General features: G+C 43.7%; 50 protein-coding genes and 1 riboswitch (2 of these 51 cut by a window edge). Of the genes, 12 read left to right on the top strand and 38 right to left on the bottom strand.

Annotated elements, in window-relative coordinates:
* Positions 1-990, bottom strand: the 5' portion of a protein-coding gene (locus RB622_RS01635) for a peptidylprolyl isomerase (RefSeq protein WP_308044739.1). It extends 381 nt beyond the left edge of the window; the window shows 990 of its 1371 coding nt (coding positions 1-990); the start codon lies at positions 988-990; the stop codon falls past the left edge of the window.
* Between the two features lie 98 nt (positions 991-1088).
* Entirely contained in the window at positions 1089-3380 is a 2292-nt protein-coding gene (locus RB622_RS01630) for a peptidylprolyl isomerase (RefSeq protein WP_308044738.1), read from the bottom strand.
* Positions 3381-3766: 386 nt separating this feature from the next.
* On the opposite strand from RB622_RS01630, the gene RB622_RS01625 reads away from it, so the two are divergent.
* Positions 3767-4240 carry a hypothetical protein gene (locus RB622_RS01625; protein WP_308044737.1) on the top strand — a complete coding sequence of 158 codons (474 nt, stop codon included), beginning with the start codon at positions 3767-3769 and terminating at the stop codon, positions 4238-4240.
* 1 nt (position 4241) lies between these two features.
* Here the strand turns inward: RB622_RS01625 and aqpZ are convergent, their stop codons facing one another.
* From aqpZ to RB622_RS01595, 6 genes are all read right to left on the bottom strand, one after another.
* Positions 4242-4922, bottom strand: coding sequence for an aquaporin Z (gene aqpZ, locus RB622_RS01620; RefSeq protein ID WP_308044736.1), 681 nt, complete (start codon positions 4920-4922; stop codon positions 4242-4244).
* 224 nt (positions 4923-5146) lie between these two features.
* Positions 5147-5536, bottom strand: coding sequence for a VOC family protein (locus RB622_RS01615; RefSeq protein ID WP_308044735.1), 390 nt, complete (start codon positions 5534-5536; stop codon positions 5147-5149).
* A gap of 33 nt (positions 5537-5569) precedes the next feature.
* Positions 5570-6763 (bottom strand): DUF5009 domain-containing protein, encoded by a 1194-nt coding sequence (locus RB622_RS01610; protein ID WP_308044734.1) that lies wholly within the window; start codon positions 6761-6763, stop codon positions 5570-5572.
* A gap of 382 nt (positions 6764-7145) precedes the next feature.
* Positions 7146-8864 (bottom strand): GMC family oxidoreductase, encoded by a 1719-nt coding sequence (locus RB622_RS01605; RefSeq protein WP_308044733.1) that lies wholly within the window; start codon positions 8862-8864, stop codon positions 7146-7148.
* Positions 8865-8953: 89 nt separating this feature from the next.
* The gene (locus tag RB622_RS01600; protein WP_308044732.1) at positions 8954-9559 is read right to left on the bottom strand and encodes a gluconate 2-dehydrogenase subunit 3 family protein; all 606 of its coding nucleotides are present in this window, start codon (positions 9557-9559) and stop codon (positions 8954-8956) included.
* Between the two features lie 247 nt (positions 9560-9806).
* Positions 9807-10835, bottom strand: coding sequence for an acyl transferase (locus RB622_RS01595; protein WP_308044731.1), 1029 nt, complete (start codon positions 10833-10835; stop codon positions 9807-9809).
* Between the two features lie 192 nt (positions 10836-11027).
* On the opposite strand from RB622_RS01595, the gene RB622_RS01590 reads away from it, so the two are divergent.
* Together RB622_RS01590 and RB622_RS01585 are read left to right on the top strand one after the other, a co-directional pair.
* Positions 11028-11537 carry a hypothetical protein gene (locus tag RB622_RS01590; RefSeq protein WP_308044730.1) on the top strand — a complete coding sequence of 170 codons (510 nt, stop codon included), beginning with the start codon at positions 11028-11030 and terminating at the stop codon, positions 11535-11537.
* Positions 11538-11716: 179 nt separating this feature from the next.
* Positions 11717-14314 (top strand): BamA/TamA family outer membrane protein, encoded by a 2598-nt coding sequence (locus tag RB622_RS01585; protein ID WP_308044729.1) that lies wholly within the window; start codon positions 11717-11719, stop codon positions 14312-14314.
* Between the two features lie 15 nt (positions 14315-14329).
* Here the strand turns inward: RB622_RS01585 and RB622_RS01580 are convergent, their stop codons facing one another.
* Positions 14330-15625 (bottom strand): HAMP domain-containing sensor histidine kinase, encoded by a 1296-nt coding sequence (locus tag RB622_RS01580; RefSeq protein ID WP_308044728.1) that lies wholly within the window; start codon positions 15623-15625, stop codon positions 14330-14332.
* Positions 15626-15901: 276 nt separating this feature from the next.
* Here RB622_RS01580 and hemA point away from each other — a divergent pair, with 276 nt between their 5' ends.
* Both hemA and RB622_RS01570 read left to right on the top strand, forming a co-directional pair.
* The gene (gene hemA / locus RB622_RS01575) at positions 15902-17161 is read left to right on the top strand and encodes a glutamyl-tRNA reductase (protein WP_308044727.1); all 1260 of its coding nucleotides are present in this window, start codon (positions 15902-15904) and stop codon (positions 17159-17161) included.
* Positions 17162-18384: 1223 nt separating this feature from the next.
* Positions 18385-19959 (top strand): capsule assembly Wzi family protein, encoded by a 1575-nt coding sequence (locus RB622_RS01570; protein ID WP_308044726.1) that lies wholly within the window; start codon positions 18385-18387, stop codon positions 19957-19959.
* A 52-nt stretch (positions 19960-20011) separates the two neighbouring features.
* Here RB622_RS01570 and RB622_RS01565 read toward each other — a convergent pair whose 3' ends face one another.
* Both RB622_RS01565 and RB622_RS01560 read right to left on the bottom strand, forming a co-directional pair.
* Complete coding sequence (locus RB622_RS01565; RefSeq protein ID WP_308044725.1) at positions 20012-21340, bottom strand: DEAD/DEAH box helicase; 1329 nt, start codon at positions 21338-21340, stop codon at positions 20012-20014.
* A gap of 101 nt (positions 21341-21441) precedes the next feature.
* Positions 21442-21810 carry a DoxX family protein gene (locus tag RB622_RS01560; protein WP_308044724.1) on the bottom strand — a complete coding sequence of 123 codons (369 nt, stop codon included), beginning with the start codon at positions 21808-21810 and terminating at the stop codon, positions 21442-21444.
* A 121-nt stretch (positions 21811-21931) separates the two neighbouring features.
* On the opposite strand from RB622_RS01560, the gene RB622_RS01555 reads away from it, so the two are divergent.
* Entirely contained in the window at positions 21932-22525 is a 594-nt protein-coding gene (locus tag RB622_RS01555; protein WP_308044722.1) for a hypothetical protein, read from the top strand.
* Between the two features lie 325 nt (positions 22526-22850).
* Positions 22851-24110: a beta-ketoacyl-ACP synthase II gene (fabF, locus tag RB622_RS01550; protein ID WP_308044721.1), complete on the top strand. Its 1260-nt coding sequence runs from the start codon at positions 22851-22853 to the stop codon at positions 24108-24110.
* 101 nt (positions 24111-24211) lie between these two features.
* Here fabF and RB622_RS01545 read toward each other — a convergent pair whose 3' ends face one another.
* The 6 genes from RB622_RS01545 to RB622_RS01520 all read right to left on the bottom strand — a co-directional run bounded on the left by RB622_RS01545 (position 24212) and on the right by RB622_RS01520 (position 29564).
* Entirely contained in the window at positions 24212-24850 is a 639-nt protein-coding gene (locus RB622_RS01545) for a porin family protein (protein WP_308044720.1), read from the bottom strand.
* Positions 24851-25029: 179 nt separating this feature from the next.
* Positions 25030-26097: a hypothetical protein gene (locus tag RB622_RS01540; protein WP_308044719.1), complete on the bottom strand. Its 1068-nt coding sequence runs from the start codon at positions 26095-26097 to the stop codon at positions 25030-25032.
* Positions 26098-26268: 171 nt separating this feature from the next.
* Entirely contained in the window at positions 26269-27192 is a 924-nt protein-coding gene (locus tag RB622_RS01535) for a hypothetical protein (protein WP_308044718.1), read from the bottom strand.
* A 10-nt stretch (positions 27193-27202) separates the two neighbouring features.
* Positions 27203-27775: a phosphoribosylglycinamide formyltransferase gene (purN, locus tag RB622_RS01530; protein ID WP_308044746.1), complete on the bottom strand. Its 573-nt coding sequence runs from the start codon at positions 27773-27775 to the stop codon at positions 27203-27205.
* A 178-nt stretch (positions 27776-27953) separates the two neighbouring features.
* Positions 27954-28649 carry a hypothetical protein gene (locus RB622_RS01525; RefSeq protein WP_308044717.1) on the bottom strand — a complete coding sequence of 232 codons (696 nt, stop codon included), beginning with the start codon at positions 28647-28649 and terminating at the stop codon, positions 27954-27956.
* A 33-nt stretch (positions 28650-28682) separates the two neighbouring features.
* On the bottom strand, positions 28683-29564 hold the full coding sequence (locus RB622_RS01520; protein WP_308044716.1) for a geranylgeranylglycerol-phosphate geranylgeranyltransferase: 882 nt from the start codon (positions 29562-29564) through the stop codon (positions 28683-28685).
* Between the two features lie 201 nt (positions 29565-29765).
* Between RB622_RS01520 and bshA the strand changes: the two genes are divergently transcribed.
* Positions 29766-30902 carry an N-acetyl-alpha-D-glucosaminyl L-malate synthase BshA gene (gene bshA / locus RB622_RS01515; protein WP_308044715.1) on the top strand — a complete coding sequence of 379 codons (1137 nt, stop codon included), beginning with the start codon at positions 29766-29768 and terminating at the stop codon, positions 30900-30902.
* Between the two features lie 287 nt (positions 30903-31189).
* Positions 31190-31429: a DUF4834 domain-containing protein gene (locus tag RB622_RS01510; protein ID WP_308044714.1), complete on the top strand. Its 240-nt coding sequence runs from the start codon at positions 31190-31192 to the stop codon at positions 31427-31429.
* Positions 31430-31577: 148 nt separating this feature from the next.
* On the opposite strand, the gene carB is transcribed toward RB622_RS01510, so the two are convergent.
* On the bottom strand, positions 31578-34421 hold the full coding sequence (carB, locus tag RB622_RS01505) for a carbamoyl-phosphate synthase large subunit (RefSeq protein WP_308044713.1): 2844 nt from the start codon (positions 34419-34421) through the stop codon (positions 31578-31580).
* A 248-nt stretch (positions 34422-34669) separates the two neighbouring features.
* Here carB and RB622_RS01500 point away from each other — a divergent pair, with 248 nt between their 5' ends.
* On the top strand, positions 34670-35377 hold the full coding sequence (locus tag RB622_RS01500; RefSeq protein WP_308044712.1) for a hypothetical protein: 708 nt from the start codon (positions 34670-34672) through the stop codon (positions 35375-35377).
* A 21-nt stretch (positions 35378-35398) separates the two neighbouring features.
* Here the strand turns inward: RB622_RS01500 and RB622_RS01495 are convergent, their stop codons facing one another.
* The 4 genes from RB622_RS01495 to nuoB all read right to left on the bottom strand — a co-directional run bounded on the left by RB622_RS01495 (position 35399) and on the right by nuoB (position 40268).
* On the bottom strand, positions 35399-37243 hold the full coding sequence (locus RB622_RS01495; protein ID WP_308044711.1) for a hypothetical protein: 1845 nt from the start codon (positions 37241-37243) through the stop codon (positions 35399-35401).
* A gap of 126 nt (positions 37244-37369) precedes the next feature.
* Entirely contained in the window at positions 37370-39055 is a 1686-nt protein-coding gene (locus RB622_RS01490) for a hypothetical protein (RefSeq protein ID WP_308044710.1), read from the bottom strand.
* Between the two features lie 157 nt (positions 39056-39212).
* Positions 39213-39716: an NADH-quinone oxidoreductase subunit C gene (locus RB622_RS01485; protein WP_308044709.1), complete on the bottom strand. Its 504-nt coding sequence runs from the start codon at positions 39714-39716 to the stop codon at positions 39213-39215.
* Between the two features lie 30 nt (positions 39717-39746).
* Complete coding sequence (nuoB, locus tag RB622_RS01480) at positions 39747-40268, bottom strand: NADH-quinone oxidoreductase subunit NuoB (RefSeq protein ID WP_308044708.1); 522 nt, start codon at positions 40266-40268, stop codon at positions 39747-39749.
* 143 nt (positions 40269-40411) lie between these two features.
* Between nuoB and RB622_RS01475 the strand changes: the two genes are divergently transcribed.
* Positions 40412-41173, top strand: coding sequence for a hypothetical protein (locus RB622_RS01475; protein ID WP_308044707.1), 762 nt, complete (start codon positions 40412-40414; stop codon positions 41171-41173).
* 66 nt (positions 41174-41239) lie between these two features.
* On the opposite strand, the gene RB622_RS01470 is transcribed toward RB622_RS01475, so the two are convergent.
* From RB622_RS01470 to thiS, 11 genes are all read right to left on the bottom strand, one after another.
* Positions 41240-41710: an NADH-quinone oxidoreductase subunit A gene (locus tag RB622_RS01470; RefSeq protein WP_308044745.1), complete on the bottom strand. Its 471-nt coding sequence runs from the start codon at positions 41708-41710 to the stop codon at positions 41240-41242.
* 114 nt (positions 41711-41824) lie between these two features.
* On the bottom strand, positions 41825-42709 hold the full coding sequence (locus tag RB622_RS01465) for a sulfite exporter TauE/SafE family protein (RefSeq protein ID WP_308044706.1): 885 nt from the start codon (positions 42707-42709) through the stop codon (positions 41825-41827).
* Positions 42710-42913: 204 nt separating this feature from the next.
* Entirely contained in the window at positions 42914-43861 is a 948-nt protein-coding gene (locus RB622_RS01460; protein ID WP_308044705.1) for a nitrilase family protein, read from the bottom strand.
* Positions 43862-43939: 78 nt separating this feature from the next.
* Positions 43940-44758, bottom strand: a complete 819-nt coding sequence (locus tag RB622_RS01455) for a helix-turn-helix transcriptional regulator (RefSeq protein ID WP_308044703.1) — start codon at positions 44756-44758, stop codon at positions 43940-43942.
* Between the two features lie 70 nt (positions 44759-44828).
* Positions 44829-45878, bottom strand: coding sequence for a HesA/MoeB/ThiF family protein (locus RB622_RS01450; RefSeq protein ID WP_308044702.1), 1050 nt, complete (start codon positions 45876-45878; stop codon positions 44829-44831).
* A 130-nt stretch (positions 45879-46008) separates the two neighbouring features.
* Positions 46009-47121, bottom strand: a complete 1113-nt coding sequence (thiH, locus tag RB622_RS01445) for a 2-iminoacetate synthase ThiH (RefSeq protein ID WP_308044744.1) — start codon at positions 47119-47121, stop codon at positions 46009-46011.
* On the bottom strand, positions 47111-47881 hold the full coding sequence (locus RB622_RS01440) for a thiazole synthase (RefSeq protein WP_308044701.1): 771 nt from the start codon (positions 47879-47881) through the stop codon (positions 47111-47113). The genes thiH and RB622_RS01440 overlap by 11 nt, the downstream gene beginning before the upstream one ends.
* Complete coding sequence (locus tag RB622_RS01435; protein ID WP_308044700.1) at positions 47875-48498, bottom strand: thiamine phosphate synthase; 624 nt, start codon at positions 48496-48498, stop codon at positions 47875-47877. The genes RB622_RS01440 and RB622_RS01435 overlap by 7 nt, the downstream gene beginning before the upstream one ends.
* Positions 48488-49162, bottom strand: coding sequence for a thiamine phosphate synthase (locus RB622_RS01430; protein ID WP_308044699.1), 675 nt, complete (start codon positions 49160-49162; stop codon positions 48488-48490). The genes RB622_RS01435 and RB622_RS01430 overlap by 11 nt, the downstream gene beginning before the upstream one ends.
* The gene (gene thiC / locus RB622_RS01425) at positions 49162-51045 is read right to left on the bottom strand and encodes a phosphomethylpyrimidine synthase ThiC (protein ID WP_308044698.1); all 1884 of its coding nucleotides are present in this window, start codon (positions 51043-51045) and stop codon (positions 49162-49164) included. The genes RB622_RS01430 and thiC overlap by 1 nt, the downstream gene beginning before the upstream one ends.
* A 90-nt stretch (positions 51046-51135) precedes the next feature.
* Complete coding sequence (gene thiS, locus RB622_RS01420) at positions 51136-51339, bottom strand: sulfur carrier protein ThiS (RefSeq protein WP_308044697.1); 204 nt, start codon at positions 51337-51339, stop codon at positions 51136-51138.
* Positions 51340-51405: 66 nt separating this feature from the next.
* Positions 51406-51501, bottom strand: a riboswitch (TPP riboswitch).
* 141 nt (positions 51502-51642) lie between these two features.
* Between thiS and RB622_RS01415 the strand changes: the two genes are divergently transcribed.
* A complete protein-coding gene (locus tag RB622_RS01415) occupies positions 51643-52146 on the top strand; it encodes an N-acetyltransferase family protein (RefSeq protein WP_308044696.1) in 504 nt (167 codons plus the stop codon).
* Positions 52147-52273: 127 nt separating this feature from the next.
* Here the strand turns inward: RB622_RS01415 and RB622_RS01410 are convergent, their stop codons facing one another.
* The 5 genes from RB622_RS01410 to RB622_RS01390 form a co-directional block, all read right to left on the bottom strand.
* Positions 52274-53380, bottom strand: coding sequence for a bile acid:sodium symporter family protein (locus RB622_RS01410; protein ID WP_308044695.1), 1107 nt, complete (start codon positions 53378-53380; stop codon positions 52274-52276).
* Positions 53381-53469: 89 nt separating this feature from the next.
* Positions 53470-54399, bottom strand: coding sequence for an RraA family protein (locus RB622_RS01405; protein ID WP_308044693.1), 930 nt, complete (start codon positions 54397-54399; stop codon positions 53470-53472).
* A 125-nt stretch (positions 54400-54524) separates the two neighbouring features.
* On the bottom strand, positions 54525-55802 hold the full coding sequence (locus RB622_RS01400; RefSeq protein ID WP_308044692.1) for an amidohydrolase/deacetylase family metallohydrolase: 1278 nt from the start codon (positions 55800-55802) through the stop codon (positions 54525-54527).
* A 150-nt stretch (positions 55803-55952) separates the two neighbouring features.
* The gene (locus RB622_RS01395; protein WP_308044691.1) at positions 55953-57182 is read right to left on the bottom strand and encodes an aminotransferase class V-fold PLP-dependent enzyme; all 1230 of its coding nucleotides are present in this window, start codon (positions 57180-57182) and stop codon (positions 55953-55955) included.
* Between the two features lie 88 nt (positions 57183-57270).
* Positions 57271-57671, bottom strand: partial view of a RidA family protein gene (locus tag RB622_RS01390; protein WP_308044690.1) — the 3' portion only. 64 nt of this gene lie beyond the right edge of the window; only the last 401 of its 465 coding nucleotides appear in the window; its start codon lies beyond the right edge, outside the window — the gene reads right to left on this strand; it ends in the stop codon at positions 57271-57273.

Raw genomic sequence — 57671 nt, 5'->3', positions numbered from 1 at the left:
ATCTTCTGAGTTATCAAGCGCAGCCTTTGCAAATTTCAGTGTGTCAGATTTAATAAGTACACGCAAGCTGTCAAGGATACGAACTGCACTGGTCATGTCAGAGCCTTTGTTATAATCAGGTCTCAACAGAATGTGACGTGCATGATACTCAGCACCACGTGTTTCGATCAGTTTGATCAAGTGAAATCCAAACTGAGATTCGATGATATTGGACATTTCGCCAGGTTTCAAACCCAGTGCTGCTCCTTCAAATTCGGGAACCATGGCACCGCGTTTTGCAAAACCCAGGTCTCCGCCATTTTTTGCAGACCCAACGTCTTCGGAGTAAATGGTAGCGAGCGTCGCAAAATCTTCACCTTTTTCTGCACGTGCTTTCAGCTCCCGAAGCTGCGCAATCAGCTTATCTTTCTGTTCGCGGGTAACCGTTCCAAGACGAACGATATGTCCGATTTCAACTTCCGAAGGGATATACGGAAGACTGTCTTTGGGGATTGCGTTGAAAAATTTACGTACATCACTCGGTGTAATTTTAACATTGCCCGAAATCGTACCCTGCATTTTTTCAACGATTTTTTGCTCTTTAACCTGTGTCCGAAGCTCGGTCTTTAAATTGTCAACACTTTTTCCATAAGCTTCAACAAGGTTTTTTTCTGATCCGAATCTCTGGATCATGTAATTCATTTTGCCATCCAGTTCGTTGTCAACACTTTTATCTTCAACGGTTACGGAGTCAATTTCAGCTTTTGCCAAAAGCATTTTGTTAATGATCAGCGATTCCAGTATCTGGCACTTTTCAGGCGCTTTCTGGCCGTTGGCTGCATAGCTATTATACATTTCCTCCAACTCGGAACTCAATATATAATGATTATCAACCCGGGCAATAATTTTGTCGAGCATCACACCCGATTGTCCTTGTCCAAAACTGGTCAGACTAAAACAGAACGTGCAGACTGCAAATAATTGAAGTACAATTAATTTATTTATTTTCATATTAATTTATGTGTTCCAAAGTTGAATTAGTAGGGTTTATTTGCCGCGCTGTCAGGTTAAAATACAAACCAACAGCAGTTCAAAATGCTAATTTACGTTTAACGCTTAATTTTTTCTAATTCTTGTTGATTCACTTTCACCGGAAACTTCTGATTGAGTTTTTCCATCCACTGTTTTTCAAGGACTTTTTGGTATTCATTGATCACACTGCCCCTTGCTTCCGAGAAAGTTTTAACGCGGGCAGGTTCGATCTTTTCGATCTGCATCCAGTACGCCAGTCCGTTTGCCATGATCACTTGCTCGCCCGCTTCCCATTTCACCTGCGTTAAAAGCGCATTACTCTTCTGGAAATAGCCTTCCTGGATAATAACGGCGTCCGGGGTTTCAGAATTATAGGCTTTCTCAACATCTTTTTTCGAATTGCTGTAAAACTGAAAACTGATCCTTCTGTTACGCTCCGGTTCGGTTGACTGGCGGAAAGACCCATAATCTTTTTCCAATATTCTCACGATCGAAATATTTTTGCTGTTCAGATATTTAACCACATTTCTGATGCGATCCGATGAGGTTGGTTCAGATTCTGAATTCGAACGGTATCCTGAAATCTCAACGACATAATCCGGATTTTTTTGCAAAATCACATATACATCATACAGTTTTTCAAGCTGTTCTTTGCTAAGAACGCTTGTTCCTTCCTTAAAAATCAGCTCATTTGCCTTTCTTTCCAAAGGATAAGGGCTTTTTGTTAAGGCTTTTTTGATTGCAAAAAGTGTCGCCGTGTCGGGTGCGGTTACGATGGTGCCGAGGGCGCGTTCCGGGTAACGGAAATGCTCCGCATTTTTTTCATAATAATTGCGCTGACCAACAGAATCAGACAAAGAGCGCTGCAATACATTCTCTTCCATCAGCTGCGACAATAAAACGCCTTCGCGGATTTCACTGATCTGGCTTTTAAACTCCGGATAGCTCTCTTCCAGGTGCTCTTTTTCGTATTCAAAAAGGCGGTTTGTCAGAAAGTCGTTATAAAACCTTTTGAAAATAACTTCCGGTGAAGATCCCTTCGGACGGGGTTTTTGCTGAGTTTTTACATAGTTTAAAAAAGTAAGCGCATCATAAGGCCTTTTTTCGATGGTAAACAACGTGCTCGCAGCCCAGTCCGTGGAGACGGGTTTCATATAATCCCACTTGCCTGAAATTAATGTGCTGTCGATCAGCGGCTTCATGGCAGCAAACTGATCGGCAAATTCCTGAATTGCATATTTTTCACGAAGTCTTTTTGCAGTCGCTTGTTCAAGGATTTTTCCCCGTGAATCCGTCACAACTTTCTGGCGAAGTGAGGTCGCCAGAACGCTGTATGGTTCAAGACCTTTTTTATCAACCAGTTTAATGATATGCCAGCCGTAACTGCTCAGGACCGGTGCGGCATATGTATTTAACTTTGTCAGGGAAAAAGCCGCTTCTTCGACATTGGGATCCATTTGTCCTGTGCCGAAAGGAGGCAGAAGGCCATGGTTTTTGCTTGACTGCTTATCATCAGAATATGTTTCGGTGATTTTGTCCCATGCCTGGCCACTCTGAAGTTTCTTAAACGCCTCTTCAATTTTTGCCTTTGCAGCGGTCTTTTGGGCCTCGGAGGCATTCGGTTCCAGGCGAACCATGATGTGGGCAACTCTCACAGTCCCGCGGCTTGCACGGCGGTCATACACCTTAATGATATGATAACCCGTTTTGCTGCGTATAGGCTGTGATAATTTTCCAACCGGGACCGCATAGGCAGCGGTTTCGAAAGGATAAACAGTTTGGAAAGCCGTAAAATAGCCAAGGTCTCCCCGGTTTTTGGAAGCCGAAGGATCTTTGGAAAACCTTGCGGCCATGTCTGCAAAATCGGAACCTTCTTCCAGCCTTCCACGCATCGCAACTGCAGCATTGTAGGCATCCGTTGTATCTTTGGGAGAGGCGTCTTCCGGCACTGCGATCAGAATATGGGAAGCCTTAACCTCCTGTTTTAACCTGGTATAGGCTTCCGTCGACAATTTTTCGACCAGTGCTTTATCGATCAAAAAGTTCTTGGCGAGCTGATCATAATAGGACGCTATCTCTTGCTTATAGTCGTTTGTTGTATCCCTGCCCTCATTCCTGGCTTCAAGTACCTTTATTTTAGCATCCTTATAAATAGGCAGATACGCTTCCGGTGTAAGTTCTTCGGCTGAATCTGCGGCAAACTTGTTTTTGGCATAAGCATCCAGAAAATCACTGGACGAGAATTTTTCGTTGCCGATCTGAATAAGCGCGGGCGCTTCAGAAACCGGTTTTGTTTTGGGAGCTGAGGTTTTGCAGGAACTAAATATAACTGCGGGTAGCAGCGAAAATATCAATGAATATTTAAACATAAATTACACAATTCTGAAATCAGAGATAATAATCTCTTGCTGGATTTTAATCTAACTTTAACAAGTCTTAATTATTGTATTATAGACAAAGTTAGTTTCTTTAAACAGAGTATAAAAATTATAGTGGCGGGGCATGTGTTTTGCAGTGTGAGAATCCACAGTTTTACCAGCAAATTTCAGGGCGAATTGACCCCAGTTTCAGGTACGCAGTTTTTGATGAAAGTGTTACAATATAACGAATTTATGAAAATATAGTCCGGTAATTATTCCCATAATGAATACAATATTCCTTGTAGGAATAATCGCCTGATTTTTTATTTTTCATAACTGTTACGGCATAGTATTTGTACAAAAACGCTGAACGAAACATGATACGGGCTATGGTGATGGAAGATTCAAAATTGAGCGAATTTGTTCTGAAAATAAGCGCTTTATGGAATGATCAGAAGAGACGGGAAGTCCTTTATCTGGAGGCCTTAAAAAAGGATAGCATGGGTTCCCTCAGGAAGATACTGACCCATGGACATTTCAGCGCGTTATTATTTCAAAAGGAAATTCGTTGGATGTATGACTATTTTAAATGTTTCCTAACCGACAAGGATCTGGAAAACTCGACAGAAACAAATGCTGATACGGTTGCCTATCTTCATGAGCTTGATGAAAAGGAGCAGGTGGCAGGATATTTAAAAAGGACAGAAGGTGAAATTCTTCAATCTTACCGGTCACTTTACAAATATCTGGAAAGAGATTCTGAAAGCAGAAGGGTCGTGGATGAGCACCTGGAAAGGATTTCTGAATTTTATGAAATCCTTTCCAGGCAGGAAATTGTAAAAAGGAAAGAACTAAGCCATGTTTCGTAGCCTAGTCATTGCTTGAAAGAAAATTGTAGACAATTCCGGCCAGGATTGCGCCAACCACTGGTGCGACAATAAAAAGCCAAAGTTGTTCAATAGCCCATCCGCCTACGAAAATGGCCTGACTTATACTCCTGGCAGGATTTACAGATGTGTTTGTAACAGGAATGCTAATCAGGTGAATTAAGGTCAATGCCAGACCAATGGCCAAACCGGCGAATCCGTTGGCTGCTTTTTTATCCGTTGCGCCCAGAATTACGATTAAAAACATAAAAGTCATCACGATTTCGGTGATCAGCGCGGCCTCCATACTATACTTTCCTGGGGAATGATCGCCGTAACCGTTGGCGGCAAAATCCCCGATGGGACTGCCATTTCCTGCTACAATGAAAGACAATACACAGGCCGCGGCAAGTCCGCCAAGGATTTGTGCAACGATGTAAGGCAATAAATCTTTCGACGGAAATCTGCCACCGATCCAAAGGCCCACAGATACGGCCGGGTTGAGATGTGCTCCGGAGATATGTCCCAATGCATACGCAATGGTTAATACGGTTAAGCCAAATGCCAATGAAACGCCCAGCAAACCAATACCTACCTGCGGGAATGCAGCGGAAAGCGTTGCGCTTCCACAACCGCCAAGAACCAACCAAAATGTTCCGATAAATTCTGCCGTATACTTTTTCATGTATTTGATTGTTTAGTGTGTTAAAACAACAAGTTGTTGATGGTTTTCTGAACAATAGACGCCGACAGTTATCCGGGGTCACAGCCCGGCGGCAACTTTTTTCAATGTCTCATTGAAAAAAGTTGCCCTTTGTTGCAGCATCGGACTTTTAGTATTTTCGGTAAAATAAAAGCCCTGAAATGTACAGCAGTTACATTTCAGGGCTTTTATGGTATGGGTACTTTTTAGATTTCGTACAATTCGATCGGAAGATCGTCAGGGTCGGCGAAGAAAGTGAATTTTTTACCTGTTAATTGATCTATTCTGATTGGTTCGGGATGTACGTCATTTTTAACAAGCTGTTCAATCGCTTCCTCCACATTCACAACCTTGAAGGCGAGATGACGAAGGCCCGTTGCTTCAGGCCTGGATGGCCTTTTGGGAGGTTCAGGGAATGAAAACAATTCGATGCAATAGTCTCCATTCAGAGAAAGGTCCAGCTTGAAAGATTGTCTTTCTTTCCGGTTAACCTCCCGGTCAATTTTGAAACCCAGAATTTCAGTATAAAAGCGTTTCGACTTTTCGTAGTCGGATGCAATGATGGCAATATGATGTATTCCTTTTAGTGATAGCATATGATGAAAATTGATTTTATCGTAAATATGAAGCTAAATCTTGATAAAAATTTTCTTCTTATACATCCAATACAAAATCCACCATTCGATCAGCAGGATAATGCCTCCGCTGATCAGCGTACGGTAAGCTTCTCCAAAAAGCATATCATAGTTAGGGCCAATATTAATTCTGAATGACTGATCGATAAAACTGTCGATCGTGTGGGCAAACAGATAAGCGGCAATGGAATTGGTTCCGATGACGATTAAAGGGAAAAACCAGGATTTGAAATCCTTGACATCAGCCACGTAATAAAATGCCGCCAACAGAAGAAAACACCAGCCGCCGCTGAACAATGTCCACGCCGGCGTCCATATTCTTTTTACGATCGGATTAATGCCAGTCAGATTCAAGGTTACCGCGACAACAAAAAGAATCGCTGCCGTAAATATAAATTGTCTGATCAGCGCAGAAGATGAAGTCGCATTTTTAAGCCATTTGCCGGCAATTAATCCCAGTGTCATGGTTCCCAGCGTTGGGATGAAACTTAATGTGCTGTAACCACCACCGTTAAAATGGAACGCTTTTACGCGTGGGAAGATATTCATAAACCACCGGTCGAATCCCCAGGCGGCATTTGTGTTTTTATTCCAGTGGGCTGCAAAACCTTTGAGATTATGCTCCCAATCCGCTGTGATGCCGGTTTCAGCCCAGTCGAAATAGGGGCCGGGTAAGGGATATGCAGCGAAAAATATTCCATATCCGAGTAAAATAGTGATCACGGCGGCCCATTGGGTTCGCTCCGAACGGAAGCCGAGCGCGAACAGCAGTGGGTAGCCCAGGCCGATCTGCGTCAAGGTATCTTCAAAAGTGAAATTGGTCTGCGTGGCATGCATGGAGCGCAGAAATATGCCAAGCAAAATCAATATAAGCGAGCGGCGTATCGTATGATACCACATCATGCCTGTGGTTTGCTGTTTGCCGGCTCTGCTGGCCATAGAATAGGGCAGGGCTACACCGACAAGAAATGAAAAGGATGGCTGGATCAGGTCGTGTAAAGAGCAGCCAATCCAGGAAACATGGCTTTGATGATAATCCAGAAACGCCCAGAATGAGCTGTCGGGTAATGCTTCGGAGACGCGACCAAATTTTAGCACTTCGCCCATCATGAGCAGCATGACGAATCCTCGGTAGGCGTCAACAGACGAGACGCGTTGCGGAACAACTGGTAAAGGAAAATCTTTCAACGTAGAGCGTGGGTTATGGGTTATAGGGGTTTTTCAGGTTTGTACTCGGAATTATAATAAACATTGTCACGAATAATATTGTAAGACAGTTTTGCCGTCGGCTAGGCGCCCCCGGCTATCGGCAGTCGTCCGAGATATCGCTTCTTGCATTAATCTGATAGCCGATAGCTGGGGCAGCCCCGCTGACTGCCGATAGCGCTACAAAAAAAATCGTGATTAAGATTTAATATACTACACATTTTCTTTTTGTTAAGGCTATTTCCCCGATAAAAGAGAAAGCCTTGCCGGATTTACCCGACAAGGCTTTCAGTATTTCATTTCACCGTTTTTTTAACAATTTATGCTCACCTGAATGAGGGGAAAATGTTAAAATTCAGCTCATTTATAAATTCATCTTTCTAAGCTCCTTCACAGCATGGTCAGCCGCACGTGCAGTGAAAGCCATATAGGTAAGTGACGGGTTCACACAAGATGCAGAGGTCATGAATGCACCATCAGTAACATAGACGTTGGGTGCCGCATGAATCTGATTGAACTTGTTTAAAACCGATGTTTTTGGATCGCTACCCATTCTGGCAGTTCCCATTTCATGAATTCCAATTCCGGGATGTTTCGACTCGTCGTTGTATGAAGAAACGTTTTTCATTCCGGCCGCTTCCAGCATTTCGGCTGCGTCGTTCATCATGTCAATACGCATTTTCTTCTCATTGTCTCCATAGGCTGCATCGAAAACGACTTGTGGCAGTCCCCATTTGTCTTTTAGGGTAGGGTGAAGTGTAAACCGGTTCTTTTCGTCCGGTAGCATCTCACCAAATCCTTGTATACCCATGGTCCAGCCACCCGGCTCAGAGAGTTGTTTTTTGAAATCGGCTCCGAAACCGTCCATGCCGGTACCACGTCCCCAGCTTTCTCTGCCGGCACCACCCTGGTAGCCAAATCCGCGTACGTAATCACGTTTATCGCTGCCCCAGTTACGGTACCGTGGGATATATATACCGTTTGCACGACGGCCGAAGTAATATTTGTCTCCGTAACCTTCTACTTGTGAACGGGCACCCACAGCAAGGTGGTGGTCCATAATGTTGCGGCCAAGCTGATCGCTCTCGTTACCCAAGCCATTCGGGAAACGCTTCGACTTCGAGTTCATTAATATCGAAGCAGAGGCAATGGCTGATGCATTCATGAAAATTATTTTGGCATAATATTCACGCGTCTCCATCGTGTTTTGATCGATGATACGCACACCGGTCACTTTTTCGGCTTTGTCATCATAAATCACTTCCGATACAATGGCATCGTTGATCAGTGTCAGATTACCTGTTTTTTGAGCCGCTGGCAAGGTAGCGGACTGTGTGCTGAAATAACCACCATAAGGACATCCGCGCATACACATATTCCGGAACTGACAGGCTGCACGGCCTAGTTCTGTATGGAAAGCTTGTGGCTGAGTCAAATGCGCAGCACGTCCCATGATCACGTGACGACCTGCAAATTTTTTCTCAATCTCTCCTTTTACATCTTTTTCTACACAGTTCATTTGCATGGGAGGCAGGAAGTTTCCATCTGGTAAAACGTCCAAACCATCTTTCGCACCACTGATACCTGCAAATTTTTCAACATAATCGTACCAGGGAGCTATTTCATTGTAACGTACCGGCCAGTCTACAGATATACCTTCTTTGGCATTCGCTTCAAAATCCGCAGGATTTAAGCGGTAGCTTTGGCGCCCCCACAGCAACGAGCGTCCACCGGTATGGTAAGCCCGTATCCAGTCAAACCCGCGGGTTTCCTGGTAAGGGTTTTCTTTATCATTTTCGAACAGGTAGCGGTGTTCTCCATTGGCGGTGTAACCTGTGCGCATGCCGGCCCAGTATTCTTCTTTCGCCACGGTAGTAACCCGTCCCCGGTATTCAAGTTCCCAGGGAGCAAGTGTTGAGGTTTTGTAGTCGGTAATGTGTTTGATATCCCGTCCTCTTTCGAGCATCAAGACTTTTAAGCCTTTCTCGGACAATTCTTTGGCAGCCCAGCCACCACTTATCCCTGAACCTACTACGATGGCATCGAACGTAGCTTGTTTGGTTGCCTTAATATTTAAATTCATGATGAATGATTTTCAGATTATGTTATTTAGTAATGACAGGAAGATCTGTTGCGCCACAAGCTCTCTTCATCTTCTTCCCTTTTGTTCTCCTATGACAGGGCCCAGGCTTTCTGGCCAGGTTTCAGATCGATACAGCCGTCGTAACGACCAGGAACCGGAACATATTCAAGTGCGAGTGTAGCACCAGGCTCAGAGGTGAAATAACCAAGTAAGGTAAGTTCTTTCATCAATCTGAAGAAAGGAACACCCTGGTCGTCCGTATATTCCTTGCCGGCCTCGGTGAATTTTTTGCGTTCAGCACTTGTCTTTTCAGATGCTACTTTGGCAGACGCTTCAAGTTCCTTAAGTATTTTTGTCTGCTCTTCAGGTGTCGCTTTCAGGAAATCTTTTTTCTCAAGATCTGCCAATCCTGCTGCAAAGCTGTTTTGATCTTTTGCCGCGTAGCAATCTTTGAGCATCATTTCTATAAATTCACCCACCTTGGCATCTTTTGCACCGGGTGTGTCCGTTTTTGGAATAATGATCTCCGCAATTTCCGAAACCAGACTTTGTCGATCTGCTGGAAACGGAAAAGTAAGACTTGTCGATGTTTCGGTCGACGATTTACAGCCCTCCAGAAAAGCCAGCATGGTCGGGGCGGAAAGTGTTCCACCCATTAATAGTGCCACACGGGCAAGTGCATCACGTCTTTTCATTTTATATACGTATTAGGTTAACAATCCAAAGTGTAATAATACATTAGATTAATGCAATTCAAAACAACCCGGCTAATTTATGAAATATTCTCAATGATTGATCGGTTAGAACAATTCTATATAAGAAAAATGATCTTTATCTTATTGTTAATCAGTGGTATGTGCTAGATTAAAAAGATATTAATAATGGAAAGGGTAACTAAATTCCGGGGTGTTTAAATCATAAATTTTTCGCACTGAAAACGCTTTATAAAATCAATAAATTGCATCCGCGGATATCAGAATTATCAAAACGTCCCATGACATAAAACGTGCCGGGAGCTGCACCGAGACGGCCGAGGTCCTGCGTTTCTATAAAAGAACAGCTGTCAAGGTTTGCCAGATCGACGATATTGATGCCGCCGGTTTTGGATCCTGCAAGGTTATGGTCAAAAATGGAAAAGGGATCGTTTACATCACGAAGCAGTATGCGCATGGTTAATCCCGGGGTGAACAAGCCGTATCCGAGGGAATAACTTTGCGAAAGCAGCTCCGTCATACCGTATTCCGAATGTATTTCGGATACCCCAAAACTGGCTTTCAGAATGTCGTGCACCTCTTCCCGAAGCAGTTCCTGACGCCGCCCCTTCATGCCGCCGGTATCCATTATTTTAAGATTTGGAATGCTTTTAAGAAAAGAAAGGTCAATACCGCTTTCTGCAAGGTCAAGCAGGGCAAAGGTGACGCCCATTAACAGGATACCTTTTCCATCCGGATTTTCGGCCAGGTCGCGCAGCCTTTTAAGCATGTCGCCGGTGTTATGCAGATAAAAATCAGAGTAAGGAGAGTCTGCCTTATCAATAAAATGCTGCATCATATACACCAGGGACGAGTTGTTTCGTTCAAGGTATGAAGGTAGCAGGACCAGGAGATGGAAATCTTTCAATCTCCCGTAATTTTGCTCAAAGATGCTTGTAGAGACCGATTCGTAGAGTGTGGCATCGTAGAGGGCATGGCGGCTGGTAGCAGTACCGGTGGTTCCGCTACTTTCAAAAATGACGGTTGGTTCAGGTGGAAATCCGGTCCTGATGGTATGATTTTTAAAAAACTGGATCGGTAAAAAGGGAATCTCCGTAAGCTTTGTTATCTTATCCGTTTCAATGTTCAGATAAGAAATGTACTGGTTGTAAACCGGGTTATGTTTTGCCTGATATTGAAAAATGCGTAAGGCCAGTGATTCAAAATCCGAAGGCTTGAGCGCAATAATTTGCCGGCGAAGTTCCTGACGTATTTCCAAAGGTGATATATTGCTTAGAAGTTTCAATCGTAGTACTTTCGTAAATAGAAGAACAAAGTTAGAAGTTAGATGTCAGAAGTTAGCGCTTGACGTTGAAAAGTAAGAAGAGAATACGATTAGCGTTAATTTCTGAAATACGTAAATCTGAAAAAAATCTATTAGCTGGCCGTTTACGGTTTAAACGATAATAATATGAAATTGAAAATCTCCCTATTCTTGATTTGTGCGATCGCCCTGGCAAGTTGTGTCGATATTCCTGATTTTGATAATACACCCAAAATCTATTATAACAGTGTAGACCATTATCCAGGAACAGATTCTTTGGGGAATAAAATAGAGCATGTAATTATCAGCCTCGATTTTGAAGACGGGGATGGTGATTTAGGCGCGTCGGATGCTGAGAGAAGTGACACTGTGAAATACAGGGATTGGGGGAACTATGAATTAATTACTTGTACCTATGAAAATAAGGTATGGGTCGAAAAAATATTGGCGATAGATAAAAGAAAATTTTTTCCGGATCTTAAATCAGATGGAAAATCAGGACCAATCAAAGGGAGACTGGACCTTAATACATCTGCTCCGTATTTTCCCGGCGCGTCTCTTATTTTGTACAAATGGAAAATCAGGATCCGCGATCGGGCATTACGTGTAAGTAATCAGATAGAGACTGATACGATTCGCCTGCCAAGACTTGACTAAAATAAAGCATTCATAAGTTATTGCTGTAAAAGAGCTGATGTCGTAGAGATATCGGCTCTTTTTGTAAAAATGGGTTGATGTGCAGTGATTTTTTACCCGGATCTTTCAGAACATCGAGAATTTGTACCATCCAAGGATAAAGAGCCGTATATTGAGCTGCTTTACCGGACGTAACATCTATGCATCGAAATTTTACCAACATATTTTTAAAGTTAGCAAAGCGTTTACTGGGCATTTTGTTTTTGCCTTTAAGCACTTGTTTTGCCCAAAATGTTCCACTTCGTGACAGTATAATCATTGCCATAGCGCCCGAATACAATGATGTAGGTAAAGTACACCGGTTTTTTCTGGGCGAAAATTATCGAAAACTTTGGGCTACGTCCGTTCCCATGCGCGTGCTGGATTTGAAAAAGGAAAGGGGAGGTTTGCAGATTGTGAAGCTGGGCGGAGGCATGCAAACACGCTCGCTGCGTTTGAAAGACGCTTCCGGTCGCGAATGGGTATTAAGGACCATTCAAAAATACCCGGAGCGGGGATTGCCGGAAAATTTAAGACCGACCATTGCCAAAGATATTGTGCAGGACCAGGTTTCCACCGGTCATCCTTATGGTGCGTTGGTAACGCCCATACTCGCGGAGGCTTTGGGGCTGCTGCACGCAAAGCCTGAAATTGTGTATGTAGGCGATGATCCGGGATTGGGTGAATATCAAAAAGTTTTTGCCAACGCTGCTTATCTTTTTGAAGAGAGGAATCCATTTGAAACCGAAAAAACGGACGCGACCGACAAAGCGCAGCGCAAAGTTGAAAAGGATAATGATACCCGTTTTGATGAGAAACTGACCTTGCGGGCCCGTTTGCTGGACATGGTGATCGGGGACTGGGACAGGCATGAGGATAACTGGCGCTGGTTTCCTGAAAAATCGAAAGGAGAAACTTTGTATGCGCCCGTTCCAAGGGACAGGGATAAGGTTTTTTATAAAACTTCGGGGTTATTGCCCTGGTTTCTTTCCCATCAGTGGCTAAAATCGAATCTTCAGCCGTACAGTGAAAATATCAGGGATATCAAAGGCTGGAATTTTAACGCACGTTATCTGGACAGGTATTTTCTTAGTCAGTTAAGTGAGGAAGACTGGAAACAGGAGATCTCTTATGTTCAGGAAAAGCTTACGCCGTCGTTGGTTGATCGTGCGATGAAGGCGTTGCCGGATAGTATTTATGCTGATGCTACGACACCTTTGCTGCAAAAAGCACTGTTGGGCCGGATTGCTAATCTTCCTGTTTATACCCTTGAGTATTTCCGCTTTTTGGCAGAAACGGTGGAAATTTCATTGTCCGATAAACGTGAATATTTTGACATTCATCATACTGAAAAAGGGGATATTGATTTAACCGTTTACAATATTAAAAAGGATGGAAGCAATGGGAGAAAGGTTTATCATAGGATATTTGATCACCAGCTAACCAAAGAAATCAGGTTGTATGGTTTTGCCGGTGAAGATGTATTTTCGGTCAATGGAACGACGAAGTCGCCTATTAAAATACGGATGGTCGGGGGCGATGATGTGGATAAATTTGTAGTGGACGAAGCGCTCAGAAATAAAAGCAAACGCTATGTGTATGACCGTTCGGATCAGGAAAATGTGCTGCCACCTTCGTCGAAAGCCAGGCTCAGGTTATCAACCGATACAACGGTAAATCAGTATAATAAAAGAAGTTTTCTGTTTAACAGGTTTGGGCCACTTTTTCGTGCCAACTACAATATTGACCAGGGCATTCAGCTGGCTGCCGGGATGATTTTCGAAAAGCAGGGTTTTCGAAAAGAACCGTATGCTTTTAAAAATGAATTCTGGGCCAATTATTCAACCGGTCGTCAATCTTTTATTCTTGATTACGTCGGAGATTTTAAAAAGGCTGTGGGGCATAACGACCTGGAAATTGATGCGCATTTATTAGGACCACGGAATCTGACCAATTTTTTTGGGATTGGCAATGAAACCCGGTTTATCAATGAAGGCGATAAAAAAATGTCTTATTACCGGAATCGCTACGACTACCTTACCGTCGATTTGAAACTGAAAAGAAAAATACAGAAAGATCTGATGTTATTCGGAGGTATTTCTACGGAATATTATACCAGTAAAACAGAATCAAACACCCACCGTTTCTTTAACGATTTCAATGCAGAACATCCGGAGTATGCTGTTTTTCAGGACCGTTTTTACGCGGGCCTCATTGCTGGCTGGACCTATGATACAAGGGATAACGTGACCATGCCCAACAAAGGGATTTTCTGGAACACGACGTTTTTAGCAAGAAAGAAAGTGGATGGTCATTACGAATCGTATGGCAGGTTCACATCTGAGATACGGCATTATGTGGGTACAAAAAATTCCCGTTTCGTGATGGCCAACAGACTGGGCGGCGGAACTACGGTCGGCGATCCGACATTTTTCCAGCGGATGCAGCTGGGCGGCGTTCGAAGTCTCCGGGGTTTCCATACCAACCGATTTACGGGCCGTACCATGGTTTATCACAATCTTGATCTGAGGCTCGACATACTGCATTTCCGGTCATACATCGTTCCCGGCACACTTGGCCTCGTCGGATTCAATGACATTGGCAGGGTTTGGGAACCAGGGAAATCCTCGAAAAAATGGCATGACGGCTATGGGGGCGGAATTTACATCATACCTGCGGAACTGATCCTGATACAAGCCGCAGTCGGCTTCTCCCGAGAAGGCGCCTTACCCTATATCTCTCTGGGCTTTAATTTTTAAAAATGAAGGAGGTTTTCAGGCTTCGTGCTGGATAATTTCCTCCATCACCCTGGCCGGTAACATGATTCGGAAAGTGGTTCCTTTGCCGACTTCGGAGCTTTTTACGAATAATTTGCCACCGTGATAATTCTCAATGATCCGTTTGGCAAGCGTCAGCCCAAGGCCCCAGCCGCGTTTTTTTGTACTAAATCCCGGGTTGAAGATCTTGCTCGCATTGGCTTTGGTCATACCTTTTCCGGTATCGGTAATATCAATAAGTATTTCTTTACTTTGCGGAGGCGCCTGTAGCGTCACATGCAGCTCTCCGATACCACTCATGGCATCCACGGCATTTTTACAGATATTCTCAACGACCCATTCGAAAAGGTTTTTATTTAATAACGCCGTTTGTCCTTCCGCCAGCTGGTCGTGGATAAAGAAGTGAACTTTAGAAGAAACCCGTTTTTGCAGGTAGGTAATAAAGTGCGTGACAATCTCGGAAAGCGGTTCCTCTTTTAAAGTCGGGATAGAGCCAATATTTGAGAAACGGGTGGTAATCATTTCGAGCCTGACGACATCTTTCTCGATTTCGTCTGCGATAGACGGATCAATGTTGGGGTCGCTGCGAAAATATTCAACCCAGGCCATCAGTGAAGATAAGGGCGTGCCCAACTGGTGTGCCGTTTCCTTTGCCAAACCAACCCATACACGATTTTGTTCGGCTTTTCTGGCCGCGCTAAACGCAAGATAGGCCAGATAGCCGATGAGAAGCATGACCGATAGCTGTACAAATGGATAGTATCGGAGCTGGGTAAGCAGGAACGAATTGCTATAATAAATGTAGCCAACTTTGCCGTCTCCGACCTGAACAGGAACAGGAGCGTGCTCACTTTTCATTTTTATCAGTTGAGCCTCAATGATGCGTTCCTTTTCACGCAGTGAGGCATTTTGGGGGAATTTAATATTTCGATGAATCGGGAAGTTATTTTCATCAACATAAATTACCGGAATCTGGTAAAAGTTAACAGCATCCTGGATAACGCTCATGATAACATTGAAATTCTCATCATCCGGACTGTTGACGATATACCGAAGTCCTTCTCCATATAATTTCACCTCCCGTTCTTCCCTTTCTTCAAGTTTGTCAACAAGGTCATTGGTATAAAACAGGGAGCCTATGCTTAGTCCCAGGAGTACGATTCCGATCAGATATTTAAGCACCCCCTTTTTTTCATACGTGCCGATCAAAGAGTGACGAAGTTTATCACTGTTTAAAAGAGCCACCGGATGCAGCCGGAAACGGGGTTTATTTTTAGGGGTTTCAGCGATCATTTAAGGGTCGAAAGTGTGATGAATGTACCGGTTAATAACAGGCATTACAAATAACGTAAAATAATCGTGCTTAGTGGATTTTATCCTGATTTTCATTTGTTGCTTTGTCATAGTAAAAGATGATGCAAGTCATTTAATCACCATGAAGGAAGTCAGAAATTTACAGGAAAAACGATCACTTTATTTATATGTCTTCTAAATAAAGACGTGTGGTTGGCTTTACGTTCCTATTGTAAATTTTGTGCTGTATTTTTGTGAATCGAATTAGACCTAGTGATGTATAATCATTTCAAATCAATAAGTTTATCACATCGGAATGCACCCCTTTCCATACGAGAGCAACTGGCTCTGTCGGAGGAAAGCGCAAAGGGGATTATGCTTCGTTTGAAGGATTTCTTCGAAGTGTCTGATGTGCTTGTCGTTTCCACCTGCAATCGTACTGAAATATATTATTCTTCGGCAGAAGATCTGAACGAAGATATCATCAAGCTTCTTCTTATCGAAAAAGGAGTTGCTGATATTGAGCCGTTTCTGGATTATTTTGAGCGTTTTTCTCAGGGAGAAACTGCTGTTCAGCATTTATTTGAAGTAGCGACCGGGCTTCATTCCCAGGTTGTTGGCGACATGCAAATTCCGAACCAAATCAAGCATGCCTATCAGTGGACTGCTGATCTGAACCTTGCCGGCCCATTTTTACATCGTTTATTACATACCATATTTTTTGCCAACAAACGTGTAGCGCAGGAGACTTTTTTCCGTGACGGCGCAGCGTCGGTATCCTATGCAGCGGTTGAATTGCTGGACGGATTAATGCCGAATCCAAAAATTCTTGTGGTAGGGCTCGGGGAAATCGGAACCGATGTTTGCCGTAATCTGGCACAAAAAACCGATGCTGATGTTACTTTGATAAACCGCACCAGGAGCAAAGCCGATGCATTGGCGCAGGAACTTGGTTTTAAAACAGCGGATTTTGAAAATATAGAAGACGAAATTGCCAATGCCGATATCATCGTTTCGTCCATAGCACGTGATGAACCATTTTTTACGAAAGAAATGATGGTGCGTCTGCGCGGGATGTCATTTAAATATTTTATTGACCTTTCAGTGCCGCGCAGTGTTTCTCCGGAAGTTGAGGAAGTTCCGGGTGTTATGCTTTATGCGATTGATTCGATTAAATCAAGAGCCGATGAAGCGTTGACACGCCGCCTGGAATCGGTACCGCAGGTAAGAGAAATTATCAGTGAGGCCGTACTTGAGTTTAATGACTGGTCAAAAGAAATGATTGTTTCGCCAACCATTCAGAAATTGAAAGGTGCTTTGGAACAAATACGTAAGGAAGAATTAACAAGGTTTACCAAAAATCTGACAGATTCGGAGCTTGAAAAAGTGGAGCGTATTACGACTAGCATGATGCAGAAAATCCTCAAATTGCCGGTCTTGCAATTGAAAGCGGCTTGTAAGCGGGGAGAAGCGGAAACACTGATCGACGTTTTGAACGATTTATTTAATCTGGAAAAACAACCGGAAACACATTAAAAATTTTGGCGTAAATTATATAAAACCCCGAATTTCCTTACAGGTTTTCGGGGTTGTTTTTTTGTATAACGACCAAAAAAAGATCGGACCGCTTCTGCGATCCGATCTATGCATTACCTTACCCTCCACAATTTGTGTGACCATGCTACCAGAGATGCAATAAATGAGCTCTGGTAAAATATTTTTCTCATAGTCGATATCCTGTCAGATACTGCTGAAATAATGTTGAACGAGATATGCTCTCGGCAATATCGTCTGTTTATTTTGGCCGGTATCAGGCTGTTTTGATAAACTATATAGTTTGCTGATGTTAGTTCCAATGTCATAGAGACTCCTATCACCTTATTGGCTGAAGGAGATGCATTTTTTCAGATATACGATGGATGGATGGAAATCGATCGAAGTGGTGAAAAAAAATAAGCAGGATATGCGTTCAATAAATAATAAAATTGTATTTATTTGACATATATTCTTTTATTTACTTATTTTTATTGGATAATATCAATATTGAAATTTATTTATTTTTTTTGAAAAAAATAAATAAATGCGTCTTTTATTTATGGTGTTGCCTAATCTACCCGAAGATAATTTTCATTAAGTAGCCGTTGGTAATTAGCTATATGCGATTAGCTCAGTAACCGGATGATTAATAGCTTATTATAAAAATCAATAATATAAACTAATTTTTCACTACTACTTACCCTTAAAAAGGCTGACGCTTTGAAGTGTCAAAGCATCCAAAATCAGCTTCGAACGGTCTGGATAGGAGGACCAATTGCAGAGAACACCAGCAGCCGTTCTCAAGGAACGATATTTTTCAATTTCAATATCCTTACTACCGTGCGGCGGACCGCCAACGAAATGTCCCGATGGGACAAAAACACTAGGATGTTTCCGTTTTTTGTTCCAATAGGAACATTTCGTGGTATTGATATAGCCAATTAAATTAATGAGGAATGAAAAGAATCTTCCACGATGGGTGAAATTAAGGGCAATGAAATGTTAAAAAAAACTTCGGGTAGCGTAGGTATTGCCCTTCCGTTTAATCAATATTGATGATTGGGAGTCGGTATTAACAAATCTTGAGCAATCTTTATGATGCGAAATTATTCAGAATCTTTTGACTAATTTGCTTATCTGACGGAATCCGGATGAAGTAACTTTTCGTATGTATTTTAATCAAGGCTTACAGTATTGTAATAAACTCTTTACCTCTACACGTTATGGCGTTCATAGGCGCTCAAAAGGAAGTAAGCCACCAGTCTTTTTATCCATGGAAAGCTGAAAATTTCATTTCTCTTCCTGTCAGAATATGTGTTATGGTGCTTGTCATACTTGCCCAAACGGGAAGTGCAATATATGGACAGTCACAGCACTGGAACCCTTCGGCGGAGCTGGGAACCTACATCGGAACAAATGCTACAACACCGTTCTGGCTCAGGGCTAATCAATTTGGCGTTGTACCGTTGACCATGCCGGCATTTACGGCAAGAGCGGGATTAGTCTATGAATCGCAGATTTATTCCCCTGATAGCACAAAAACGACAAAGCCGACTAAAATAAGATGGGGGGGCGGTGTAGAGGCCGTTTATAATGCCGGGCGTGGTAACGATAAGGTATATCTGCCGGAGGGATATCTGAAAATCAGGTGGAGAAAACTGGAATTCTGGGGCGGGAGACGGAAGGAGATTTTGGGTATTGTTGATACAACATTGAGCGCCGGATCTTTCACCTGGTCGGGCAATGCGTTGCCGGTTCCCAAAATACAGCTTGGTTTTCCAGATTATGTCCCGCTTAAATTTTTGAAAAGCTGGGTTTCTTTGAAAGGTTTTTTCTCCCATGGCTGGTACAATTCGCCTTATATTCAGGATGCGTATTTACATCAGAAGACCCTGCATGGAAAGTTTGGAAAGCCGGGTGGCCGATTTAACCTTCAGTTTGGCGTAGTGCACAGCGTTATCTGGGCCGGTAGTGCGGAGTATTTGAAAGACAGTCCGTTAGCCATTGATGGAAAACTCACTTCCAATTTTGGAGATTATTTGTGGGGCGTTGTGATCGGGAAAATCCCCAAGGTTTATCGGAACAAACGTTTTACGAATTTTGATGGTGAAAACCGTGTAGGAAATCACGTCGGGCAGTATGACCTGGCTTTGGAGTATAAATTTCCGAAATCGAAATTGCTTTTATACCATAACCACCCGTTTGAAGATGGCTCTGGCTTGCAGCTCCAAAATATTCCGGATGGACTATACGGTTTAGGCTGGAAAAGATCGCCTGCATCAGGATCATTTTTTCAGGTTCGCGGTGTGTTGTTGGAATACTTATTCTCAAAGGATCAGTCCGGTGCTGGCTTTGATGTTCCGGGTACCCATTTTAAAGGAAATGATAATTATTTTGACCATGCCCAGTATCGGGAAGGGTGGTCGTATTTTGGAAAGGGAATGGGAACGCCGTTTCTCCCGCCGACCAGTGAAATAAACCAGAAGGATTACGGCGGAGGCGAGTTCTTTTCGGACAACCGCGTCGTGGTCTATCACGCAGGACTTGAAGGAACGGTTTCAAAAGCGGTTCAATGGCGGACCAAGATCTCGTACAGTGCCAATTACGGAACGAATAATCGTCCTTTTGAACCAACTGCCAAACAATTTTCTTACCTGTTAATGGTCGATGCACCATTATTAAAATGGGGTAATACGAGGTTAATCACAAAACTCGCCGTGGATCAGGGGGATTTGTATCCCGCTTCGGTAGGGGGATATATTGGCTTGCGGGCAACGCGTTGGGGGAGGACCCGGTAGAACTGTCTATTTTGAAGAGAATATAATGACAAAAATAGGGGGCGAAAGCCCCTTATTTTTTTGCTGATCTTTTAATTGGTCGCCCGTATTTCTGCATTTTTTCTTTTGCATGATCCCTCCGGACGTTTACCTTTTTATTTTTATCGATTTTTTCATGAAAAGCAGCACCAACGGTTCCTCTTTTGGGCAGCTTCACGTCGAGCGTTTTCATGAAAATGTGGGGCTTTTCAAGTTCGGTCAGCACGTCTGAAATTTTCAGATTTTCCGGCAAGGATAGCATTGGAATCTGATAATTCATCAACCCTTCAATGTTCTCCTGAAATTCTTTTTCCTTTTCTGTAACAAAAGAAATCGCAATACCTTTTTTATCAGCCCTTCCGGTCCTGCCTATGCGGTGGATGTAATTTTCTGGAACTTCCGGCACATCAAAATTGAAAACGTGGGAAACTTCTGCTACGTCTAATCCCCTGGCAATGATATCTGTTGCAATGAGCAAGCGATAAGTACCTTCATGAAACTGCTTCACGCTGTTGAAACGGTGATTTTGTTCCTTGTTTGAGTGGATCACCCCGATTCGTTCAGGGAATTTTGTTTCCAGCTGTGCGTAAAGCTGATCTGCCAAATGTTTGGTAGCTGTAAAAACCAGGACTTTGGACATGCTCTCGTCTTCACTTAACAGCAATTCCAGAAGATTGACTTTCGTGTAAAAATTTGGTACATCATACGCCATTTGTTCAATGTTGTCCAGAGGCGTTCCTACCGGAGCGGCCTCAATACGCACAGGGTCATTGAAATAGGTCTGCATTAATACCTCTACCTCGGGGATAAGTGTCGCAGAAAACAAAAGATTTTGTCTTTTTTGCGGAAGCATATCGAGGATGTTTTTTAACTGGGTGCGAAAGCCGAGATTTAGCATTTCATCCACTTCATCAATAACCAGTTTTTTGATGGCCTTGGTTTTAAGGGAACCATTCTGAGCCAGATCAAACAGACGGCCCGGGGTGGCTACAACCACATCTGCTCCGTTTTTTAACTCGGCCATCTGCACCTTGATATTGCCGCCGCCATACACACCCACTGCGGTGAGTGTCATATAAGCCGCCAGTTTTTTTACTTCTTCCACAACCTGCACAACCAGTTCGCGCGTTGGGACGATGATCAGAAGCTGAGGTAACCGGTCTTTGGAATATTGGATTTGCCGAAGTGACGGCAATAAATAAGCGAAAGTTTTTCCTGTACCCGTTTGGGCAATTCCACACACATCTTTCCCTGACATCATCACGGAAAATACCTTTTCCTGAATGGTTGTAGGGGTTGTATAACCCAGATCCGCTAACGCGTTCAGTAAAGGCCTGGTGAGATTTAATTCTTCAAAAGTCATAACACTACTGCTAAATAATCCGCAAAGGTAATTCTAATCTCGCGTACATGACGACTTATGCTCAGAATAAGCTGAAAATAATAGGTTGTCCGCCGTGTTTGTTAGTCTGTAATATTGGGTCTGGTGTACAGCCAGGCCCACCAGATCAGGACAAATTGTAAGGGCAGACGAAGCAGTGCAAGCCATAAATATGGATTCTGTTGTCTGTAAAAACTGACCGCCATTTGAATATTTGCCGGAAAAACCACCACGAGCAGCAGGATAATAAGCCAGGCTCCCCAATAACGTGTTGTAGGAATGACCAGTAGAATGGCAAACAATAACTCACATGCTCCGCTGATATAAACCAGTTGCAACGGATAAGGCAGAAATTTGGGCATGATGCCCAGGAAGGTTTTAGGGGTTAAAAAGTGCATAACGCCCGTGAAGACAAAAAAGGCGGACATCAGGTAGAGGAAGAACTGTTTCATAAAACGTGTGTTTGGAAGTTAACAGGAATACCAAATGCTCATACCGAATTCTAATATATCGATTTTTCATAGATATATTTGCTCTTTAGTCGGTTATGGTTACATATCTCCCTCAATTTTAATGAAAGTTATTTTTACTGTTGTTGTTTATCTGTTTTCCATTTCTTCTGTTTTTAGTCAGTCGGTTTTGGAATGGTCTAACGATTATAAGCTGCAAAAATCAGATTTCGAAGCATCGAAAAATACTGGCGACGGCACGATGTATTCTGTACATGCGGCTATTTCGATCAACTTTGGATTTCAAATGAGCAATTACGAATTCATGTTTTCCAAAAACTTTAATTCGAAAGTGTCCCCGAGATTTGCCCGGAATGCTTCATACATCATTGCGCCTGATGACGATACTGCTGACAAACTTCTGAAACTGGCTCAGGTGGAGTTTGACCTGGCGGAACTATATGCAAGGAAATTCAGAAAACTGATGTTTGAAAACAAGAAGGCATTTTCTGAACCTGACTTTTACCAAAAGCTTTATGAAAAGGTATATGCAGAGTTCACCATGAGAAACTCGCAAATTGTTCAAAATACCAATATGGGTATGGCGGAACTAAGATTGAAGGAAAATCACGATCAGGTTTTGACGGAAATTGACGAACTGGCTGATTTTTGCAAAACCTGTAAGCCTAAAAAACGGAAAGTAGGAAAGGATTCCTGACCCTATTTCCTTTACGTATAAAGCCATATCGTGTGCTTATTTCAATGGATCATATTTTTGGTTTTCCACTTTACGTCCCCGGACATTTCCACATTATCAGACAGATTCAAAACCGATTTTGATATAATCCCACGCTAAGAAACGCGCTGTGTATTTTAGGGAAATGATTTACTGCGGGCTTGTAAAGACGTTAAAAAGTTAATTGATCATTCCTGAAAATAGATTGTTAGCGGAACGATTAATCCGCATAAAAGCTTTATTACCTTTGAAGATATGACGACAAAAGACGTTTGTCGGCTGTGAAAAATACTTAATGAAAGCGTGAATGAAACTTGTCGGAGAATTAAACCGTGTCGTAATAACAGGTCTTGGTGCTTTAACCCCGCTGGGGAACAATGTAAATGATTTCTGGCATGCTTTGGTAAATGGCGTAAGCGGAGCCGGTCCGATCACTAAATTCGATACGACAAACTTCAAAACAAAGTTTGCCTGTGAGATAAAGGGTTTTAATCCCCAGGATTTTTTCGATCGGAATGAGGCCCGTAAATATGATCCTTTCACGCAATATGCACTGGTTTCGGTGGCGGAGGCCATCGAGCACGCCGGAATTGATTTTGATAAACTGAATAAAAACCGTGTAGGCGTGATATGGGGAAGTGGCAATGGCGGGATTTATACCTTTCAGGAGGCCGTTTCTGAATTTGCAACAGGAAACGGAACACCGCGTTTCAACCCCTATTTTTATCCCAAAATGATCGTCGATATTGCGTCAGGCGTCATTTCCATCAAGTACGGCCTGCGGGGCGTAAATTTTACATCGGTTTCAGCCTGCGCCAGTGCCAATACGGCTATCATCGAAGCTTTTAATTTTATCCAATGGGGAAAGGCGGATATGATCATCACGGGTGGCTCCGAGGCTCCGATTTATGAAATTTCTGTGGGCGGTTTTAACGCTACGAAGGCGTTATCCACCAATAATGATCAGGCAGAAACAGCTTGCAAGCCATTCGATCCGGACCGAGATGGTTTTGTGATGGGTGAAGGAGCCGGTGCGATTATTTTAGAAAGCTACGAACATGCGGTTCGTCGCGGCGCCCATATCATCGCTGAAATTGTTGGCGGAGGCATGACGGCAGATGCCTATCATTTAACAAGTACAGACCCGGAGGGAGAAGGTACCTCACTGGCCATGGAACTGGCGTTGGAAGAGGCAGGTATTGCTGCTTCTCAAATTGATTATCTGAATGTACACGGAACAGCCTCACCAGTGGGTGATCTCAGTGAGTTATATTCGATTGAGAAAATATTCGGGTCCAAGCCTGATTTGGCGATAAGTGCCACCAAATCCATGACGGGGCATTTACTTGGCGCGGCAGGTGCCATTGAGGCGATCGCCTGTATTAAGGCAATCACCGACGATATTATTCCTCCCACCATCAATACACTTAAAATCGAACCTGTGTTCGAAGGTAAATTTGACCTGACGCTTGGAAACGCAAAACAACGGACGGTTCAGTATGCGATGAATAATACACTTGGTTTCGGGGGGCACATTGCTTCGAGTATTTTCAAGAAATTTGAGTAAGCAATATCCCGAATTATCCCGCGATCGCATGCAGGTTTAAATGATTAAAAAAGGCATCCGTTCCGGGATGCCTTTTTGCTTATGAATGAAGTGTAAAATGACTAGCGGGTTCTCAAACGACCGGATTTTTTGTCATAAGTTCCTAAAGGGAAACTTAGTCCGGCATTAATTCCCCAGTTGTTGTTCTTAATGTTTGCGGAGGATTTTGAAACATCCAGCAATCCCACGCCGTATCTGACGTCAAAATTTAACCACATCTTTCTGCTCAGTTTATAATTAAAACCTGCGCCACCGGTAATACCCAGGTCAAAGACATTGTAGTTTCTGTGGTTTGAATCTCCGTTGATGTTATCTCCGTTTTTGTTTTTGGCACTTACAAGGAAATTCAGACTTGGTCCCACAAATAATTTTGGACGTAAACGATCCCCATATCGACCAAAAAAGAAGGTGAAAAACAATGGAGCCTGGATGTAATTCAGGTTAATCTCGTCGGTTTTATTATTGATTTGTGCGCCCATTTGCGTAAATAATAATTGTCCGCTGAAACCAAATCCTGTTTTTGAGCTGTAATTGTAAAAACCTCCAATGGTTAGTCCCGGCTTCCAGTTCGTGTTTGAAATATCTCCACGTAAATTAGCTATGGAAACGCCTGCGATAGGCCCGATGGAAACATTCTCCTGAGCAAAGGCAGAAGAAATGCTTACAGTCAGGGTTAATAAAAGAATAATACAATTTTTCATATAAGTACGACTAAGTTGGTTAAGCCATACTGATCAAATTTTATGCCAGTCAATGTAAATAACACCGTTTTTTGAACTTGCTTTGGTAATCAAGGTCATATGCGATGATTACAATTTTACGATAGGGGAGATTATGGGAAAATTGTGGTAAGATGTCTACAAAATTGCTTTAAAAGTGATTAAAAATCGTCCTCGTCATCAAAAATGGTCATGTTCGGAATCTGGTAGGTTTTAAGGAACATTTTCAATAGACTCGGTTCCTTCCATCGTTTCAGTGTATTTTTTATTTCCTTTATTTCTGCCTTCACCTCATTGATATTCGTATTAAAACGAACGACCACGGTTGTCAGAGAATTTGCGTGTTCGGGTTTGAGGCCGCACAAATAAGATATCTGCTGCTGAATATCTGCTTTTTCTTTTTCAAGCTCTTCAACCTGTTGTTTAAGGACGAGGTTGTAATAGGTCAGCTGTTCTTTTCCCAGGTTTTCCAGGTGATCCTGATCAATCCGTTCAAACTCGATTTGCAGTTTTAGCAGTTCACGCAGGTTATTTTCCTGATAGGTCTGGGTGACGCGCTGCATGATCTCTGTTTTTCGCAGCTTTTCAGCCTCGTCCGTTTCCAGATCGGGATGGAACGCTTTCACCAGATCCATGTAAACCTTTCTGACGGATTTTGTCGTTTTTTGCTGCTGTAAAATCTGTCTGGCGCCTTCCTGCTGGGCTTTCGCCTTTTCAGCTCTTAGCTCGGCTTTGATCCGTTCCTGTTCTTCGGCATCCAGCTCATGAAACGGCTCTTCTTCCGTAATCTCATTTTCCTCAGCAAGAAGTTTACTATCGATCAGTTGAGAATCCGAAAGTTTTAATTCTTTCAGTGCCGTTTCGAAATCAATTTCACTGTATTTATTGAAAATAGGAAGAAGCTCTTCAAACTTGTAGTTAACGATCAGGTCAAGCGAAATTTCCGAGATCAGGTAAGCGAGTTTGGTAAGATATGCTTTTCTGTATAAGTCTTTTTCATACATCCGGTCGAGGTGACGTACCAGTTCAACCCGGAATGACTGAAATTCCATCACAATCGGATTGTATTCTTTTTGCACACGTTCCACCAAAAGATAATAGGCCTTACGAAGTTCCGGAATCAGTGTATCCAGCTGTTCAATTTTGTCGGATAACTGATTAAATTCTTTCTGACGTTTGTTTAAAACTGTCTTAGGCTGCCCAATACGCAGCACACTTGATTTTTGCATAATTCTGTTTTAAAATATTTCAAAGGCTTTTTGAAAGTCGGGTATTTGTTTCTTACCCGTCGGATGGCCAAAAAAGCCATCCGACGGGCCGCCTCGTCCGACGGTTTTTTGCCGTCGGACGGGTAAAAAAACTCCGGAGTAAGTTAACAAAAATTATCCCCGGGATAATTCCTAGAAACCAAGTTCCTGGTAAGAAATCAGGATAATGGCCACCACGGCAAGGGCAAGTCCAAGTCTGTTCAGGTTATTAAGTTTTTCTTTGTACAAAATCCAGGCGGCCAGGGAAGAAACCAGCATGCTCAGGATATTGTAAATCGGGAAAACAAAGGCGGCGCTGTTGCCGAATGAGCCCAAAGCCTGTAATAAAAAATAAAGGGAAAGGAAATTGGGGACACCCAAGATTAAACCGCCGACAACACTGCGGAGAAGCAGTTTTTCGCTGCCAAAAAATATTTTGTAAAGCAGCAGCAAGGTGCCGATCAGAATAGCGCCTGAGCAGGCAATGATCATGAACAGCGTCGTTTGCTCGGGTCGGTAATACTGCATCGTCAGATAATTGATCAGCGTATTGTTGGTCCCGCTCGCCAAAAAAGTGAAAACAGGAAGAAGCCAGGCGTAAGATAAGACTGAGACTTCCAACGGCTGATCGTGCGCAAAAGCCGTACTTTTTGCTTTCGTTTGCATGACGCCTAAAGCGAGTGCAACCAGGGCAATAACCAGTCCTGTGTAGTTCAGGACGGTAAACTCCTTGTTCGTATTTTTGAAAATAAAAAGCCCGAATAGCACCGGAATGACCAGCGACATATTGCCCGCCAGCGAAGCCGCCGTGACGCTTACTTTTTGCGCCGTCATCCCGATTGACATAAAGGCGACCACAAACAAGGTTCCAAGCGCCAGTGTTAATACTGTCCCCTGCGAATTCCATTGTATTTCACCGAATGCCTTTAAGTCGGGTGTTAAGACAAGCCCAGTCAATACGCAAGAATAATAGTTAAAAACCACCGCATGGAAAGAATTGACCTGATATTTCGGATAAGACCGCATGATCAGGTAAAGGGCAACAGTAAAGAGGACGGCGAGTAAAAAGTATAGCATCGGCAATGACTTAGCTCAAACTGGAAAGTACTTCGTCTACCACACGCGGGAAATGCTCGTGTTCCAGCACATGGATCTTATCCGCAACGGTGTCTGCGTCATCGGTTTCTGTTACTTCACAGGTCGTTTGGAAAATGATATTGCCTTCATCATAATGCTGGTTGACATAATGGATGGTAATACCCGATTCTTTTTCCTTACTGGCAACGACCGCTTCATGCACAAAATGACCATACATACCTTTTCCTCCGAATTTTGGAAGCAAAGCCGGGTGGATATTGACCATCCGGTCAGGGAATGCTTCAACCAATGAAGCCGGGATCAGCATCATAAAACCGGCGAGAACGATTAAGTCGATCTTGTTATTTGTCAACAGATCCAGAATGCGTTCGGTTTCGTAAAAAGTTTTCCTGTCAAAAACGACAACGGGAATATGCAGACGGCGTGCACGCTCAATAACGCCGGCTTTTGGATTGTTGGTCAGGATCAATGTAACCTGCACATCGGAACGTTCGGCAAAATACTCGCTGATTTTTTCAGCGTTGGATCCGGAACCTGATGCGAAAATGGCAATATGTTTCATTTGACGGCCGCCGCAGCGGTTGAAAGTTGAAAGTGGAAAGTCAGAAGTTGACCGGTTGTGCCTGTCACTTTGAATTTCCGGAAATTTTGAAATAATTGGCAAAGCTATAAAAAAGAATGGCTTCCGGGCTTAATTCGGAAGCCGTTCTTTATATCTTTTAGATTTGTTGTGCGGTTTGTCAGTAAATTTTTGTTAGCTCACTTCTGCCAAATAGTTTGCCTTTACGGTACGATTCGGTTTTTAGATCCCAAAGGACACCCGGCGCGCGCCATGAGATGGTGTTGATATCAACGGTTATGCCAAAACCCATTTTTGTCTCCATTTTCATGTCCGAGGTAATTTTGTAGGCGTCAAAAGTTCCGGCAGGGATGGTGATTTTTTCCTGGCTTTCCACTTTTCTGTTCGAGATCAGCATGTTGAAAATCATCGTCATCGGTCCGGATGTTCCTTCGCCTTTCATCGAAGCATCTTTCAGTTTTTCCCCGACCGTAAACTTGTTGGGGAATTCGATATTGGTCGAAGTGAATTTCATCTGAAAATTTTCAAACGATTTCATCTGTTCCTGATTGATCAGCGTACTTGCGTCCAGAAACAGCGTGTTGCCGTCACATTTCATTTCGTAGGTATTTTTTAATTCGGATTTGCCTTTTGTATTAAAGGATTCCATATCAATGGTAATAACCGACATCGCGCCCTGAGAAGTTACCTTGGCGATTTTATACGTCATGGTGCCAATCAGCTTGCCTTTGCCGTCGTAATTTGCCATTTCAAACCCGGTTCCCGCTTTCATGTTTGTGCCCATGCAGTCTTGAGCGCGGATGCTGACGATGCTTGAAATAAAGACAGCCAATAATAGTAAAATTTTACTTTTCATAAGGATGTTCATTTAGGTGATTTGATTGGTCAGTTATGCCCATACCATCGTGATAAGGCCCAGCAACATAATTAATTTACATAAAGAACTGATCTTTTTGAAATCACGGCGGGTATCCGAGCGGTTTAGTGTGTATACAAGCCATCCGATCGGGAATAATAGCAAAAGAAAAAGTACGGCAAGCACCGGATTGTTGAGGGTGTGCGCCATGAAAAACAAGGTCGTGACGAATATGAAAATAATACAGTACAGAAAATGTTTCGTCCGCCTGATTCCCCAGATGATCGGGAGGGTACGGCAACCATGCGCTTCGTCGCCGCGGATATCTTCCATGTCTTTGACGATTTCCCGGATCAGGGAAATAAAGAAAGAGAAAACTGCATAGATGAATACAAGCTGGCGGTTTTCGGGGTAGCGTATGGTCAGAATTAAAAGTGTAAAACCCGTCAGCAGTGACACGATAAGGTTCCCGATAAAGGGCGCACGTTTGTAACGTTCGGAATAAAACCAGAGCATGGTGATTGATACCACATTGACGAGGAATACCCAATGACTTACCAGAAGGCCCAGGGCGGCTCCAAGCACATTTAATACCTGATGCGCGCCCATTGCCCAGCGTCTTTTCAGATAACGGCCGACAACAACACGTTCGGGTTTGTTAACGATATCAATTTTAATGTCGAAATAATCATTGATGATATAGCCGGCTGCCGCAATACAAACCGTAGAAAGGGAAAGAATAAACAAGTCGGGATCACTGATGATTTTTCTCCACTCATGTCTCGGGCCAATCAACAAAATGCGCGTAAGGTACTGCGTAACAGCCACAATGAGCAGATTGCTCGTGCGGACCAGACGCAGGCTTCCGGCAACAAAATCCCAAAATCTTACTTTCGGTCTTAAAGACACATTCATGAAGGTTATTAAAAATATACGCAGGTTCAGACATTAAAATTATTCATTTTATGTCAATTAAGGAATTATTAAAATCTTTCTCTAACACTTCGGGATAAAAAAGCACTGATTTTGTGTTAGCTATGAATCATAGGTCTGTTTACAAAAGTTCGTCGTGCTTAAACTTAAATTATTTCACTCAGAACATAGAAATTTAAAATTATGAAAATAGGCATTGTGTGCTACCCAACCTTTGGAGGTAGTGGCGTAGTTGCTACGGAACTAGGGAAAGCACTTGCAAAAGAGGGCCACCAGGTACATTTCATTACGTATTCTCAACCTCAGCGACTGGATTTTTTCAATGAAAACCTTTATTACCACGAAGTAAATATACCAGCCTATCCATTGTTTCAATACCCGCCTTATGAATCGGCTTTGTCGAGCCATATGGTGCATGTGGTGAAGATGGAAAAACTGGACCTGCTTCATGTGCATTATGCCATACCGCACGCTTCATCCGCTTATCTTGCCAAGCAAATCCTTGCCCAGCAAGGCATTCATATCCCGATCATCACCACATTGCATGGTACGGATATCACCCTGGTTGGAAAAGATGAATCTTATGAGCCTGTTGTAACTTTCAGTATCAATCAGTCGGATGGGATAACAGCCGTTTCAGAATCGCTTAAAAATGATACCTACCGGCACTTTGCTGTTACAAAAGATATTGAAGTAATCCCGAATTTTATCGATCTGAGCCGTTTTAACAGGCAAAAAAAGGATCATTTCAAACTTGCGATCTGCCCTAACAACGAAAAGCTGATCGTGCACACGTCGAATTTCCGTAAAGTTAAAAGGATTGACGATGTGATCATGATTTTCCATCAACTCCGTGATATTACACCAAGTAAGCTGCTGTTGGTTGGCGATGGGCCGGATCGTGCGCGGATCGAACGTTTATGCCGCGATCTTGACATGCTTTCAGACGTTCGTTTTCTGGGTAAACTGGACGCCATCGAAGAAGTGTTATCTGTGGCTGATCTGTTCCTAATGCCTTCGGAATCTGAAAGTTTTGGACTGGCAGCCCTGGAAGCGCTGGCTTGTGAGGTGCCGCTGATTACTTCCAACGCGGGCGGATTGCCGGAGCTTAACATTCCGGGTGTAACCGGATTTTTAAGTGATATCGGCGATGTTGATGATATGGTAAAAAATGCGGCCTATATTTTGCTGGATGAAAATTTGCCGAGATTCAAGGACAATGCCCTTGCCAGAGCGAAGGAATTTGATGTGGCAAGGATCTTGCCGCATTACGAATCTTACTACGAACGGGTGATCGAAAACAGTAAGGCAACTGTATAACGACTTACAAACAGGACATTTATAGCCGGGTTTTCTCAACTGTATATGTCCTGTTTTATTTTTGAATATTTTCATACCAATCATAAAAACGTTGTAACTAAGAAATATTTGCGAAATCAGGTTAGGGATGTATCAGCCGTCCATGAACTGATTCTCATTTTTTTGCCGTTTGTCAACAAGGTACACCATTCTTCAAGGCGATTGGATGATTTGACAGGTTTTCGTTATATTCGTGTGTTTATTTTAGTGGGTTTCTCGTTATAACGGAGATATAAAACTTTTGAGAGATGAAAATTTTATTTAATGTTCTTGTCATATTCTTTTTGTTATTAGCGTTTGTTCCGGTTTTTCGCCGGTTTATGTTCCATTTACTGGTGGGAAGGCAGTTGGTGAAGGAGCAGAAAAGGCAGGAAAAAGCTTATGAGCAAAAGAAGAAGGCAGGCATTCGTGTTGATAGCGTACCACCGGATGTTAACCAGTCTCGTTTCCGCGGAGGTGAATACGTGGATTATGAGGAGGTTAAATAGGAAAAAGATATTTTTTAATTAAAATTTAATTGGGCCCGGAATCTTTGGATTTTGGGCTTTTTTTGCGTTCACACCGATTACAAATCGGGGCGAACGCAAAAAAAGCCCGGCGTTTAAACCGGGCTTTTCATTTATATTTCTCTAAAACCTAGCGGCTCAGATATAAGTTACGTTCTCCGTAGATTTTCTGGAAGAACTCGTCCTGCAAATCGTCAATGAAGTAAATTGCCTCACCGGTTGATTTCATTTCAGGCCCTAACTCCTTATTTACATTCGGGAATTTATTGAATGAGAATACCGGGATTTTAATTGCCCAACCTTTTTTTACCGGGTTGAAAGTAAAATCGCTCAGTTTTTTATCTCCCAACATTAGCTTCGTAGCGTAGTTAACGTAAGGCTCCTGGTATGCTTTACAGATAAAGGGAACTGTACGTGAAGCACGTGGATTCGCTTCGATCACGTAAACAATGCCGTTTTTCACCGCGAACTGAACGTTGATAAGCCCTTTCACATTCATCGCCAGTGCGATTTTACGTGTATGTTCGTTAATCTGACGAATTTCGTCTTCTGTTAAATCGAATGGAGGAAGTGCTGCGTGTGAATCTCCTGAGTGGATACCAGCCGGCTCGATATGCTCCATCACACCGATGATGTAAGCGTCCTCTCCATCACAGATCGCATCGGCTTCTGCTTCAAGCGCTCCTTCAAGGAAGTGATCCAGAAGAATGTTGTTGTCCGGAATGTCACGAAGAATTTTTACCACGTGGTTTTCCAGTTCTTTCTCGTTGATCACGATTTTCATGTTCTGACCGCCTAGTACATAACTTGGACGAACCAGAAGCGGGAAGCCTAACGTGCGGGAAAGTTCAACAGCTGCGTCGGCCGTTCTTACCGTTCCGAATTTAGGATAAGGAATCCCAAGTTCTTCGAGCAATGGAGAGAAACGTCCGCGATCTTCGGCCCAGTCAAGTGAATTGTAGCTGGTTCCGATGATTTTGATACCGTATTTCTCTAATTTTTCAGCCATTTTCAAAGCCGTTTGTCCACCAAGCTGAACAATGACACCTTCCGGTTTTTCATGTTCGATGATGTCAAAAACGTGCTCCCAGAATACCGGCTCAAAGTATAATTTGTCGGAGATATCCGGGTCGGTTGAAACTGTTTCAGGGTTACAGTTGATCATGATCGTTTCATAACCGGCTTCTTTTGCAGCCAACACACCGTGTACACAAGAGTAGTCAAACTCGATCCCTTGTCCGATACGGTTTGGTCCTGAACCCAGCACGACAACCTTTTTCTTATCTGACACAATCGACTCGTTGTCAGGAGTTTCCTGCGACGAATTGAATGTTGAATAGTAATATGGAGTTTTTGCTTCAAATTCCGCAGCGCAGGTATCCACACATTTGTAGACACGTTTGATGCCCAGTTCTTTACGTCTGTCATACACCTTGCTTTCTTTTGTACTAAGCAAATGTGCAATCTGACGGTCGGCATAACCTTTTTGTTTTGCCGTCAGGAACAGGTCTTTTGGAAGGTCAGACAGTTCAAATTTCTCAATTTCGTGTTCCAGTTCGATCAGCTCTTCGATCTGGCGAAGGAACCATGCATCGATTTTGGTAAGATTCTGGATTGTTTTGAAAGACAAACCGATCTTGAATGCATCGTAAATGTGGAACAGACGATCCCAGCTTGGGTGTTGCAAGCTATATTTGATCGCTTCCTGGTCGCGCAACTCACGTCCGTCAGCACCAAGTCCGTTTCTACGGATTTCAAGTGACTGACAAGCTTTTTGTAATGCTTCCTGGAAGTTACGGCCGATACCCATGGCCTCACCAACTGATTTCATCTGCAAGCCAAGTGAACGATCGGCTCCCTGGAATTTATCAAAGTTCCAGCGCGGTACTTTAACGATTACATAGTCAATGGATGGTTCGAAGAAGGCCGAAGTACTTCCTGTGATCGGGTTGATCAACTCGTCTAGGTTATATCCAATCGCCATTTTTGCAGCGATTTTTGCAATGGGGTAACCCGTTGCCTTCGATGCAAGTGCAGAAGAACGGGAAACACGCGGGTTAATTTCAATCGCGATGATCTGATCGTCAGCCGGGTTTACCGAGAACTGAACGTTACATCCACCGGCGAATTTCCCGATACCGTCCATCATTTTGATAGCCAGGTCGCGCATTTGCTGGTAAAGCGTATCAGGAAGTGTCATAGCCGGTGCGACTGTGATACTATCTCCTGTGTGAACCCCCATCGGGTCAAAGTTCTCAATCGAACAGATGATGATGAAGTTTCCTTTGCTATCGCGTAAAAGTTCAAGCTCGTATTCTTTCCAGCCCATAGCACTTTGTTCTACCAGCACTTCGTGCGTGGGAGAGGCGTGCAAGCCGTTTGTAAGTGCTTTGTCGAAATCCTCAGCTCTTTCCACAAATCCACCGCCTGTTCCACCCAGGGTGAAAGAAGGACGGATAACCAATGGGAAACCAATTTCCTGAGCAATTTCTTTTCCTTCTAAAAATGATCTTGCCGTGCGTCCTTTACAAACGTTCACGTCAAGTTCAAGCATTTTAAGACGGAATTTTTCTCTGTCCTCAGTCGTCTCGATCGCTTTGATGTCGACACCAATAATATCTACATCATACTTTTTCCAAATGCCGGCCTTATCGCAATCGATCGCTAAGTTAAGGGCTGTCTGACCACCCATTGTTGGCAAAACTGCATCAATCGGCTTCCCAAGTGCCCTGTGTTTTTCAAGAATCTCGATGATATATTTCTTCTCCAACGGCAGCAGATACACATGATCAGCGCTAATTGGATCCGTCATGATCGTGGCAGGGTTCGAGTTGATCAGTACAACTTCTATACCTTCTTCACGAAGTGAGCGGGCTGCTTGAGAGCCAGCGTAGTCGAACTCACAGGCCTGACCAATGATGATGGGACCAGAACCGATAATTAGAACGGACTTGATATTCGGATTTTTGGGCACAGTAAATGGTAATTTGTAGAATTTTGGAAATAACTTTTAATAACTTCGGAGCGCACCTGATATTTTTTCCTTTTGAATAAAAGGGGTTCGTTCAAAAATTCCACAAAGTTAATTCACATATTGGAAAAAGAATACTGAATGTTCAAAAAAAGTGTATAACGTATTTGCATATCGGGAAGGGTTTGGATCGGTTTTGTTTATAATTTTAGTAGTATGTTTGGTGAAGTAGTTGTATTGTAATTTATTGTATGGGTGAAATAGATAATAAGTTGCTTTATCGACTTATTCTGGGTTTTGTGGCGGTAAATATTATCGCGACAATCATGCATGAATATGGACATTTTTTCATAGCAAAATACCTTGGTTACGACGCAAGAGTCAGTTATGGTTTCACAACCTGGACAAATCCGGGATATCAGGATTTTTTTGACAGCCTCACAAGGGATGAAAGAATCAAGATCAGGACCAATGAATATTTTCCGAAAAAGGATGATTATGAGGCGTTGATGAAGCGGATAAAAGATGAGGCTTTTATGATAACCCTCGCCGGACCGCTGTTAACCATGCTGATTGGAACATTCGGACTGATTGCTGCCTTTTGGAATAAGGATAAATTTGGGGAAGAAGCATACGCATTGAAAAAATGGGTAGTGATTTTTATAGCCCTGTTCTGGCTAAGGGCGCCGGGGAATTATGTGCTGGATTTACTGATTACGGTACAAAGAGGTCGTTTCCCTTTAAGCAATGATGAAGCGATCCTGGCTCGTTACCTGGGTTTTGACGCCTGGTCCATTTCATTTGTTTTGGCGGTGTTGGGGCTTATTATGGTGTATATTGTCTACAAAAAGTTTATTCCTGACCCGGATAAAACCACTTTTTTACTCGGCGGTTTGATTGGCGGCGTGGGAGGATATTTATTATGGCTTTTCATGCTCGGTCCGATTGTAATGCCCTGAGTTTAAAACATATTGAATACCCTATTGGTACGGAACCATGGAAGGCGCCGAAATATCAAAATCCCGCAGTCTCAACGGCGTATTGCCCTCAATGGCATAACGCATACTGGATGATGTTCCGGGAATATTCGGATAAAAACCAATACGCAACTGTAGTGTATTGATGGAAAGATTTTCATTTCTCAGCCGCATGCCCAGCCCGTAGCCCTGATAGACGGGTGCCTGCCATAAATGTATTTTGTCTTGTGTAACGATGCCTAAATCGATAAATGCATAATACGCGATACGGAAACCAAGTAAACTTTTTTCGGAAAAATAAACCGTTTCCAGACCCAGGGTTAATTTTTTTGTGCCAATAAGCCGGTCGCTGCTGATGCCTCGGATTCCATTTTCCTTACTGATATTAATATAGTCAACGGGGTCTCGATTGAGCCCTCTGGTGTAGCGCAAGGTGATGAACTGTCTGAAATAACTGTAACGAAACGGTATCAACTTACTGATATAATTGGTTTGCGCACTGATAACGCCTGGTTGCTTGCGGTCTGTTTTGAAATAAGACCCAACATTGACAATACCATACAGATAGCCGGAATTATGGGAAAGATAATTTCCGGTTGCAAACTGGACGCCGGCATATCCCCTCTGTCCAAATTCCGTATTTTCATTGCCCACGGTGAGGGAAAACAAGCTTCCGACCGGAACGTCCTCCGTTCTACCGAAGCCGTAAATCAATACGTCCCTTTTATAACTCCGGTTCGAATAACCGAAACTCATCAGTGTGGCGCTCCGGTCCCAATAGATTTTGTTCGTATCCGCCCTTACCTCAGGCCGTTGTGTGAAATTATATTTATTATGCCTTAAAGCAAAGACCAGACGGGATTTTTCGCCGAGTGCTGAGTTTTTAAAGGGGAACTTGAAAGATCTTCCCAGCCATGCGTCGTAGTAATAATAACCGGTACGGTAGCGATTCTCTATTTCGGGGTCATCAAGGTTTCTTTTGATTTGCCGTAAACTGGCGTGCCCGGCTTCAAAAGAGCCGGCGTATTTTGTCTCTGTGGTAAGAAAGGAGCGGGAAAAGACAAGCGACTGTATCTCCTGATCCCGTTCGTAGATAAAATTGGCTTGCCCGGTAATAAACGTTTTACCAATGTAAGGAATGGTGTAAATCGTCCGGAATTGAAATTTTCGCAGCGAATCGCTCGCATCATAGCGGATTTTAGTGAGCTGGGAATGCGTTGTCCCGTTGACGTTCGTGTTGTTGAGCCCGAGGCTGAATTTATTGAGTTTGCTGGGACTGACTGAAATGTTCCAGGACCAGGAGTCCTGAATCAGCACGACAATATCGGCCATCCAGGTGACGTCCGTTCTGGGTACGACGATGATACGCGCATCGGTGATGGTCCCGTTTTTTCTTAACAGACGTTCGTTATCACGTAAAACACTGGCCTGAATTTCATCACCTTCAGAGAACCGGAGAAAGGATTTACGGATAATGCGCTCGCGGGTATTGGTGTGGAAATTCTTGCTTAGAAAACGTTCGAGCTGTTTACTTTCCCGGGTGGTATCATACACGGATTCCCCTAAAACATTCAGCTGTTTAATGATTATTTTCCGGATCACCATTCCCTCATATTGCGTAAAGGGATTTGTTTCAATGGTTTTTACCTCCGCAATTTTCCCCTGATTGTACACATCGCGGAATAACAACCGGTATATGGACCTCGAAAATTTTGTTTTCGACATCCGGATTTTGAGATTGGTATAACGCACACTGTCCATGTTGATACCGGTATTCCTGAGGCTATCCGTCCTTTGGGCCAAGAGCGGGGTGGTGATGATCAGGAAAAGTAACAGGTATCTAAACATGGGCACATAGCAATGAACAAATCATTAGACAATATATAAACGTACGAATGTCAGATGTAGTGGGATTGAACCCGGTTTTCTAATATGAAGTTTTGGCTAATATTGGTTAAGGTAATAAAATGTTTGTCAATTTCCAGCTTGCTGAATCGCATTAATAACTTCGTCGGTCTGGCTCGGTGCCGGCGCTTTTTTGGTGGCGAATTTTCCGTTTGGTTTAATAATGGCGAACGTTGCGCTGTCCAGCGGATTCAGCTTGATCAGTAATTCTATCAACTGATTGCTGTTCAAAAACAGGTGTACACCTTTGAGCTGGTGTCTTACAATGTATTGTTTGACAAGATCCGTTGAAACGGCAACCTCTTCATTGGGCAGGTGTACGTAAAGGAACTCCACCGTTGTCGGCAGGCGCGACCGCAATGCGGATGCATAGTCAAGCTCTTCACGACTTTTTGGATCATCGATATTCCATTTGAGCAGATAAAGGGTTTTTCCCTTATACAAATCGACGATATTACTAATGAAATCATTGCCTCTGCCTTCCGATTCGGCAAGCCAGTATTCTGGCAAAACTTCGGTCGGTGTTGGTTTTGTACCTCTGAAGGCCATCATCTTAGCCATATTAACACTGTCTTTTACTTCCAGCCTGACAAGTTCGTTTAGCGACTGGCGGAACTGTGAAGATTTTAGGCGCGTCTGGATGTAATCATTGAGTACAACCTGATTTTTATAGGAAAATTTGTGGAAATTTTCCGGAAGATAACGCGCACTTAAAAAGTCGGATGCCACGCTGTCGAATAATGAATGATTGGATCTGCTGTCGGCTTCAAACGCAAAAAATAAATCAAGCTTCGAACTGCTTCTTTTGTAAAGCGTGTTTAGAAAATCCAGTTCGATTTTTTCTGCTTTACCTCGCCCGATGATACCGTTCAGTTTTTCTGCTTCATCCTCAGAGAAAGGCCCCGTATGGTCTTTGATCATGGTCGCCATCAGTTTTACCTGAAGAGAACTGGCGCGGGAACCCGAGTTTAACCTTTCTTCTTTTTTGATGTCTGCAAAATTGCCTAAGCGATCGGCAAGAGAAACACGCTGTGCCGTCAAAGGACTTTGGTTCAGTCTGCTGAGATCTGTAAATGACTTATTAGATGAAGGTGTTTCCAGCGGATTGCTCAGATAATATTCGTACAGGTTTTGCAGTTTTTCATCGTCCGTGATGCTTTGAGTCCATTGTGTCAGCGACGGATCGCTGATGCCCGACGTCATTTTTCCGATCACGGTCGAGCGAAGGTCAGCCCGGTTTGCCGCTGCGGTTTCTGCCGCTGCCGGACTTTTTTCCCAGAATGTTTTGTAAAAATTAGTACCTAAAACGCTGTTGGCAGTGAAAGCCTTATTGAGTGCGGCAAGATATTCGGCGTACTGATTATTTGCCGTAGCGTTAACACCGGCAAAGTAGAACAGCTTTTTTGCTTTTGAGATGGAATCCCCGTCGAAGGTTATCTCTATTTCTCCTTTTGAACCCAAAAAGGCAGTACCGGCTTTTCCGTTATAATCCAGGTAGATCTCTTCATTTGGAAAAAAAACAGGGAGAGAAACCCGGAAAGTCCCATCAGCCTGCAAGGGTGCCTGTTTGGTTAGCTCGGATTTCGGTTGAAGAATGTTATTACGCGAAAAGGTAATTGCGGGCGCCTGTCGGTATAAACGGCCTGTCAGATTTAGTATCCGGCCTTTGATAATCAGGGAATCGGTAGAGGCAAATCCGTTTAAAGAAACGCACAATAAAATAACGACGACTGTTAGAGGAAATTTAGTTCGCATGTTGATCAGTAATTAATTACGAAAAATACTGAGCCTTTACCAAGCAAACAAATTTGTAACCTAAATTTCGATAGGACAGGGTTGAACAAAAGCGCAAATGACAGAACATAACCGGTTAAAGCCCGCGAAATCATTCTGTCATTGACGCAATATTTACTCAGTCATGCGCATAGCGCACGTGTATGCCATGGTATTTTTCCTGTGCACTATAATCTTTTCTTAACGGATGTCCTTCCCAGTCTTCCGGAAGAAGGATTCTGCGCAGGTCCGGATGATTTTCAAAATGAATACCCATCAGGTCAAAGGCCTCTCTTTCATGCCAGTCGGCGGTACGCCAGATATGGCTGACGGTTGAAACAGATGGCAAGGGCTGCTCTGCGGTATTACGTGGAAAAACAATTTTAATGGTCAGCGCGTGTCCATAAGGAATAGAAATCAGGTGATAGATCAATTCCATGGTGGCAACCGCCGGACCGTTGTCAATTGCCGTGATACAGGGCAGATAATCAAAATACAAACGTTCGTCCTCAAAAAGAAACCGGCAGATATCAGCAATCCTGTCAGCCGGAGCCGTTAAAATTGGCTGAGGCCCTTTTTCCTCTGAACCTATGCTTTCACCAAACTGTGAAATGAGGATCTGTTTTATTGCTTCAAAATCCATATGTAGATTCGATGATTCATTCGGTAATAACTAAACAGCTTCGGCTTTTTGCTCCATTTCCAAAAAAAGTTCAGGCGCCAGCGGATGTTCTCCGCGGATTTTTTCCTGTAATTTCATAAATCCTCCGATCAGTGCTTCGGGCCGGGGTGGGCAGCCCGGAACGTATACATCCACGGGAATAATACGGTCAACTCCTTTCACCACGTGATAGCCATGTTCCCAGTAAGGACCGCCGCAATTGGAACAGCTTCCCATGGAGATCACATAGCGCGGCTCGGGCATCTGTTCATACAAACGACGGATCCGGTCGGCCATCTTGAAAGTTACCGTTCCGGCTACGATCATCACGTCGGACTGACGGGGGGAAGGGCGTGGCATGATACCAAATCGTTCCAAATCATAATGGGAAGCATACGTTGCCATCATTTCAATAGCACAGCAGGCGAGTCCGAAACCCATTGGCCATAAGGAAGATAACCTGGCCCAGTTCATTAAATCTTCTGCGTTTGTCAGTATAATCCCACCGTCACCGGTTTTTATTCTTTCACTCATCAGCTATCACTTTCAGTAGTAATTCTCTGGTACAATATTTGCTCATGCAAGAGCGAATCGGTTTCTATGCAAAAGTAGTCATAAATGACAAGAAATGGCCTTTTATAAGCGTTAGATTGCAAACACTTCAACTTATTCCGGATATGAAAAACAAATTACTTTTCAGCATTTTTTTTGCTACCCTGATGGTTAACGTAACCTTTGCGGAGGAAGGTTCGGATACGACTGCAACAACGAAAAAATTCAGGAGCGGAATGGCCGTTTATGCCGAATTCGGAGTGCTGTCAAACAGCAGTTTTAAAGCCATTCGCAATGAAATGAGAGCGCAGAATATCAAACCTTTTGAAAGTCTTATGGCCTCGGTCGTGCTGGCCAAAAGGATGGAAACGGAACGTTTTTTTGCGGAAAGCAGGCTTATTCTGATGAACAGCACGAAATTTAATGATGATGAAAATGTCCGCCGTGGCAAGTTTTGGGGAATCGGGATCGGCGCGGATGCCAGTCCTAAATTTGTAAATTCTTCTCACTGGAATGTGCTGATTCCGATTGGCTGGGATCTGATGTTGTATCAGTTGCGGGTCAAAAGTAATCAGACTGCGACTTTTGGTCAGGTAAATCAAAACCCGAATGCCTATAGTGCTGTGAAGCTGCATGCGGCGAGTTTTAATTTACATGCCGGCATAGGCGTGGATTATAAAATGAATTTATTCCCAAAAGTTTACGACAAGGTTTATATCAGCAGCAAAGTTACCTATCATCTGCCGATTATCCGGTCAGACAGATGGCGGGGCGATGATGTAAAAGTAACGGATCTGCCATCGTTTAAGCCCAATCAGTTGTATGCGCAGATCGGGCTGGTTTTCTTTCCAAAAAGCAAGCACCGGATGTGGGGAAGAATGCATTGATCAAGCTTTATAACCAAAACGACTTCCTTTTCGGGAAGTCGTTTTGGTTATATGAAATTTTTAAAATCAGATCTTTTTATATTTTTCATTCACCTGTTTGTACAAATCAATAGGAACAGGCGATTTTACTTCCGGGATCTGGGGTTGCGGGCGCACCCAATCTAGGTACCCTTTCACCCATGCGTATGCCAGTCCAAGAACCAGTATTGCCACAAAAACGGTCATTTCTGCCATCGCAAACCAGCCCCATTGGCCGTTTGTCTGTTCGATAAGGTCTTCATTTCCAAAAACGACAGCCCAGGGAAAAAGAAATAAAAGTTCAACTTCAAACAAAACAAAAATCAGCGCCACAACATAAAAACGTACGTTGAACTGCACATTGGCATTGCCAAGCGGATCTTCTCCCGACTCGTATGTGGTAAGTTTTTCTTCGTTGGGTCTGTCAGGACGTAAAAACTTAGCAACGGTAAGTACGACTCCGATCAGTGCAAGAGCGGCAATAATGAACAGTAATATATAACCAAAATCAGTCAGCATAACGCAGGAAACGGGTTTTTGCAAAGCTAAGGATTTTTGATAAAGGCGCAGGCAAAATCATCGAAGAAAGTGCAGGCTGCAATCAGCAAAAGCAGATTGCGCAGCGTGGTATTTTTAGAGTATGCTGAGGATAATGGTACGAAGACTTAGGCCAATGACCAGAATACCAACCATTAACATCAAAGGTTTGCGTTTTATTTTCCCCACAACCAGCGCACCAAAAGGAGCGGCTATCACACCACCGACGATCAGTCCGAGAACGACCTGCCAGCTGTTTACGCCATGAAAAATAAGGAAAGTAATACCGCTGGCAAACGTTACAACAAATTCGGCCGCATTAACAGAGCCGATCGTATAGCGTGGGTCGCGGCCCTGGCCAAGCAGTGTGGAAGTGACGATAGGTCCCCAGCCGCCGCCGCCGATAGAATCCATAAATCCGCCCGTAGCAGCCAAAAGACCGATACGTTTTGTTTTATTTTTTACAAAATTCTTTTGAATGGCTTTACGGACGATAATCACGCCGAGGATCAGCATGTAAAAAGCAATGTAAGGTTTGATCACATTGCCGTCAATCACGTCCGAAAGCAGGTAAGCGCCTGTTATAGCTCCTAACACACCGGGAATCAAAAGTCCTTTGAAAAGTTTTTTATTGATATTTTTAAATCGGAAATGCGATATCGCTGAGGCGCCGGTCGTGAACATTTCAGCCACGTGAACGCTGGCGCTGCTGACGGCCGGTGTTACGCCAAGACTTAATAAAAATGAGGTGGATGTTACGCCATAAGCCATGCCAAGCGCACCGTCGACGACCTGAGCGGCCAGTCCAACCAAAAGATACAACGCGAAATCACTCGCCAGAAACGTTTCAATGCTGGTTTCAGTAACGGATAAAGTGCCGTTTAAAAACAAAAAACCGATAAACAGAATGAATACACTGATTGGTAAAATGTACCAGACAGGCCGTGTTGGAAGCTTTAAGGAGAGAACTTTTTGTAACATTACTTTTCCTATTAATATTCAGTATTTGTAGAGTCAGTTTGCAAAGCTACTAAAACCATTAAATCTACCAAATTAATAGAGTAAATTAATTGAAAATTAGTTCCTTATCTGTTGTGCCGGAAGTGCTGTGTGTTTGGTGAAAAGTGGCTGGAAAAGGGTAGTGCCTGGTTTTTGAAACCGTCACCAGGCACGTTTTAAATCCTGTTATTTTTCCAGCCACACTACTTTCTGGACCGGGTTATGATCCTGCCCAATAATGTCTCTGTACAAATCCGGACGACGGGCTTTGATATATCGGGAACCGCCGGCTCTTTCCAGTTTTTCCGGTGTCAGGGTTGCGATGGCGATGGCGTTGTCCAGCTCACGGCATTCCGCGATAACATCTCCGTAGGGGTCCAGGATCATGGAGCAGCCATTTTTTAACTGATCATCATCCATCCCGATCGGATTTGAAAAAATGGCGTAAATCGCGTTATCGTAGGCACGGGCCGGGAGCCATTTCATCAGCCAGTCGCGTCCTTTAGCACCATCAAATTCCTGACGAAGAGAAGTGGGATCGGTTTCCCGGTTTTGCCATAATGCAGGATCTACAAACCCCGCACCCGGCCTTGTGGAAGGTGTGCACATAGTGACGTGCGGCATAAAAATGATATCGGCTCCTAGTAATTTGGTTGCTCTCACATTTTCAATAATGTTGTTATCATAGCAGATCAGTATGCCGCATTTCCATCCAAAAAGGTCAAAAACGACATATTCATTTCCTGGCGTCAGGTGCGGATTGATGAACGGATGAAGTTTGCGAAATTTGGCAACCAGACCGTTTTCATCTACGCAAGCATAGGCTTTGTAAATTTTATCATCCAAATCCTTTTCAAACAAACCTGCCAGGATAACGATCTGATGTTTTCGGGCTATTGCCGCAAGTTTTGTTATACTTGGACCATCCGGAATAAATTCAGCGACAGCCAAAAGTTGTTCCCGCGATAAGTGCCGCGCGAACGTGTAACCCGTTACGGAGCACTCGTGAAAGGCGATAACTTTGGCACCTTTGCTGGCTGCCTGCTGCGCGAGCTGATCAATCATTTGAAGGTTATAGGCTTTGTCAGCGCTCCGGTTTTCGAACTGGGCTGTTGCAATTTTAATGTTCTTCATAGCTTTTGTCATTTGATGATTCAAAAGTAAGAGAATCGGGGCCAGAAAAATTGTACAAATCCGACGCAGGTTTAATAGCTACTTAACCGGTGTTATCGGAACCAGATTGGCAGCCAAAGGCGGATTTTGGGAAATGTATTGTTTGGGCGTAATACCGGAGATATTTTTTAGTTCGCGGATTAAGTGCGCCTGATCATAAAATCCGGAATCATAACCCAGCGAGGTTAACGAAGTTTCCAAAGGCCGGTTCCTTAGTAGTTTGAGAAAAAACTGGATTCTGGTTAAGCCTGAATAACGTTTGGGTGAAATTCCGATGTGTTCTTCAAATGTTCTTTGCAGTTGTCGCTCACTAATTTGTAAATTGGATAGAAGCGAGTTTATCGGTAAATTTCCATGATGTAGGTGAATAAGTCTCACGGCCTCTGTCGCAATGGTTCCTGAGTAATGTTGCGTTTTTCTGTTGACTATGAGAAAATTTTCAACGACTTTGATCCGGCTGTATATGTCACCCCGTTCCTGTATTTTTTCAAGGAGCAGATCGGTTTTGTTTCCGAAAAAGCAACCTGAGTCGATGATCTCATTTTTTAATTCGGTAGCGGGAAGTTTTAGAAAGGCGGAGGAGCCGTAGGGATGAAATACCGCGATTATCAGGCCGAATTTACCCTTTGCAATAATATTCTGATAAGCATCAAGCTGGCCATAAACAAAGCTTTGGGGAAGTACCGCGTTTTTTTTACTACCTGCTTCCTGATGTAATAACGGATCGCTGAAATTAAATACGATTCCCGTGTTTCCATCTGAAAACATGCGGTGACAGGTTCCGGCACTGAAATTACTTTCAAGAATCAGAAAATGTTTGATAACATCGGCGAGAATCGGAGATGGAGAAAGCTGCATGACTTTAACCTCGTTTTTAGCTATTCAAAATTAAGTTAAAGTCATGGTAAAAATAGATTTGCACAACAACTTATGCTTTTTTTGCCCATAAACTCTGCCCGGTAAATCCGCTTCGCGTTAATAGATCGGCAGCCAGTTTACTGCGTTTTCCACTTTGACAGTAAAAAACGACTGTTTTGTCGGGAGACATTTGGTTTAGGTTTTCCGGAAGATCGGGCAGCGGAATGTTGATGCCGCCGATGAAATCTTCCTCAAATTCATATTCTTCCCGGACGTCTATGAGCTGAATTTTGTCCGGTTCGGATTCCAGCAAATTTTCAAGATCATCCATCAGGATCTCATGAGCGTCTTTTTCCGGAATTTTATTAGTCACTGCTGCAATGGCCGTTTGTGCAGGTGCAGGGAAATCAGCGGATCTTGAAAAGTTGAAAATGTTTATGGTGTTGTTGAGTGCACTGATAACAAGCAGTTTTCCAGACAAAATTTCGCCTATGCCACAAATGATTTTAATTGCCTCATTGGCCATGTAGGTACCGATGATACCCGGTAAAATTCCGATAACGCCCGCAACTTCACAGTTATCGCCTTCTTCCGCTTCCGGGAAAAGACAGCGGTAGGTTGGGCCATTATTATAATTAAAAACAGACACCTGACCTTCAAAACGCAGTATGGAACCGAAAACAAGCGGTTTGTTTAAAGCAACACACATGTCATTAGCAAGATATCGTGTCGGGAAATTGTCTGATCCGTCGATCACGATATCATAACCGGAGATTATTTCTGTCGCATTTTCTTCATCAAGACGGACCGGAATCGCTATCAGATTAACGAAAGGATTCATGGCGGATAGTTTGGCAACGGCCGTTTCCGCTTTACACTTTCCTACATCGGCCGCAGCGTACAGAATCTGGCGGTGAAGATTGGTGATGTCCACGGTATCATTGTCGATCACACCGATCGTCCCGACACCGGCCGCAGTCAGATATTGCAACACCGGACAACCTAAACCACCGGCGCCAATGACAAGCACCTTTGCCGCCTTGAGTTTTTCTTGTCCGGTCAAACCCATTTCGGACAGGATGATCTGACGACTGTATCTTTTTCGTTCTGATGATTCCACTGTAATTTATTTCGGTGCGCTGCACCTTTATATCTTCGTTAACAATATCAGCTTTCTACAAATATTTGGCCGCTTTGCGGCAAGGTTAATGGCCTGATGTTGCTGGCTGCACATGCTGTCATTCGCGCATTCAACATTGCATCACGCGGTCCCAGTCTTTCCAAACCGGTTCATATCCTTTACTTTTAATCATTTCCGCAATGACCTTCGGACTACGCTCGTCGGAAATCTCAAATTGCTCCAATGATTCGGGCTCTACCGCATATCCCCCCGGATTGGTTTTGGAACCAGCACTGATGGACGTAATCCCAAGCTGCACGCAATGGTTCCTGAACTTTTCCGATTCACGCGTAGACAGCGATATCTCCACTTCCTCATTAAACAAACGATAGGCACAAATGAGTTGCACCAGTTCGCGGTCATTCATTTCAACTTTGGGTTCCAAACCACCCGAAAAGGGGCGGAGACGAGGAAAAGACAGGCTGTAACGGGTTTGCCAATAGGTTTTTTCAAGATAATTTAAGTGTAGCGCCGTAAAAAAACTGTCTGTTCGCCAATCTTCCAAACCGATCAGCACACCCAAACCCATTTTGTGAATACCCGCCTGCCCAAGCCTGTCGGGCGTTTCCAGACGATAATTAAAGTTAGCTTTTTTTCCTTTAGGATGGTGCTTTTTATAATCTTCTTTGTGATACGTTTCCTGATAAATCAGCACGGAGGTCAGCCCAAGCGGGATCAGTTCTGTATATTCTTCGGTGTCCAGAGGCTGCACTTCCATGGAAACCTGGGCAAAATACGGTCTGATCAATTGCAATACCTTTTTGAAATATTCGACGTGGACGGTTTGATTGGCTTCCCCGGTAACCAAAAGGACATGTTCGTAACCAAGGCTTTTAATGACCGCTACTTCACGTAAAATTTCTTCTTCGGTCAGTGTTTTTCTTCGCACTTTATTATCCAGACTAAACCCGCAGTAGGTGCAGATATTGGTGCATTCGTTGGAAAGATACAGCGGAATATATAACTGAATGGTTTTGCCGAAACGTTTTTGCGTCAGCTTCTGGCTCAGTTGTGCCATGGGTTCGAGATAACCGGCCGCAACGGGGGAGATCAATGCTTTGAAATCTTCCAGCGTTCTTTTGGAAGTATTCAGCGCGTTTTCTACATCCGTTTTGGTCTTGGAATAAATGCTCTCCTTGACCTGATCCCAGCTGTATGACTCGAATAAATCTTTAAAACTCATCATCTAAAAAGGCTGTTAATGGACTGCTGGCTACGGCAAAATTTCCCTGTTTGGCAAGTCTGGCATGATAAGCCATGCGCCCGGCCTCGACGGCAAGTTTAAAAGCAATCGCCATTTGCACGGGATCTCCGGCAACGGCAATGGCGGTATTGACCAAAACGGCATCAGCACCGATCTCCATGGCCTGAGCCGCATGAGAAGGGGACCCGATCCCGGCATCGACAATCACGGGAATTTTACTTTGTTCAATGATAATTTCCAGGAAATCAAGCGTTTTTAAACCTTTATTGCTTCCGATCGGCGAGCCAAGCGGCATTACCGCGGAGGCCCCGGCATTTTCCAGGCGCTTGCATAAAACCGGGTCGGCGTGGATGTAAGGTAAGATCACGAAACCCAGTTTTGCCAGCTCTTCCGTCGCTCGCAGCGTTTCTATCGGATCTGGCATCAGGTATTTGGGATCGGGGTGGATTTCCAGTTTGATCCAGTTTGTTTCGAGTGCTTCTCTTGCCAATTGTGCCGCAAAAACAGCTTCTTTGGCATTTCTGACGCCGGATGTATTGGGTAATAAATTGATTTTCGGGTGTTTCAGATGTAAAAGAATATCATCTTCCTGGCTCGTAACGTCGACGCGCCGCAAGGCAACGGTGACGAGCTCGGACGCGGAAGCAACCAGTGCATCCTCCATTAATTGGGAAGAACTGAATTTTCCGGTGCCCGTAAACAGGCGGGAGGAGAATTCTTTATCGGCTATTTTTAACATAGAATTTCATTAATTTTTTGAACCAGCTCTTTTCTGTTTGATGCGCCAATAATCGATCCGGACATGGCCACGCCATGAATTCCGGTTTGCAGTATGGGGGCAATATCTTCGGTATTAATTCCGCCGATGGCGATCACGGGGATGGAATAACCCAGCTCTTTTAAGGTGCTTAATAAAAAACGATACCCTTCCAGCCCGACGATCGGACTCAGGTTTTGTTTCGTTGCGGTAAACCGGAATGGCCCCAGACCAACGTAATCCGCGCCTTCGTTAATACGGTTGAGAATATCTTCCAAGGTGTTGGCAGTGCCTCCGATGATCATCTCATTACCAACTATTTTTCTGGCGTCGGGTATAGGCATATCGTTTAAGCCAAGATGCAAACCGTAGGCTCCGACCTGTTTGGCGACAGCTGGAAAATCGTTGATGACGAGTTTTGCCTGGTAGTTGTCAGTGAGTATTTTGGCTTCAAATGCCGTCTTTAAAACAGTTTCAGGTAACTCATTTTTCATTCGCAACTGTATCCAGCGGCATCCGGCATCCAGCGCAAGCTTGATACTTTCCAGATGCGAGGTGTCTCTAGTTTGGTTGGATATGAATTGTAATTTATCGATCATGGTTGGTACGGATTCCCTCCCAGGGTTGCACCCTGGGTTGAGATATGTCGCCCCTTTGGGGCTGTTCGTTATTTGATTCTATTAGTTTTATGAATTTTTCGGGGACTGATTTTGGGTCTTTCCATAAGGTGCCTAAAACTGCTGCACCGTCAAAATTCATTGTCTTCACTTTTTCCAGATTTGTAATATCGATTCCACCGAGCGCTATGATGGGGATTTTCTTTGTTTCTGCACGAAGAAAAAAGTCTGCCCGTAAAGCACTTTTATAGCCTGTTTTTGAAATGCTGTCAAACACGGGGCCGAAAAATGTATAACTGAACACTTTAGACAGCTTTGATATTTCGGCTAATTCATGGATCGAAGTACTTAACAGGTACCCTTCGGATTTTAAATTTTCCAAATTTTCGGGCGAAGCCAGTTTTCTGTCTTTTTCTGTAAAATGAAGTCTTTTTATACCAAACTCGTGAGCCAGATGGTGATGCTGGTGCATCGCTATTCTGTCAATAAAATCAGTTTCGATTTTCAGTAGCAACTCTTTCAGCCACTTTGGGCTGCTTGCCGGTTTACGTATGTGCAAACACACCAATCCTTCCCTGAAAAGGCTGTTGATAAGCTCAGCCTCGTCAGGGATGAATTCAGGATCGGATAGGACTAATAATTTCATTACAGATAGATCTCGCTTCCTTTGTTTGCGAATTCACGAGCCTTTTCCTGCATGCCTTCTTCGAGTACAACTTCTTCCATCAAACCATTTTCTTCGGCGTAGTCGCGTACATCCTGCGTGATTTTCATCGAGCAGAAATTAGGTCCGCACATCGAGCAGAAATGTGCAATTTTGGCTCCTTCTGCCGGAAGGGTTTCATCGTGGAATTCTTTGGCTGTATCCGGGTCAAGCGAAAGGTTAAACTGGTCTTCCCACCGGAATTCAAAGCGCGCTTTGCTTAAAGCATTGTCGCGGTATTGTGCGCCCGGATGCCCTTTGGCAAGGTCAGCCGCATGTGCTGCGATTTTATAGGTGATTACGCCATCTTTTACATCTTTTTTGTTGGGCAAACCTAAATGTTCCTTAGGGGTAACATAACAAAGCATGGCCGTCCCAAACCAGCCGATCATAGCGGCTCCGATGGCGGAGGTAATGTGGTCGTAACCCGGCGCGATATCCGTTGTTAATGGTCCCAGTGTGTAAAATGGCGCTTCCTGACAATGTTCCAGTTGCTTTTCCATGTTCTCTTTAATCAGGTGCATGGGGACGTGACCAGGGCCTTCGATGATCGTTTGCACGTCATGTTTCCAGGCAATCTTGGTTAATTCTCCCAAGGTTTCAAGCTCTGAGAATTGTGCAGCGTCGTTGGCATCGGCGATACAACCTGGACGCAATCCGTCACCCAGCGAAAAAGCGACATCATAAGCCTTCATAATCTCGCAAATTTCTTCAAAATGCGTGTACAGGAAATTCTCTTTGTGATGCGCCAGACACCATTTTGCCATAATGGAACCACCTCTGGAAACAATTCCGGTAATGCGTTTTGCCGTAAGTGGAATATATCTTAACAAAACACCAGCATGGATGGTAAAATAATCGACGCCTTGTTCGGCTTGCTCAATTAAGGTGTCGCGGAACAATTCCCAGGTCAGGTCTTCTGCTTTGCCATTTACTTTTTCGAGCGCCTGGTATATCGGGACGGTGCCGATCGGAACCGGTGAATTACGGATAATCCACTCGCGGGTCTCATGAATATTTTTCCCCGTGGAAAGGTCCATGATCGTATCAGCACCCCATCGGCAGGCCCACACAGCCTTTTCAACTTCTTCTTCAATGCTGGATGAAACTGCTGAATTACCAATGTTTGCATTAATTTTTACGAGGAAATTCCGGCCAATAATCATCGGTTCACTCTCGGGGTGATTGATGTTTACGGGGATTACGGCCCGTCCTGCCGCTACTTCCGAGCGGACAAACTCAGGTGTGATGAAATTTTTGGGCGTATTGGCACCAAAGCTGTGACCACCATGCTGATGTGCCAGCGGGGCTGCTTTGCCATTCAGTTCCTTAATTTGCTCTTCAATCCGCTGGTTTTCACGGATTGCGATATATTCCATTTCTGTCGTTATGATTCCCTTTTTGGCATAATGTAACTGCGAAACGTTCTGACCGGATTTGGCGCGAAAAGGTTTGCTGATGTGTGCAAAACGCAAAGAATCCAGACTTGCGTCATTCTTCCTTTTTGTACCATATTCAGAAGAAATCGTATCGAGTTGTTCAACATCTCCGCGGTTCAAAATCCAGGAGGTTCTTAGCGGTTCGAGACCTTTTTTTATATCGATTTCGATATTGGGATCGGTAAACGGGCCGCTGGTGTCATAAACGGTAACGGCTGGATTTTTTTCGGTTAATCCTGCTCTTCCGTGTACTTTCGTGTCGGTCAGCGATATTTCCCGCATAGCAACCGAGATATCGTGGATCTGGCCTTTGACGTAGATCTTTTTTGAATTAGGAAAAGGTGTACGGGTAATTACTTCCGTGTTGGGCGTTTTTTCGATTTTCATGATGATAAGGTTTGACTGTCAGCGACGGACGTTAGGGCCTGATCGGAAACAGCGATGTGACAGATAATTCGGAGTGAAATATTTTGAGGATCAGCCGCCTTGTGTGGCTTTGATCAGGGTGACTTTATCGTCAGGGTTAAGCAGGCGAACCGGCCATTCGGACTTGGGAATAATAGCCTGGTTGACTGCAACGGCAATTCCTTTTGTAGCATTTGAAAAAAAAGTGGACACAAGTTCTTCAACCGAAGCATGTTCGGGAATTTCTGTGCGTTGCTGGTTGATGCTGATTTCCATTCTGAATCGTGTTTTGTAATAAAACTTCAGGAATGGACCTTGCGAAAGATTCATTAAGATACAAGAGCAGTATCTCTTACTTTTCCCTATCGGCAGTACTAACTGCATCAGGTTCAAAGGGTATTATCTCAGTCCGCATACGGGACACCCCTAAAGTTTCCGTAAAGCTATTGGGAAAAATGGAGTTTCCAAAAAAAATAAATCAAACCAGCTTTTAGCGGTAAGATAAACTGTGAAATTTTTGCTAATAATCAGGTAACTTTGGCCTAATCAAATAAACACCACAAATTGAATCAGGTTTTAATGGATCTTATTATCAGAAATGCTGCTCCGCGGGATCTCCCCGTGATACTGGAAATAATCAATCATGCCATTCTTACTTCTACCGCCATTTATGATTACGAGGTCCGGACGCTGGAAGAACAAACAGCCTGGTTCGAGAAAATGGTTAACGATGGAATGCCTGTTATTGTGGCAGAATTCGAGGGTGGGGTCGTTGGTTATGGTTCGTATAGTATCTTTCGTCCAAAAATAGGATACAAATTCAGTGTGGAGCATTCCATTTATCTTGACGAGAAGTCAAGGGGACTGGGCGTGGGCGGTAAGCTGCTGGGAAGTTTGATCCAGCGTGCGAAAGAGTCAGGGCTTCATACGATGATCGCCGGCATTGACGCTGCAAACCGAGGAAGTATCGAATTTCACAAAAAATATGGCTTTGTAGATAAGGGTTATCTCCGGGAGGTAGGCTTTAAATTCGACCAATGGCTTGATCTTGTCTTCATGCAATTGATATTGGCTGAGGAATAATCTACTCACCATCGAGATCATATCCATCCGTGATCGGATTCACCGGGCGAGAGTCATCGGGCGTTGCCCGATGCTAAGTTATGACGCCCTTTCAGGGCTTGGGCGTCATAACTTGCATGTTTTTTTGTTAATGGGCTCTGCCCGTTTCAACGTAGGTAGCCTCGTCTCCGGTTGGTTTACGGTGCCAGTAGGATGCCAGGATTGATCCGGTAATATTCATCAGGGGGCCGAAAACCGCCGGCGCAAGTCCTACGGTGGCCATTTTTCCCATTTCTTTGGCGATGCCTGACGCAAGACCGCCATTTTGCATACCAACTTCGATGGCAATGGTGCGGCAATCGCGCTCATTCATTTTGAACAATCTGCCCGACCAGTAACCCAGCGTGTAACCTAGAAGATTATGGATCAATACCAATAAAATTAGTGTTGGGCCGATCGTCAGCAGGCTGTCTCTACCGGCGGCTGTAATGATTACGATAATAAAAGCAATACCCGACATCGAAACCAGCGGCATGGCATCGTCCAGCCATTTTGCTTTTCCGGTGAATAATTTGTTGAAAATTAATCCTGCTCCGATCGGTAAAATCACCATTTTGACGATATCCCACATCATGTGAAGCATATCAATTTCTACAAAAGCACCGGCATAAAGTTTCATCAACATAGGCGTCATAATAGGGGCAAGCATTGTAGAAATGGCCGTAATGGTAATCGAAAGTGCAAGATTTGCTTTCGCCAGATAAGAGATCACGTTCGAAGCCATGCCGTTTGGCGAACACCCGATCAGGATGATACCGGCAGCAATTTCAGCTGGAAAACCGCTGACGCTGGCCAGGGTAAATCCTAAAAGCGGCATAATTAAAAAGTGGCTGAATACCCCTATAAAAACACCTCTCGGCATTCTAACCACACCGACGAAGTCATCAAAACTCATAGAAGTTCCCATACCAAACATGATGAGCTGGATGAGCGGGGTAATTAAAACGGCAAATTTAAACCCGTTAAATTCCTGGAAATATTGAGGATAGCACAACGCCGTGGTAACCGCTGCAAAAATTATTGTTGTATAGGTGAATCCTTTGAGTGTTTCCGAACCTCTAAAACTGATCGCCAAAGCAAGAAAGAAACCTATGAAGAATGGACCGGCCTCTGCGAGACTCCCGGTCATGACGAGATAGAGCGCGACAACCAGGCACAATATAGCAATACCAGATAAAAGCTTATAAATGTTCATAAAAATATGTTAATTATGCAATTTCAAAACGGATGCATTTTTAGGAAGAAAAATGGAAATGATACTTCCGCTTTTCTTCCCAGATTTATTTACCAGGTTCTTTTTTTCATGTATTCGTCCAAATCAGAACGTTTCATCGGAAGCTCCTTTGGATTTTTATCCAGCCATTTAAGAAAGTCCTCTTTCAGAGTATCGGACCATTGGCTGTCAATCTGGCCGGGCGCATATTTTCCCTCTTTCAGCATCTGTATGGCGAACTTGTCCCGGATAGTTAAAAATTCAGCGGTTAGAATAACTTTTTCAGCCATATGTGATGGTATAAAAATAACCCCTTCTCTTTTTGCCAAAACGAGATCTCCAGGCAACACCACCGCTCTTCCAATGCGGATTGGCGTGTTTAAACCCGTTAGTACGACGTCTTTCAAATAGGAAGGATCCCAATCTCTTACAAAAGCATTGAAGCCTTGAATTTGGGAAAGTCCGTCTAAATCACGTGCAGAGGCATCAAAAACAACTCCATTCCCTGTTTTAGAGAAAATTGAATTGCCTAGATTATCGCCGATCAATGTTCCGCTGGCAATTTTCCCAAAACCGTCCGCTACATAAACGTCCCCTTTGGATAACATTTCGATCGGCCAGGAATTGGTGTTTCCCGAACGCCCGTTTTTGTTACCTCGTTCTTTAATATTTTTTTCAAGATCAGGTCGCGAAGGCATAAACTGGGCTGTCAGTGCGCGGCCTGAAACAGTTACGTCGGTATGGATCATTTTCCAGTTGCCATCAAACTGACAGTTGTAGCCTTCATTCTGAAGGACCACCCAGGCTTCTTCAATCGATATATTTTTAACGCGGCGGACAAGATCATCCGATACTTTCGGCCTTCCGTCAGGGAATCTTTCACCTTTCCATTCCGAGGTAAGGAAAGTGAGTTCTTCTTTTGAAATGGTTTGGGCCTGCGACTGGCGGGAAAAACTTAAGCTGAATAAAAGTGCTGCGGCAGCAATGAATTTAAATTTCATGAAGTTGATTGGATATGACTGAGGGCTGACAAGCTAAATTTGGACTGCATACCTTTTACATCACTGTATTGGTTTGCAATCCAAAATATAAAGGCAAATTACCCTCTGATTTACTAAAATCTATTTTAATTTCTTTTTGATAAAACGATCGGCGTGGTGATTCCATTTAAATCATAAACCACTTTTCCAGCGCGAATTGTAAGTTCGCATTCCAGTTTTTCTTTTCCCGTAATTTTCGTTCCTGTGTAGTCAAAGAAGCCAAAAACGCCGGTGTCATTCATGCTGAAATTCCCTTTAAGCATACGCAGCACGGCTACATCGGCAAGGCCTCCAACGGTTAAACTGCCAAGCTGTTCTCTGTGAATGGCCTGTGCCGGGGCCCAGGTACTCGCTTTGATAACGCTTTGCAGGTCCATTCCCATGGCAAGGAACTTGGACATGACATTCAGCATATCTTTCATGGCGTTGTTCATACTGCCGGTGTGAATATCCGTGCTGATCGTGTTGGGATAAAACCCGCTTTTAACGGCCGGAATCGCCTGGGAAAAAGCAAAACTGATCCCACCATAACCAACATCAAAAAGGATTCCTTTTTTACGTGCTTCGTAAACGAACGGTTTTATTTTACCCGTCTTAACATCCAGAATGGGTTCGCGGCTTGCCAACTGGCCAAAACAATGGGTGAAAATATCGCCGGGACGTAGATGCTGCAAAAACAATTCTTCAATCGAGAGTACCGGTGTGCTTCCGCCAAAGTCGATCATGACAGGAATATTGGCCAGTTTTCCGGCTTCAACGGCCTTGTCCGTAGGCGTCCAGTCATGGCCGTTAAAGTGGGCCAATTTAACACCGACAACATAGTCCGGGTTTTCTTTGGCGACTCTTGCCGTATTAACCGGGTCCATATCCGCAATATTTTGCTCATAAGTTCCGCCACGCATACCTTCTCCAACAATGTTCAAAAACGACAGTACACGCGTTTTTGAAATGTCGATGGTCTGTTTTTTGAAGTCGGCAAAAGATTTCCAGCCCGCACAACCCGCATCAACCACCGTTGTAACCCCCGTACGCAGCGTAAAGCCATCCGGCGGAAGCGCATTAGGTCCATTGCTGTAAGTCTGGTCCATTTTTGTTCCGAAGAAGTTGTGGGAGTGCATGTCAATTAACCCAGGTGTTACATACATCCCTTTGGCATTCACCACCTGAACAGCAAGTTTCGGATCAATGTTTTTTGCCACGCTTTTTACCGTGTCGCCGTTAAGCGCAACGTCCATGATGCCATTGATGTTATTTTTTGGGTCGATCACGTGACCGCCTTTGATCAGGATGCTGTATTTCTGGGCATTTGCGGAAATACTGCAACAGCCCGCCAGAATACAAATGGATAAAAATATTCGTTTCATATTACGGATTTAGGAATAGTTAATGACCACTGTTTGCCGATCTTAAGTAGTGGAAAAAAATAGTTTATATTATTAATTTTTATAATAATCTATTAATCATCTGGTTACTGAGCTAATCGCTTATGGCCAACAGCTACTTAATCTAATCAATCAGGATATTTTTGAAAGTTCCTCTTTTAATCTTGTAGCAACAATTTTATCCTGTCCGGGCTTAAGCATCCAGGCTGTTACGTTGACACCACCTTTTCCACCACCGCCAACTTCGATAGACGGCGTTCCTTTTCGCATCGCTTCCATCAGATCTTTGCCTTCGAATTTTGTTTTCGAAGTATCCCAGCTGATTTTTAAAGTCGGTGTGTGATTTCCCAAAGGGTTCACGGTAACCTGCGTAGAAACGCCCGGAATTGTTTTGACTGCATTTTCAATCAGGGCTACGCTGGTTTCCCAGCTTTTCCAAAGTTTGTTGTAGTCCTGGTTAATGAATTTTTCCACAGCCACATACATGCCCAGAATTTCTTCTTTGTTTACCTTCATCCCGCGACCGATATTGAAACCGCGGGGTGGCATATGCTGACGTGCAGCGGCAATAATTTCTTTTTTACCCATTAATAATCCCGCACTCTGCGGGCCGCGCATGGCCTTTCCGCCGGAAACGACTACAAAGCTGAAACCCATGTCGTTAAATTTCCACAGGTTTTCTACCGGTGGTACGTCCGCAGCGATATCTATGGAAGTAGGGATATTGTGTTTTTTACCGATGGCAACCCATTCTTCGTGCATAATTTTTCCCTGATCCGACTGGATATGTAAAAAGTGCATCAAAGCGGTTCTTTCATTGATTGCTTTTTCAAGCTCTTCTACCGTTTCCACCATCACCATTTTGCAACCCGTGTTGGTCAAGGCATGGTTGTAAACGATGTCGTGACCTTTCTGGCAGATCACCTCCGACTTCATACCGGTGTATTCCAGATGAGGCAGTTGCTGCACTTTTTTTAGGTCCATACCCGTCAATATTCCGGCAAGGCCCAGTGTCATGGCCGAGAATGCGCCGGAAGTAACAACAGCCGCTTCTGAATGTACAAGTTTGGCGATTTTCTCACCCACCTTATCCTGTAATTCGTCAAGCATGCAAAATTCTTTCGATGCGTAGTTGATCGTTTCAAGTACTTCATCCTGCATCAGCGAACCGGTCATGTAGGTAAGGGTTCCGGCGGCATTGATGAAAGTGCGCACACCTAATTCTTTAAATAAATCTCTTGGAGCCGGTACTTTCGGACCCGTTGAAGCGATGGCCGATTGAAAAGGAATTGCGCCCCCCACCAGGCCACCCAAAAGAGGTACGGTCGACAGACGTTTGATTAGTTTTCTTCTGCTAAGCATGATATTACGGCACTGAAATGGTTAGGGATAGGAATAAAAATGTCACTGAGTGATCGGGGAGACCAGTCTCAGTGACATTTGTTTTTTACTAGATATAAGCGATGCAGTCGATTTCAACGAGTGAATCTCCGGGTACGCCACCATACACCGCAACGGTTGTACGAACTGGTGGTTTGCTGCCGAAACGACCTTTGTATGCTTCATTCATAGCCTTGTAATCGTTAAGGTCATGAAGGAATACGCTGCATTTTAAAACTTTGCTCATGGAAGAACCTGCGGCGATCAATTCTTTTTCTAACTCATCCAAAACATGTTTGGTGTGCGCAGTAATGTCGCCTTCAAAATGGGCTCCTTTTCCGGCAATGAAAACCATGTTATTGAATTTGGTATGCCCTGAAAACAGTGGTACATCCTGATGGTTAACAACATTTCCAACTTCCTTTTCAGGTGCTGCCTCCAAAGCTTTTGCTTGTGAAGAAGCGATGCCAA

The sequence above is a fragment of the Dyadobacter sp. LHD-138 genome (genome assembly GCF_030929615.1).
Classification (GTDB): Bacteria; Bacteroidota; Bacteroidia; order Cytophagales; family Spirosomataceae; genus Dyadobacter.
Note: the sequence above shows the minus strand (reverse complement) of the source record. Positions and strands in the feature narration are given on the sequence as shown.

What these genes read in the sequence shown, in the direction of transcription:
- RB622_RS01630 (WP_308044738.1), bottom strand. Translation starts at nt 3,380, where the DNA reads ATGTTTAAATATTCATTGATATTTTCGCTGCTACCCGCAGTTATATTT.
- RB622_RS01625 (WP_308044737.1), top strand. Translation starts at nt 3,767, where the DNA reads ATGGAAGATTCAAAATTGAGCGAATTTGTTCTGAAAATAAGCGCTTTA.
- aqpZ (WP_308044736.1), bottom strand. Translation starts at nt 4,922, where the DNA reads ATGAAAAAGTATACGGCAGAATTTATCGGAACATTTTGGTTGGTTCTT.
- RB622_RS01615 (WP_308044735.1), bottom strand. Translation starts at nt 5,536, where the DNA reads ATGCTATCACTAAAAGGAATACATCATATTGCCATCATTGCATCCGAC.
- RB622_RS01605 (WP_308044733.1), bottom strand. Translation starts at nt 8,864, where the DNA reads ATGAATTTAAATATTAAGGCAACCAAACAAGCTACGTTCGATGCCATC.
- RB622_RS01600 (WP_308044732.1), bottom strand. Translation starts at nt 9,559, where the DNA reads ATGAAAAGACGTGATGCACTTGCCCGTGTGGCACTATTAATGGGTGGA.
- RB622_RS01590 (WP_308044730.1), top strand. Translation starts at nt 11,028, where the DNA reads ATGAAATTGAAAATCTCCCTATTCTTGATTTGTGCGATCGCCCTGGCA.
- RB622_RS01585 (WP_308044729.1), top strand. Translation starts at nt 11,717, where the DNA reads ATGCATCGAAATTTTACCAACATATTTTTAAAGTTAGCAAAGCGTTTA.
- RB622_RS01580 (WP_308044728.1), bottom strand. Translation starts at nt 15,625, where the DNA reads ATGATCGCTGAAACCCCTAAAAATAAACCCCGTTTCCGGCTGCATCCG.
- hemA (WP_308044727.1), top strand. Translation starts at nt 15,902, where the DNA reads ATGTATAATCATTTCAAATCAATAAGTTTATCACATCGGAATGCACCC.
- RB622_RS01570 (WP_308044726.1), top strand. Translation starts at nt 18,385, where the DNA reads ATGGCGTTCATAGGCGCTCAAAAGGAAGTAAGCCACCAGTCTTTTTAT.
- RB622_RS01565 (WP_308044725.1), bottom strand. Translation starts at nt 21,340, where the DNA reads ATGACTTTTGAAGAATTAAATCTCACCAGGCCTTTACTGAACGCGTTA.
- RB622_RS01560 (WP_308044724.1), bottom strand. Translation starts at nt 21,810, where the DNA reads ATGAAACAGTTCTTCCTCTACCTGATGTCCGCCTTTTTTGTCTTCACG.
- RB622_RS01555 (WP_308044722.1), top strand. Translation starts at nt 21,932, where the DNA reads ATGAAAGTTATTTTTACTGTTGTTGTTTATCTGTTTTCCATTTCTTCT.
- fabF (WP_308044721.1), top strand. Translation starts at nt 22,851, where the DNA reads ATGAAACTTGTCGGAGAATTAAACCGTGTCGTAATAACAGGTCTTGGT.
- RB622_RS01545 (WP_308044720.1), bottom strand. Translation starts at nt 24,850, where the DNA reads ATGAAAAATTGTATTATTCTTTTATTAACCCTGACTGTAAGCATTTCT.
- RB622_RS01540 (WP_308044719.1), bottom strand. Translation starts at nt 26,097, where the DNA reads ATGCAAAAATCAAGTGTGCTGCGTATTGGGCAGCCTAAGACAGTTTTA.
- RB622_RS01535 (WP_308044718.1), bottom strand. Translation starts at nt 27,192, where the DNA reads ATGCTATACTTTTTACTCGCCGTCCTCTTTACTGTTGCCCTTTACCTG.
- purN (WP_308044746.1), bottom strand. Translation starts at nt 27,775, where the DNA reads ATGAAACATATTGCCATTTTCGCATCAGGTTCCGGATCCAACGCTGAA.
- RB622_RS01525 (WP_308044717.1), bottom strand. Translation starts at nt 28,649, where the DNA reads ATGAAAAGTAAAATTTTACTATTATTGGCTGTCTTTATTTCAAGCATC.
- RB622_RS01520 (WP_308044716.1), bottom strand. Translation starts at nt 29,564, where the DNA reads ATGAATGTGTCTTTAAGACCGAAAGTAAGATTTTGGGATTTTGTTGCC.
- bshA (WP_308044715.1), top strand. Translation starts at nt 29,766, where the DNA reads ATGAAAATAGGCATTGTGTGCTACCCAACCTTTGGAGGTAGTGGCGTA.
- RB622_RS01510 (WP_308044714.1), top strand. Translation starts at nt 31,190, where the DNA reads ATGAAAATTTTATTTAATGTTCTTGTCATATTCTTTTTGTTATTAGCG.
- RB622_RS01500 (WP_308044712.1), top strand. Translation starts at nt 34,670, where the DNA reads ATGGGTGAAATAGATAATAAGTTGCTTTATCGACTTATTCTGGGTTTT.
- RB622_RS01495 (WP_308044711.1), bottom strand. Translation starts at nt 37,243, where the DNA reads ATGTTTAGATACCTGTTACTTTTCCTGATCATCACCACCCCGCTCTTG.
- RB622_RS01490 (WP_308044710.1), bottom strand. Translation starts at nt 39,055, where the DNA reads ATGCGAACTAAATTTCCTCTAACAGTCGTCGTTATTTTATTGTGCGTT.
- RB622_RS01485 (WP_308044709.1), bottom strand. Translation starts at nt 39,716, where the DNA reads ATGGATTTTGAAGCAATAAAACAGATCCTCATTTCACAGTTTGGTGAA.
- nuoB (WP_308044708.1), bottom strand. Translation starts at nt 40,268, where the DNA reads ATGAGTGAAAGAATAAAAACCGGTGACGGTGGGATTATACTGACAAAC.
- RB622_RS01475 (WP_308044707.1), top strand. Translation starts at nt 40,412, where the DNA reads ATGAAAAACAAATTACTTTTCAGCATTTTTTTTGCTACCCTGATGGTT.
- RB622_RS01470 (WP_308044745.1), bottom strand. Translation starts at nt 41,710, where the DNA reads ATGCTGACTGATTTTGGTTATATATTACTGTTCATTATTGCCGCTCTT.
- RB622_RS01465 (WP_308044706.1), bottom strand. Translation starts at nt 42,709, where the DNA reads ATGTTACAAAAAGTTCTCTCCTTAAAGCTTCCAACACGGCCTGTCTGG.
- RB622_RS01460 (WP_308044705.1), bottom strand. Translation starts at nt 43,861, where the DNA reads ATGAAGAACATTAAAATTGCAACAGCCCAGTTCGAAAACCGGAGCGCT.
- RB622_RS01455 (WP_308044703.1), bottom strand. Translation starts at nt 44,758, where the DNA reads ATGCAGCTTTCTCCATCTCCGATTCTCGCCGATGTTATCAAACATTTT.
- thiH (WP_308044744.1), bottom strand. Translation starts at nt 47,121, where the DNA reads ATGAGTTTTAAAGATTTATTCGAGTCATACAGCTGGGATCAGGTCAAG.
- RB622_RS01440 (WP_308044701.1), bottom strand. Translation starts at nt 47,881, where the DNA reads ATGTTAAAAATAGCCGATAAAGAATTCTCCTCCCGCCTGTTTACGGGC.
- RB622_RS01435 (WP_308044700.1), bottom strand. Translation starts at nt 48,498, where the DNA reads ATGATCGATAAATTACAATTCATATCCAACCAAACTAGAGACACCTCG.
- RB622_RS01430 (WP_308044699.1), bottom strand. Translation starts at nt 49,162, where the DNA reads ATGAAATTATTAGTCCTATCCGATCCTGAATTCATCCCTGACGAGGCT.
- thiC (WP_308044698.1), bottom strand. Translation starts at nt 51,045, where the DNA reads ATGAAAATCGAAAAAACGCCCAACACGGAAGTAATTACCCGTACACCT.
- thiS (WP_308044697.1), bottom strand. Translation starts at nt 51,339, where the DNA reads ATGGAAATCAGCATCAACCAGCAACGCACAGAAATTCCCGAACATGCT.
- RB622_RS01415 (WP_308044696.1), top strand. Translation starts at nt 51,643, where the DNA reads ATGGATCTTATTATCAGAAATGCTGCTCCGCGGGATCTCCCCGTGATA.
- RB622_RS01410 (WP_308044695.1), bottom strand. Translation starts at nt 53,380, where the DNA reads ATGAACATTTATAAGCTTTTATCTGGTATTGCTATATTGTGCCTGGTT.
- RB622_RS01405 (WP_308044693.1), bottom strand. Translation starts at nt 54,399, where the DNA reads ATGAAATTTAAATTCATTGCTGCCGCAGCACTTTTATTCAGCTTAAGT.
- RB622_RS01400 (WP_308044692.1), bottom strand. Translation starts at nt 55,802, where the DNA reads ATGAAACGAATATTTTTATCCATTTGTATTCTGGCGGGCTGTTGCAGT.
- RB622_RS01395 (WP_308044691.1), bottom strand. Translation starts at nt 57,182, where the DNA reads ATGCTTAGCAGAAGAAAACTAATCAAACGTCTGTCGACCGTACCTCTT.